The sequence below is a fragment of the Holdemania sp. 1001095H_141210_F2 genome, from assembly GCF_015558105.1.
In the GTDB taxonomy this organism is placed as follows: Bacteria; Bacillota_I; Bacilli_A; order Erysipelotrichales; family Erysipelotrichaceae; genus Holdemania.
This window is the reverse complement of record NZ_JADNPO010000007.1, coordinates 1-57671: the sequence shown is the minus strand read 5'-3', so window position 1 is coordinate 57671 and position 57671 is coordinate 1. Positions and strand designations below refer to the sequence as shown.

The 57671-nt window shown below is 52.7% G+C and carries 50 protein-coding genes, 1 tRNA gene and 4 pseudogenes (1 of these 55 running past the window's edge); 5 read left to right on the top strand and 50 right to left on the bottom strand.

Translation table 11 applies throughout. The features are described 5' to 3' along the window. The 46 genes and pseudogenes from I2G61_RS06370 to I2G61_RS06150 all read right to left on the bottom strand — a co-directional run. Nucleotides 1-928: the 5' portion of an ABC transporter ATP-binding protein gene (locus I2G61_RS06370; protein ID WP_148429254.1), read on the bottom strand. The gene continues 845 nt to the left of window position 1, outside the view; 928 of the gene's 1773 nt are visible here — the first part of the coding sequence; the start codon lies at nucleotides 926-928; its stop codon lies off the left edge, out of view. Continuing rightward, nucleotides 925-2679 (bottom strand): ABC transporter ATP-binding protein, encoded by a 1755-nt coding sequence (locus tag I2G61_RS06365; protein WP_148429256.1) that lies wholly within the window; start codon nucleotides 2677-2679, stop codon nucleotides 925-927. Before I2G61_RS06365 ends, I2G61_RS06370 begins: the two co-directional genes overlap by 4 nt. After that, nucleotides 2660-4132, bottom strand: a complete 1473-nt coding sequence (locus tag I2G61_RS06360) for an ABC transporter ATP-binding protein (RefSeq protein WP_148429258.1) — start codon at nucleotides 4130-4132, stop codon at nucleotides 2660-2662. The genes I2G61_RS06365 and I2G61_RS06360 overlap by 20 nt, the downstream gene beginning before the upstream one ends. Beyond that, nucleotides 4132-4830: an energy-coupling factor transporter transmembrane protein EcfT gene (locus tag I2G61_RS06355; RefSeq protein ID WP_148429259.1), complete on the bottom strand. Its 699-nt coding sequence runs from the start codon at nucleotides 4828-4830 to the stop codon at nucleotides 4132-4134. The genes I2G61_RS06360 and I2G61_RS06355 overlap by 1 nt, the downstream gene beginning before the upstream one ends. After that, nucleotides 4831-5430 carry an MptD family putative ECF transporter S component gene (locus I2G61_RS06350; protein WP_148429261.1) on the bottom strand — a complete coding sequence of 200 codons (600 nt, stop codon included), beginning with the start codon at nucleotides 5428-5430 and terminating at the stop codon, nucleotides 4831-4833. It abuts the gene before it with no gap. 60 nt (nucleotides 5431-5490) lie between these two features. Continuing rightward, complete coding sequence (locus I2G61_RS06345) at nucleotides 5491-6108, bottom strand: TetR/AcrR family transcriptional regulator (RefSeq protein ID WP_148429263.1); 618 nt, start codon at nucleotides 6106-6108, stop codon at nucleotides 5491-5493. A 249-nt stretch (nucleotides 6109-6357) separates the two neighbouring features. Continuing rightward, complete coding sequence (locus I2G61_RS06340; RefSeq protein WP_187367951.1) at nucleotides 6358-8157, bottom strand: CHAP domain-containing protein; 1800 nt, start codon at nucleotides 8155-8157, stop codon at nucleotides 6358-6360. 33 nt (nucleotides 8158-8190) lie between these two features. Next, a complete protein-coding gene (locus I2G61_RS06335; RefSeq protein WP_148429265.1) occupies nucleotides 8191-8979 on the bottom strand; it encodes a class B sortase in 789 nt (262 codons plus the stop codon). Nucleotides 8980-8993: 14 nt separating this feature from the next. Then, the gene (locus tag I2G61_RS06330; RefSeq protein WP_148429267.1) at nucleotides 8994-9746 is read right to left on the bottom strand and encodes a DUF6674 family protein; all 753 of its coding nucleotides are present in this window, start codon (nucleotides 9744-9746) and stop codon (nucleotides 8994-8996) included. 25 nt (nucleotides 9747-9771) lie between these two features. Next, nucleotides 9772-10182, bottom strand: a complete 411-nt coding sequence (locus tag I2G61_RS06325) for a DUF6075 family protein (RefSeq protein WP_148429269.1) — start codon at nucleotides 10180-10182, stop codon at nucleotides 9772-9774. A gap of 15 nt (nucleotides 10183-10197) precedes the next feature. Then, entirely contained in the window at nucleotides 10198-10977 is a 780-nt protein-coding gene (locus tag I2G61_RS06320) for a site-specific DNA-methyltransferase (RefSeq protein WP_229100695.1), read from the bottom strand. A 216-nt stretch (nucleotides 10978-11193) separates the two neighbouring features. Next, nucleotides 11194-13554: a VirB4-like conjugal transfer ATPase, CD1110 family gene (locus tag I2G61_RS06315; RefSeq protein ID WP_148429271.1), complete on the bottom strand. Its 2361-nt coding sequence runs from the start codon at nucleotides 13552-13554 to the stop codon at nucleotides 11194-11196. Further along, on the bottom strand, nucleotides 13547-13960 hold the full coding sequence (locus tag I2G61_RS06310) for a PrgI family protein (protein WP_148429273.1): 414 nt from the start codon (nucleotides 13958-13960) through the stop codon (nucleotides 13547-13549). The genes I2G61_RS06315 and I2G61_RS06310 overlap by 8 nt, the downstream gene beginning before the upstream one ends. A gap of 14 nt (nucleotides 13961-13974) precedes the next feature. After that, a complete protein-coding gene (locus I2G61_RS06305; RefSeq protein WP_148429275.1) occupies nucleotides 13975-14508 on the bottom strand; it encodes a hypothetical protein in 534 nt (177 codons plus the stop codon). A 72-nt stretch (nucleotides 14509-14580) separates the two neighbouring features. Beyond that, nucleotides 14581-14874, bottom strand: a pseudogene (locus tag I2G61_RS06300) (hypothetical protein); the annotation flags it as partial. A gap of 102 nt (nucleotides 14875-14976) precedes the next feature. Then, nucleotides 14977-16809: a reverse transcriptase domain-containing protein gene (locus I2G61_RS06295; protein WP_087234635.1), complete on the bottom strand. Its 1833-nt coding sequence runs from the start codon at nucleotides 16807-16809 to the stop codon at nucleotides 14977-14979. A 603-nt stretch (nucleotides 16810-17412) separates the two neighbouring features. Next, a pseudogene (locus tag I2G61_RS06290) lies at nucleotides 17413-17955 on the bottom strand (hypothetical protein); the annotation flags it as partial. Nucleotides 17956-18027: 72 nt separating this feature from the next. Beyond that, the gene (locus I2G61_RS06285; RefSeq protein WP_148429281.1) at nucleotides 18028-18246 is read right to left on the bottom strand and encodes a hypothetical protein; all 219 of its coding nucleotides are present in this window, start codon (nucleotides 18244-18246) and stop codon (nucleotides 18028-18030) included. A 25-nt stretch (nucleotides 18247-18271) separates the two neighbouring features. Beyond that, nucleotides 18272-18622, bottom strand: a complete 351-nt coding sequence (locus tag I2G61_RS06280) for a glutamyl-tRNA amidotransferase (protein ID WP_148429283.1) — start codon at nucleotides 18620-18622, stop codon at nucleotides 18272-18274. Further along, nucleotides 18609-19196 (bottom strand): annotated as a pseudogene (locus I2G61_RS06275) (type IV secretory system conjugative DNA transfer family protein); the annotation flags it as partial. The pseudogene I2G61_RS06275 and the gene I2G61_RS06280, both read right to left, overlap by 14 nt. Nucleotides 19197-19559: 363 nt before the next feature. Beyond that, nucleotides 19560-20792, bottom strand: a pseudogene (locus tag I2G61_RS06270) (VirD4-like conjugal transfer protein, CD1115 family); the annotation flags it as partial. Then, complete coding sequence (locus I2G61_RS06265) at nucleotides 20779-20976, bottom strand: hypothetical protein (protein ID WP_148429285.1); 198 nt, start codon at nucleotides 20974-20976, stop codon at nucleotides 20779-20781. The gene I2G61_RS06265 and the pseudogene I2G61_RS06270, both read right to left, overlap by 14 nt. 14 nt (nucleotides 20977-20990) lie before the next feature. Then, nucleotides 20991-21911: a hypothetical protein gene (locus tag I2G61_RS06260; protein ID WP_148429287.1), complete on the bottom strand. Its 921-nt coding sequence runs from the start codon at nucleotides 21909-21911 to the stop codon at nucleotides 20991-20993. Between the two features lie 6 nt (nucleotides 21912-21917). Next, nucleotides 21918-22730: a PcfB family protein gene (locus I2G61_RS06255; RefSeq protein WP_148429289.1), complete on the bottom strand. Its 813-nt coding sequence runs from the start codon at nucleotides 22728-22730 to the stop codon at nucleotides 21918-21920. 6 nt (nucleotides 22731-22736) lie between these two features. Continuing rightward, nucleotides 22737-24206 carry a relaxase/mobilization nuclease domain-containing protein gene (locus I2G61_RS06250; protein ID WP_229100694.1) on the bottom strand — a complete coding sequence of 490 codons (1470 nt, stop codon included), beginning with the start codon at nucleotides 24204-24206 and terminating at the stop codon, nucleotides 22737-22739. After that, a complete protein-coding gene (gene mobC / locus I2G61_RS06245) occupies nucleotides 24166-24597 on the bottom strand; it encodes a plasmid mobilization relaxosome protein MobC (RefSeq protein WP_148429291.1) in 432 nt (143 codons plus the stop codon). Before mobC ends, I2G61_RS06250 begins: the two co-directional genes overlap by 41 nt. Next, a complete protein-coding gene (locus tag I2G61_RS06240; protein ID WP_148429293.1) occupies nucleotides 24572-24700 on the bottom strand; it encodes a DUF3789 domain-containing protein in 129 nt (42 codons plus the stop codon). The genes mobC and I2G61_RS06240 overlap by 26 nt, the downstream gene beginning before the upstream one ends. 139 nt (nucleotides 24701-24839) lie before the next feature. Continuing rightward, the gene (locus tag I2G61_RS06235; RefSeq protein WP_148429295.1) at nucleotides 24840-25031 is read right to left on the bottom strand and encodes a DpnD/PcfM family protein; all 192 of its coding nucleotides are present in this window, start codon (nucleotides 25029-25031) and stop codon (nucleotides 24840-24842) included. Further along, complete coding sequence (locus tag I2G61_RS06230) at nucleotides 25028-25999, bottom strand: DUF3991 and TOPRIM domain-containing protein (protein WP_148429297.1); 972 nt, start codon at nucleotides 25997-25999, stop codon at nucleotides 25028-25030. The genes I2G61_RS06235 and I2G61_RS06230 overlap by 4 nt, the downstream gene beginning before the upstream one ends. Before the next feature lie 124 nt (nucleotides 26000-26123). After that, nucleotides 26124-26459, bottom strand: coding sequence for a DUF6664 family protein (locus tag I2G61_RS06225; protein WP_229100693.1), 336 nt, complete (start codon nucleotides 26457-26459; stop codon nucleotides 26124-26126). 69 nt (nucleotides 26460-26528) lie between these two features. After that, a complete protein-coding gene (locus I2G61_RS16415; RefSeq protein ID WP_229100699.1) occupies nucleotides 26529-32654 on the bottom strand; it encodes an LPD11 domain-containing protein in 6126 nt (2041 codons plus the stop codon). A 2282-nt stretch (nucleotides 32655-34936) separates the two neighbouring features. Beyond that, nucleotides 34937-35290, bottom strand: coding sequence for a TnpV protein (locus tag I2G61_RS16410; RefSeq protein ID WP_105205001.1), 354 nt, complete (start codon nucleotides 35288-35290; stop codon nucleotides 34937-34939). An 865-nt stretch (nucleotides 35291-36155) separates the two neighbouring features. Continuing rightward, on the bottom strand, nucleotides 36156-36464 hold the full coding sequence (locus I2G61_RS06215; RefSeq protein ID WP_148429299.1) for a hypothetical protein: 309 nt from the start codon (nucleotides 36462-36464) through the stop codon (nucleotides 36156-36158). 10 nt (nucleotides 36465-36474) lie between these two features. After that, nucleotides 36475-37020 (bottom strand): hypothetical protein, encoded by a 546-nt coding sequence (locus I2G61_RS06210; protein ID WP_148429300.1) that lies wholly within the window; start codon nucleotides 37018-37020, stop codon nucleotides 36475-36477. Continuing rightward, nucleotides 37017-37973 (bottom strand): hypothetical protein, encoded by a 957-nt coding sequence (locus tag I2G61_RS06205; RefSeq protein ID WP_148429302.1) that lies wholly within the window; start codon nucleotides 37971-37973, stop codon nucleotides 37017-37019. The genes I2G61_RS06210 and I2G61_RS06205 overlap by 4 nt, the downstream gene beginning before the upstream one ends. After that, nucleotides 37973-38608 carry a hypothetical protein gene (locus I2G61_RS06200; RefSeq protein WP_207707260.1) on the bottom strand — a complete coding sequence of 212 codons (636 nt, stop codon included), beginning with the start codon at nucleotides 38606-38608 and terminating at the stop codon, nucleotides 37973-37975. Before I2G61_RS06200 ends, I2G61_RS06205 begins: the two co-directional genes overlap by 1 nt. Further along, nucleotides 38608-39231, bottom strand: a complete 624-nt coding sequence (locus I2G61_RS06195) for a hypothetical protein (protein ID WP_148429306.1) — start codon at nucleotides 39229-39231, stop codon at nucleotides 38608-38610. Before I2G61_RS06195 ends, I2G61_RS06200 begins: the two co-directional genes overlap by 1 nt. Continuing rightward, nucleotides 39221-39535 carry a hypothetical protein gene (locus I2G61_RS06190; protein ID WP_058967075.1) on the bottom strand — a complete coding sequence of 105 codons (315 nt, stop codon included), beginning with the start codon at nucleotides 39533-39535 and terminating at the stop codon, nucleotides 39221-39223. The genes I2G61_RS06195 and I2G61_RS06190 overlap by 11 nt, the downstream gene beginning before the upstream one ends. After that, a complete protein-coding gene (locus I2G61_RS06185) occupies nucleotides 39535-39774 on the bottom strand; it encodes a hypothetical protein (protein WP_148429308.1) in 240 nt (79 codons plus the stop codon). The genes I2G61_RS06190 and I2G61_RS06185 overlap by 1 nt, the downstream gene beginning before the upstream one ends. After that, nucleotides 39771-40010, bottom strand: coding sequence for a hypothetical protein (locus I2G61_RS06180; protein ID WP_148429310.1), 240 nt, complete (start codon nucleotides 40008-40010; stop codon nucleotides 39771-39773). The genes I2G61_RS06185 and I2G61_RS06180 overlap by 4 nt, the downstream gene beginning before the upstream one ends. A 195-nt stretch (nucleotides 40011-40205) precedes the next feature. Beyond that, nucleotides 40206-44435, bottom strand: a complete 4230-nt coding sequence (locus I2G61_RS06175; RefSeq protein WP_148429312.1) for a SpaA isopeptide-forming pilin-related protein — start codon at nucleotides 44433-44435, stop codon at nucleotides 40206-40208. A 279-nt stretch (nucleotides 44436-44714) separates the two neighbouring features. Then, complete coding sequence (locus I2G61_RS06170) at nucleotides 44715-45686, bottom strand: ParB/RepB/Spo0J family partition protein (protein WP_148429314.1); 972 nt, start codon at nucleotides 45684-45686, stop codon at nucleotides 44715-44717. Then, on the bottom strand, nucleotides 45640-46488 hold the full coding sequence (locus I2G61_RS06165) for a ParA family protein (protein WP_148429316.1): 849 nt from the start codon (nucleotides 46486-46488) through the stop codon (nucleotides 45640-45642). Before I2G61_RS06165 ends, I2G61_RS06170 begins: the two co-directional genes overlap by 47 nt. Before the next feature lie 146 nt (nucleotides 46489-46634). Next, complete coding sequence (locus I2G61_RS06160) at nucleotides 46635-46799, bottom strand: hypothetical protein (protein WP_186963976.1); 165 nt, start codon at nucleotides 46797-46799, stop codon at nucleotides 46635-46637. Nucleotides 46800-46868: 69 nt separating this feature from the next. Beyond that, complete coding sequence (locus I2G61_RS06155) at nucleotides 46869-47336, bottom strand: helix-turn-helix transcriptional regulator (protein ID WP_187367953.1); 468 nt, start codon at nucleotides 47334-47336, stop codon at nucleotides 46869-46871. A 605-nt stretch (nucleotides 47337-47941) separates the two neighbouring features. Next, nucleotides 47942-48313 (bottom strand): helix-turn-helix domain-containing protein, encoded by a 372-nt coding sequence (locus tag I2G61_RS06150; RefSeq protein WP_072684633.1) that lies wholly within the window; start codon nucleotides 48311-48313, stop codon nucleotides 47942-47944. 138 nt (nucleotides 48314-48451) lie between these two features. Here I2G61_RS06150 and I2G61_RS06145 point away from each other — a divergent pair, with 138 nt between their 5' ends. Continuing rightward, on the top strand, nucleotides 48452-48766 hold the full coding sequence (locus tag I2G61_RS06145; protein WP_195548056.1) for a hypothetical protein: 315 nt from the start codon (nucleotides 48452-48454) through the stop codon (nucleotides 48764-48766). A 404-nt stretch (nucleotides 48767-49170) separates the two neighbouring features. Beyond that, nucleotides 49171-50343: a helix-turn-helix domain-containing protein gene (locus I2G61_RS06140; protein ID WP_195548055.1), complete on the top strand. Its 1173-nt coding sequence runs from the start codon at nucleotides 49171-49173 to the stop codon at nucleotides 50341-50343. 199 nt (nucleotides 50344-50542) lie between these two features. On the opposite strand, the gene I2G61_RS06135 is transcribed toward I2G61_RS06140, so the two are convergent. The 3 genes from I2G61_RS06135 to I2G61_RS06125 form a co-directional block, all read right to left on the bottom strand. Beyond that, the gene (locus I2G61_RS06135; RefSeq protein ID WP_195548054.1) at nucleotides 50543-52492 is read right to left on the bottom strand and encodes an FAD-dependent oxidoreductase; all 1950 of its coding nucleotides are present in this window, start codon (nucleotides 52490-52492) and stop codon (nucleotides 50543-50545) included. A 51-nt stretch (nucleotides 52493-52543) separates the two neighbouring features. Next, complete coding sequence (locus I2G61_RS06130; RefSeq protein WP_072684629.1) at nucleotides 52544-53401, bottom strand: MerR family transcriptional regulator; 858 nt, start codon at nucleotides 53399-53401, stop codon at nucleotides 52544-52546. A gap of 231 nt (nucleotides 53402-53632) precedes the next feature. Continuing rightward, nucleotides 53633-53708 (bottom strand) — tRNA-Val (locus tag I2G61_RS06125). Nucleotides 53709-53907: 199 nt separating this feature from the next. Here I2G61_RS06125 and I2G61_RS06120 point away from each other — a divergent pair. The 3 genes from I2G61_RS06120 to I2G61_RS06110 are packed head-to-tail and all read left to right on the top strand — an operon-like array spanning nucleotide 53908 to nucleotide 57133. Further along, on the top strand, nucleotides 53908-55143 hold the full coding sequence (locus I2G61_RS06120; protein ID WP_072684628.1) for a peptidoglycan bridge formation glycyltransferase FemA/FemB family protein: 1236 nt from the start codon (nucleotides 53908-53910) through the stop codon (nucleotides 55141-55143). Further along, nucleotides 55140-56372, top strand: a complete 1233-nt coding sequence (locus tag I2G61_RS06115) for a peptidoglycan bridge formation glycyltransferase FemA/FemB family protein (protein ID WP_072684627.1) — start codon at nucleotides 55140-55142, stop codon at nucleotides 56370-56372. Before I2G61_RS06120 ends, I2G61_RS06115 begins: the two co-directional genes overlap by 4 nt. Next, entirely contained in the window at nucleotides 56369-57133 is a 765-nt protein-coding gene (locus I2G61_RS06110) for a sugar phosphate isomerase/epimerase (RefSeq protein ID WP_072684626.1), read from the top strand. Before I2G61_RS06115 ends, I2G61_RS06110 begins: the two co-directional genes overlap by 4 nt. 219 nt (nucleotides 57134-57352) lie before the next feature. Here the strand turns inward: I2G61_RS06110 and I2G61_RS06105 are convergent, their stop codons facing one another. After that, entirely contained in the window at nucleotides 57353-57649 is a 297-nt protein-coding gene (locus I2G61_RS06105; RefSeq protein WP_195548053.1) for a hypothetical protein, read from the bottom strand. Nucleotides 57650-57671: the final 22 nt, after the last annotated feature.

Genomic DNA, 57671 nt, shown 5'->3' with positions numbered 1-57671 from the left:
CATCGATGACACGGGCAACGGAGGCCATACTTCCCACTAGCTCCACACTGGAGTAGATCATAAAACTTGACACCAGCAGAAGCAGGCACTTGACCGGTGTGATCTCACCGCCCAGCATCAGATAAGGAGCAACGACTAAGATTGCGGATTTTGCCAGCTTGAAGATCGTCTGATAAACGCCGGTCAGCGAGGAAAAGACACTTTCCAGAATGATGTTGGCGTCCGCACTTTCCCCGATTGCCTGATTGACCGCTTTTCCCGACATTTCTCCCAATCCAAAGGCTTTCACGACGCCCATTCCCTGGATATATTCCAGAAAACCCGTCACAAGATTCGCCTGTGCGGCCTGCCGTCTGGGAGACAGCCTTTTACCTGCTTTCTGGATTCCCCCATAGACCAGCATAGAAACGGCCAGCCCCGCAAACATCAAAAGTCCGATATGCCATTCATAAAAAAGCAGCCAAACGCCTATGACAAGGGCATGGATAAAGCCTCCCGCTACTTTTTCCAGAACCATGACGGCGTTACTCTCAATATCTCCAAGTGTGGTCGTCACGGCGGCTACGATCTCACCCAGCCGGTTTTCATTGAAATACCCCATAGGAACATGTTTCATATGTTCGCCGATTTCCAGCCGTTTTTCCGAACACATGGAAAAGCTGCCAAGCGTTCTCCTGATACAGGATAGGTTATTAAAAAAGATCCGTCCGGCAATGCTTACCACCATAATGGCAAGGGATACCCAGATGGTGGAAACCGGCATGACGCCGCCCTCCGCCACTGAAAGCAGCCCTGAAAGTACCGTAAGGATCGCCATGATGGGCATCATCTCAAAAACAGAATCCAGCAGATTGAAGACAAAAGAAGCAATCAAATTCTTTCGCTGTTTTCCCGAAAATTCCAGCAGTCGTTTCATCAGTTGAATCATACAGGCGCCTCCTCTCCCATATCTTTCGCGCTGATATGCGCGGTCCACAGCTCTCTGTAAAGAGAATTGTTCCTTAACAACTCTTTGTGCGTTCCCTGGCCTTTGATGCACCCTTGATCCATTACCAGTATCTTATCTGCGCCCACGATGGTAGAAAGACGGTGGGCAATGACAATCAACGTTTTCCCTTTTACCAGTTCATTGATCGATGCCTGAATAACAGCCTCATTCTCCGGGTCGGTAAATGCGGTAGCCTCATCCAGTACCACCACGGGGCTGTTTTTTAAGATCGCCCTGGCAATGGCAATGCGCTGGCGCTCCCCACCGGACAGGCTCCCGCCGCCGTCTCCCACCAGCGTATCATATCCCTTCGGCAGGGCAGAAATAAATTCATGGCAGCTCGCCTGCTTTGCGGCGCTTACAATTTCTTCGTCCGTCGCCCCCGGTTTCCCCATGCGGATATTTTCCTTCACGGACAGATGAAACAGAAAATTGTCCTGGGACACATAAGCCACGGTATCCATGACCTGTGAGAGCGGGATGTTCCGCACATCTACTCCGCCAATCTGTACTTCTCCGCTGTCCGCCTCCCAGAAAGAAGCGATGAGGCGCGCCGCCGTTGACTTGCCTGAGCCGGAGGGTCCCACAATCGCCGTCATACCGCCCGGTACCGCATCAAAGTTGATCTGGTGCAATACTTCCGTATTTCCATATCCGAAGCAAACATTCCGGAAAGATATATGAGAATTAGGAAGTGTTACCCGTTCCTCCGGCCGTTGCATTTCCTCTGTTTCCAAAAGCCCGGCAATCTCTTTAACCGTGGAATCCACCATGGCAAGACTGTCCGTATATTGCAGTGCCTGGATCAGTGGCTTGACTAATCCAAGGGCGAGGATCACACAGGTAATTAAAACCGGCGTTTCCAGGCTGCCCTGTATATACAGATAGGCACCTAAAGGCAATACGCCCAGCAGACAGGACGGCATAATAGAAATACCCGCCACATAGAAGCTGTTGGTCTGCTTAAACCAGGTCGTCTTTGCCGCTTCATTTTCTGTTACAGCATCCATATACCTGCCATAAGAGGCAGTGCTCTGGTTAAAAGCTTTGATGACTTCAATGCCGCCGATATATTCCACAATGGCGGCATCCATATTTTTCCCCGCAGTCAGTACACGGTCATACCGCTTTGCATAGTCCTTCATCATCCCCATGTAGCACACAAGTCCAATAGGGATTGTAATCAGCGAAATCAAGGCAATGCGCCAGTCCAGGATAAAAAGATATATCAACATCAGGACTGGAACAAGAATATTCGCTGTCAGTTCTGGTATCATGTGTGCCAGCGGCAGCTCCAGCTTTTCCACCGTATCCACCAGCAGGGTCTTGAATTTACCGGAAGGTGTATCCAGAATATAACCCATGGGTACACAGGAGAGCTTCGCTGTTAATTCTGTCCGGATATTCTTTAAAATTGTAAAAGCCGAGCGATGGCTGAGTATGGTAGAAACCGTTCCAAACCAGGTGCTCCCCAGATAGCCGAGAAGTGCGGCAAGCGCCCAGAAACCAATGGGGATAAGGTCATAATTTTGACCGCATATCTGGATCACAATCTGTGAAACCGCAAAATAGGGTACAATCCCGCACACAGAACCAAGTACCGCCAGTAAGACAGAGGCTGTCATTTTCCCTTTGCACTGTGTTGCAAACCGCAGGACCCAACTGAATGTGTTATTTTTTTCCTGTTCCATTTCCTGCTCCTTTCATTTTTTCTAAAACCGTTCCGCGCATGGCTCCGGATAAATCATCTGATATTTTCCCATCCTCTAAGACCAGCACACGAGAGCAAATCGTCTGGATAAATTCATAATCATGGGTAATAATCAGCAGTATCTTCCCCTGTGCGGACAATTCTTTTGCAAGCCTCCCCACCTCCTGCATACTTTTTAAATCAAGCCCACTGGTGGGTTCGTCAAAAATCAATAACTCCTTTTCGCAAAGCAGACTGACCGCTACGGCAAGGCGCTGCTTTTGTCCCCCCGAAAGGGAGAGAGGGTGCCGGTCTTTGAAATCCAACAGATCAAGCCATTCAAGCGCCTTTTCAACGGCTGCGGTGTCTGGGGCTTTCACACCAAGTAAACACTCAGCTTCTACGCTGTCCGTAAACAGTTGATGCCCCACATCTTGCATAACCATGTAAGAACACTTTCTCCGCTGTTTCTCCGCGAGAGCCTTTCCCTGCAGCAAAACAGTCCCACTATCATTTTTTTGTAATCCACACAAGACACGGGCAAGCGTTGTTTTTCCCACACCGTTTTTCCCAACAACAGCAATGACTTCTCCGCCATGAGCAGTAAAACTCAGATCTTGGAAGATTGTCTGTTTTCCAAGACGGACTGATATTCCCTGCACTTCTAACTCATTACTGCTTGTTTTTGGAGCGATAGCAGTTTTCTTTACATGAGACAGGTTTCTGCACCGAAGCCCCATGGCAAGAATCTCACTTTCAGGCAATGCCTGAAAATCGGTAAGCGTCATATCCTTCAGAATTTTCCCTCCGTGCATATAAACAACACGATCTGCAACATCCATCAGATACCAGAGCCTGTGTTCCGCAATAATAATCGTTTTTCCCTGCGCTTTCACTCTTTGAAGCAGATCAGTCAGCTCTTCAATGGCTCCCATATCCAAATTAGAGGATGGTTCGTCTAAGACAAAGATTTCTGATTCCGTTGCATAAACAGAAGCAAAAGCGATCTTCTGTTTCTCACCGCCTGAAAGTTCAAAAATATTTCTTTTACGGAGTACAGACAAATTTAATTCACGGCTGGTTTTCTCAAGGCACATTTTTAATTTCTCTTGTGGTAAGGCTCGATTCTCCAAACCAAACACAATCTCACTGTCTGTATCTGTATTAAAAAACTGTGTGCGTGGGTTCTGAAAAACAGAGCCTACATAGTCTGAAATATCCGCAATATCTGTTTTCGTTACATCCAGCCCACATACAGAAATTTCACCTGACAGTTCTCCACTGAAAAAATGTGGAATAAGCCCGTTAATCAGGCGTGTAATTGTAGTCTTTCCACAGCCGCTTCCCCCGCACAGCAAAACACATTGCCCTTTTGGAATCTCAAGAGAAACATTATGCAGCCCATTATTCTCCTTCCCATCATAAGAAAAGGAAACGTTTTTTAAAGAAATCATCAGAACCACCCCTTTCCATTTGCCAGGAACGCAAGAACAATCACGGTTATATACGCAACCAAAACCAGCATATCCATCACATGAAAACGAACGGTCTCCATGCAGGTACGTCTTTGTACATGATCAATGCCTCTTGTAATGGCTGCCTGTGTAATTTCATCCGATATTTTAGAAGCAGATACCAGCATGGGGACATAAACATACTCCATCGTCCGCATAGGATGGCGGAGAATCCCTGCGGCTGTTACAGGTATTCCCCGCAGAGCCATTGCATCCTTAATCGAATTCCATTCTTCCCCCATCGTAGGAAAATACCTCAGAGTGATAGAAAGAGAAATCGTGAACCCTTTCGGCAAGCGGAGCTTTCCAACCGCAGCTAAAAATTCGCTGACACGCGTGGTAGAAATAAGCAGACTCCCTAACATAAAACAGGGGATCAGCTTGCGAATGTAAACTGCAAACATATAAATAATGCCGCCAGCACTCACTGGCAATAAAGGAACAAGCCAAAGCTGAATTGCCAGTAAGGCAAGAAACAATGCTGCATATTTTAAAGCCGTATAAATCTTCTTTGTACTGAGCAACAGTAAAAAAGGTAATGCGGCAAAAATACACTCAATCGTAATACTCCCGTTCAGAAAGACGGAAATACTGGTTATAGCTAAAATAAGTAATTTTGTGCGGGGATCTATCTTCATTTAAACAATCCCCGCCTTTTCAAAATGCTTTTTCAACAGTTTTTTGCCAATAAAGCCGCCAATGAAAGCACAGAGAATTGTCCCAATCAGCATCGCCGGGATGGCCCACCAGTTTGCGCCAATAGAATCAATTACACCAGCGAAAGAAGATACATCTCCTTTTTTGCTCATAAACTCGTCAAACTGCGCAGGCATAATAGCCATTGGAACATAGGCTCCCATAGGAGATAACGCAAATAAGCAATAAGCCGTCATATTTCTTTTAAAAGATTTAAATCCACCGGACGCGCAGATAAAATCTGCGATAATACCTAACACCACAAAAAATGCTGACATCATCCAGAACATCCCGGTAATGAACAAAAGAATACCCGAAATAATTCCAAGAATTGTGATAGCCCCTCTTTTAGGAATTTTTGCTATATAGAGCATAAATACGGTTCCTGTAAACAAAGCTACGATCATTGGCATGAACGGGAAAGTAATGGGCGTCATCTGCGCAATTCCACCGATGATAAATGCGACAGCCGAATAAATAAGCGAGAAGATACCGACGGAAATAAAATCCCGTGTTTGCAGTTTCTGTGATTTTTTGTTCATGATAATAACCTCCTGATTTTTTAGTTAGGTGAAGCTAACCTTTAGAGTGAAAATTAAGGCTCATTTGAGCCTTAACATGCCTTCCCAGCCGCAGTTAAAGAAAGTGGCAAGCTCATTTACATATTGAATTGCGTGTTCTCTCGTCATATCATGAGCCACCGTTTCAAAAACAGCGGTGAAATAGGCGCTTGTAATCATGTGGTGAAGTTCACGGCTGACAGTCCCCTCCAGCTTACCAAGCTGTCGAAGCCGTTCATAATAAAGTTCTGTCTGGGTAACTTCAATTTCTACCAGATCATGAATATAACTGGAGTACTTTGTTCCTTCGGAACAGCATATCACCAATTTGAAAGCATCAAAATTGTCGTAGATAAAATTGATAAAATGATTTAAATAATCTGTTGATAATTCTCTGCTTTGAGCCGCTTTATCCTCCGGAATCAACTCGAAATGTGCCTGCTGCGCCGCCTTGAACTGCTCCATCAGACCATCTGCAGGCTCGGAGACCAGCGCCTCAAAAAGCGCTGCTTTGTCCGGATAATATCCATAAAACGCCCCCTGAGTAAAGCCAGCTTCCTTAACGATACTGCGGAGCGAGGCATCCTTAAAGCCTTTCGTTAAAAATTCCCGTTTCCCAATTTCAAGAATTTTACGTTGGGTTTCTGTGTGCTCAGCCATATCTAAATATTCCTTTCCATCCAACATATCACCGATATATATCACCGATATATATCACCGATATGATAGCACGGATCGGTTGCCTTGTCAACAGTATTTTGGGTTGAGCACATAAAAGGCAGGAAAAGATAGGCAAGGGCAAGATATTGATACCGTGCCATTTCCTCAAGGTATGCTCTTGCTTTATTTCTCCAGCAGCTTTATGTACCCAGCCGCACTGCACGGCTGGGCTTTTCTTTTTTGAGGTTGTTAATAGGCCGGGGTGCCGTACCCATAAATCTCATAGTACCCAATGGGATAGCTGTTCTGCCGCACGGAATCACCAGAGTTGCCCTCTACGGTGTAGACACGGCCATTCTCCACTTTCTCCACAATCCCCACATGGTCGGAAGAACCATCCTGGCCTCCATCATCCCAATCGAAAAAGATGATGTCGCCGGGGCGCGGCTCGTAGCTGTTATCCTGCCACAGCCCGCGCTCCTTGAACCAGGGTACACCCTGGGACGCGCAGGCCGCAAACTTCGGAACAACACCGGCGTCGATATAACCGCACTCATTGGCACACCAGCTCACAAAGCAGGCGCACCATTCCACCCGGCTGTTAAAGCCGTACCAGCTCCAATAGGGAGCGCCGCCTGTGTTCCCCACCTGGGAAAGCGCCACGGTAACGATCTCGCCATCGCCTCCGGTAATACCATAGAGTACCTGTGACCAAAGGGAATTATTCTCGTCATCCAGAAGCTCCGCCATCTGTTCCCGCTGATCTTCGTCAAAACCGAACTGATTGGCCATCTCCTCCGCAGTCTTATGGCTGACGGTGATATACAGATAAGTGCGGGTGACAGTCGTTTCCGTTTCTACGATATTTCCATTTCCATCATCTGAGGTTTCAATGATGGTTTCCGTCTGGGTAGCGGTACTGGACGAGATTTCATTCATCTGCCAGAAAATATCCTTTAAGAGCTGCTTTTTGGAATCGTCCATAGTGGCCACTTCCTGGGCAGCGTCCGGGTCGGTGGTAGTTTTTACCGCGTAAACCGCCAGAACCTCTTTCCAAACCGCCCGGCTCCCGGACATCTCCAGCACGTCATAGCTGTGGGCCGCTTTAATCTCGTCAAGGTTTTCCTGGTATTCGGTATTGATCTCCTGCACGGCGGTCTGCATGGTCTGTCCGGTGCCGGAGTCCTCCCCAGAGAAGAAAATCCCAAAGCAGGAGCCGATAATCATACCGATGAGGCAGATCACAATAATCACCAGCACAGCAATCCAACCGCCAGCGGCGATTGCCGCGATCAGCGCCTTGGTCGCGGCAATAATGGCTTTCACCGCCGCAACCGTAGCCTTAACTGCCGCCTTTGCCGCAACCACCGCAGTCCGGGCCGCTACACGGGCGGCATGGGCCGCAGCCCTGGCAGCCCGCGCCGTGGCCTGGGCAGTCCTCTGGACAGCTTTGGCCGCCTGCTGGCTGGTCTTGATACTGGCCTTGGCAGTCTTTTCCGCCGTTTTGATAGATTTGCTGGTGGTTTTTATCGTCCCCTTGGCTGTGGAAGAAGCCTGCTTGATGGTTTTGCGGCTCCTGTCCACTGTCTTAATGCCTTTCTTGCCGCGGTCCAGGGTCTTGATGGCCCTGCGCTCCTGACGGACCGCCTTGGCCGGCTCGGAAACCGTATCCGCTGCCTGACGGCCACTCCAGCGTGCGGTGGACTGCCCAGCCTGCCGAGCCGCTTGTTTTTTCGGCTGTTCGGCTGCGGCTTTCCGCTTCTGGATTTTCTCCTTGACCTTGGAGATGTTCTCCTTGGTCGTTTGAACCCCCTTGCGGCCCTGTTTATCAAACTGATGGACCGCTTCATGGGTGACATTATCCACCCCAGCGGAAAGGCGGTCGGACGCATACTCACCGGGGGAACCCTCCTCGGCATACAGGCTGTGGTCGGCCTTATCCTTAGTGCGGATATATGCCTCCTTCATCCGTTCAGAAGCAACCGCCGCTTTATCAATCGCTTTAATGCCTTTTTTCTCAGAAACTCTTGTTTTAATGCCCTTGCCCATGGGCTTCACCTCCTTCCCAGGGCGGGGCCGCCCTTATTCCTCCAGCAGCTTGGCCACAACCACCATCCGCCCGTTGGTCCGAGAATACTCGCAGGTGGAGAGGGTGATAAGCTGGTCGCCATATTCCGCAGTCACGCCCGTATCATAGAGGGCCAGCGCCTTGCACTGGGCAATATACTCATCAAAAGCCTCGGCGCTCTCCGCATGGACAAAGTGGTAATACTTGAAGCCGTCCTCGGAATAAGCCACCGTCTTAAAGGCGGCGACCACCTCATACTCCCCAAAGCCATCCAGCGTGTCAAAATGGATGATCGTATGCTCCCGGTAGAAATCCTCGCTCTCGTATTTGCACAGGTCGGAGAACATCGAGCCGTTGTTCATGTGGTGGCCGTACAGCACCAGATTGTCGGACAGGCCGATGTCACAGTTTTCCTGGATATAAGGCACCCCATAGCTGCTGTACGATTTATCAAAGGCGTGTTTGAGGTAAAAATCCGGGCTGTCCTTGGTCTGCATGACCGGATAATCAATCCGGGTGCTGGGAATGGAAATCCATCCCACCAGGTCGCTGTTCTGGGCGTACACCTCCGCATACTTTTCAAACGCAGTTACTTTCTTCGGGGTCTGTTCCGGGGTGTCGGCAGCTTCCAGAGATGGAAGTTCTGTATCCTCTTTCACCAGTTCCGCCACTTCCTCAAAGGCTTCGGCGCTCTGTTTCTGGTCGAGGTATTCGCGGGCCAGCATAGCCCCGGAGAAAAGGAAAAGGGCGGCACAAAAGGCCGCCCCTGCGATCATCAGTCTGGTTTTCACTTTATTACTCATTTTCTTTACCCTCCTTATCGCGCCTGCTCTTTGCCGGCCGCCTGCCGGTGCGGTGCAGCCGGTGCCGCTCTCAGCCCCCGAAGTTCCGATTTTACGGAAAATCTCTCACCGCCTGCTTTTTCCGCCAACCGGCCCGCGCCGCGTTCCATCCCGGAAAAGATCTTGCCGCAGGACAGAAATAGGCCCCGCAGCTTAGCAAGCACACCCTTATCGGCCTCCAACTCCTGAGCCTGCTGTACTTCTTTGCCTACAAGGGCGCGTCCGGCGCTTTTCATGTGGCTTCCCGCCTGGTGCAATTCCGCCCGGATCACATCCAACTTCCCGGCACACTGTTCCATCGCCCTGCCAGCGTGAGAGAAGCCGCGCTCCATCCGGGAGAGAACGGCGGGAATCCGCAAAGCCTGCACCGCTTGACGCAGGGCGGAGCGCCCTTTTCCCCGAAAGGTCTGCACCATGCGCCCGGCAGAGGAAATAAGATTTGCCTTGGCGGTGAAAACCATCGTCCGGGTCTGCTGGATTTTTCCTTCCGTCGCCGTCACAAGCTGGGCGCACCGGGCGCGGATTCCCTTGTCGTGGAGCTTGCCTACCTCCAGGCGCATTTCTTTCATTTCCTCCATCATCTGAGCCAGCTTCCCCTCCAGACTGTCCATATAGCCCACCAGGGCCTGCACTTCTTCCTTTTGCTTTTGAAGGTTGTTCTGCTCCAGTACGGAGAGAAGCTCCTTGATCTGGGGGTGTTCCCCCAGGGTGTAGGTTAGTTCAGCCATTTTCTGTTCCTCCTATCAAAGCGGTTTACCGGGCTGGGGCCTCCTGCTTTCTGGCAGGCGGCAGTTCCCGGCAGTATTCCGGGTAACGGATTTTTATGCCCTCCATGAAGTAGGGGCCAAACTCACAGCAGAACAAGTCCTCCGGGGAATAGGCGTTGCTGTGCTCCGGGTCGGTATAGCCGTTCCAGAGATTGAAGGCAAGGCGGCACACCCGGACGGTGCCGCTGGTCTGCCAGCCGCCGTTCATACCCTCCGGTTCAATACAGTCCTGCCCAAAATCAAACATCTGGCGGATGTTGGCCCTTGTTTCCGGGGCGATCCCCATGACATAGAAAAAGGCCCGGTGGTAACAGTCGTTCCGCTTGGCCTCGCTCATCATATCCAAAAAGAAATCCCGGTGTTCTGAGGACGCAAACCGGATATTAAGTCTGTTCATATCAAAACTGTCCTTTCAAAAATAAGTTCCATACGAATCGCTTCCTTTTCTGACCAATGGCATTTTCACCTCCTGTATGCGCCGCTTTGCCAGCGCATAGTATTCTGGCTGAATTTCCGTACCCAAATAGAGCCTGCCGGTCTGAATGGCAGCCAAAGCGGTGCTGCCGGTTCCCATATAGCCGTCAAAAATCAACTCCCCCGGCATACTGGATAACTGAATCAGCCACGAAAGGAACTCGGTATTTTTCACCGTAGGATGAAAAATCTGATTCTTTTTCTGCCAGGTTGAATTGTAGGTTGCCTTGGGATATTCTTCGCCAAACCAACAGGCAGGGAAGCGCGTTTTATACTTCTTGCTGGGACTACGTCCGGCATGGAATAAGGTTCCTTCCTTTTTCCGGTTTTGCAGAAGTGTGGTGTGGTTGAACGCCCGCCGCCCTTTCTGGCAAAATATAAGCCATTCCGCATTGTTGGCAAAACTCCCTTGTAAATCCCCCAGGCCACCAATGGTGTTCTTTTCGATTACCAGACAATTTTTAATCTGGAATCCAGCTTCCTGCAGACAAGCATAGTGTTCTGGGTAACAGTCAAAACGGGTAAAAAAATAGGCATGGGCGTTATGCTGTAAAATGCGGTAACTCTCCCGTGCCAGTTGTTTGTAGTCAATTCCTGTATCACCTGTCAGCAGAGGATGGGGATGCTTGGCAAAATGATTTTGATAGGAAATACCATAGGGCGGGTCGGTAAGGATCAAAGATACCGCGCCGTCCGGGATTTCGGCTAACAGTTCCATGCAGTCCATGCAATAAATCTGATTGTAAAAACAGGTTGCCTCGTGTCCTTTCAAAAACAAGTTCAATACTGATTTTTTCCTTTCTGGTAATAAGTTTTATTCTCATATGACTTTTGCCGTTTTTACATAAGGAAAAGGCATATTCACCTGTAACAGCAAACACGCCTTTCCAAATACCGTCCTATCATCCGTAATCTTCATGTTCCAACATAAAACTCAATCAACGAAAACCTCCTCTCCGCCGAACACGCCCTCGCCGGGCTTGGTGGTCATCAAGGCATACAACTTTGTGCTGCGCGGGAACCGATTGACAAAGGGCACCAGGGCGCTGCCGTAACGGATCAGGCCGCAGCCTGCGTCCGCATTGGTGACGTAGCTCATCTGCTCCCTGGAAATATTGAGGAGCTTGGAGAGCTTTTCCCGGTCGGAAGCCGCCTGGTTCAGCATAACAATAAACTCCGAGTTGCTGAGCATGGTGCTGGCCTGCACGGAATCCAGCAGGTACTCCACATTCTGGGTGATGGCTGTGGGGTAGGCCCCGCGTTTTCTGAACTGCCGCCACGCAGAGTTGAAGAAGATCCCGCTCTGCTCATTTTCAAACATCACATGGAACTCGTCGATAAAGACGTGGGTGCGCTTGCCCCGTTTCCAGTTGAGGGTCACGCGGTTCAGGATGGTATCGGTGATGACCAGGGAACCGGCAGGCTTTAGCTGCTCGCCCAGGCCGTGGATGTCGAACACCACATAGGGCTTGTTCAAATCCACTGTGCTTTCCCGACCAAAGATGTCCAGGGAGCCGGTGGTGTAAAGCTCCAGGGAAAGGGCAATTTCTTTGGCCTTATCCTCCGGCTGCTCCAGCAGCTTATTCCGCAGGTCACAGAGGGTGGCCACCCGTCCGATCTTCTCCGCCTCCGGGTACACCAGGGCGGTGCAACGGTCAATGATAGATTTGTGCTGCGGCCCCACGCCGCGCTTGTCGATCTGCTCAATGAGGGACATGATAAACTGGCTTTTTTCCACGATGGGGTTCTGCTCGCCGTAGCCCTCTACCATATACATGGCGTTTAGGCGGTCTTTGCCGCCCGCCACCAGATGGGCCACCGTAGCTTTTTCCCGGCCCAGGGCTTTCACCAGCGCGCCAAACTCGCCCTCCGGGTCACACACGAGGATTTCGTCCTCGGCGTAATCTGGATGGAGCATAAGGAACGCGATCAGCTCCTTGGCGCTGAAGGACTTACCAGCGCCGGGTACGCCCAGCAGGAAGGCCGACTGGTTCAAGAGGTTCGCCTTGTTGCACATGATGAGATTGTGGGAAATGGCGTTCTCTCCAAAGTAAATGCCGCCTTTATCCTGAATTTCCTGTACCTTGAATGGAATGAACACCGCCAAACTCTCAGTAGTAAGAGTGCGAAAGGCGTTGATTTTCCGCACCCCGATGGGCAGGGCGGTGTTCAGGCCATCAAGCTGCTGGAACTTGAGCACCGCAAGCTGGCACATATGCTTTCGCGCCACGGAAAGCACCGCCTCGGTATCGCTGTCAAGCTGCTCCTTGGTGTCGGCGGTGATGGCCAGGGTCATTACCGCGAACATCATCCGCTGGTCGCGGGTGGTGAGATCGTCCAAAAACTCCTTGCTCTCTTTCCGCTGAAGCTCCATATCATAGGGCACCACAGCGGAGAAGTTGTTATTGGCATTTTGTCTCCTTTGCCAGTTCGTAATGTTGGTTTCCACACCCAGCAGGCGGTTTTCCACCTCCCGCACTGCCTCATCCGTAGGCACCGGCACAATGTCGATGGAGAACATCAGATTGCGGTTGAAATCCGTCAGCTCCGTCACCATGTTATCCTTAATATAGGAAGCGTAGTCTTTGAGAAACAGTACCCGGCAGAACTTATCCCCCAGCTTCAGATAGTCGCTGTTCTTCTCCATGCTGTCCGGGCAGATATAGTCCTTGAAATCATGGCCATGCTTCGCCTTAGCCGCCAGGTCAAAGGAAAACTCTGCCTCCTCGCCTTGGCGGTAGAAGTCGTGCAGGATACGCAGCCGTTCGGAAGCGTCCAGTTCCACGCACTTGGAACCCAGGGCTGCAAAATGGGAAATAAGGTCGGCCCCCACGCGGGAGAAATAGGCGCGGGCCTCCTCAATATCTTTCTTTACCACGGAGATGGTAATATATTTTTCCTGGGTGATCCCGTTTGCTCCGGTTGCCTTATCAAGCAGCATTTGATTGTATTCCCTGCGATACTCGTCCCGGAAATCCTCCTGCATGGGCATGAGGATGGACTGCTCAAAATTGGCCTTGTTCATCCTCCGGTTGTTGATGGTAATCTTCGTCACCGCCCCGGAATCCAGGGAATTGAGAAGTTCCGAGTAGATGAGGAACATACTCTCCTTATCCTCGCGGCTTGCCACCAGATAGTTAATATCCGAAAAGCGGTAGGTTTTGGAGAACTTGTTTCCGGTCAAAAAAATACCGTCCGGCCAGATACGGCGGACGGGGATCACATCCTGCACCTTTCGGGGTACGGTATATCGTTCCTTGTCCTGCTTGGACATGGTTTTGAGTGTCTTAATCATGCTTTGCCTCCTTCCGTTTATGAAAATGTTTCGGTTCTTTGGACTGACGCTTGACGGGTCGTCCGGTTTGCTGCCCCTCGATGGTATCTTTCAGAGCCGCATAGTAGTAGTTGCTGTCCTCGAACTTAAATTCCTTCGGCTCCAGCATTTCCGAGCGCAGCCACGCCCAGATGAATTGTTCCGCTGTCATGCCATGATAGGTGATGAACCCCAGCATAGCAAAGGGTGCTGCCCCCAAAATGCACATCCAGGACAGGGTTTCCACCCCAAAATAGGGGCGCAGGATAAAGTAAAGGCCCACGGCTACACCGCAGGCCAGTACCGAAAAGATGAACTGCCGCATACTCAAACCGAAAAACATGGATTCGGTGTAATTGCGGATTTCGCGGTTGATCTTGACTTCCAAAATGCCACCTCCTGTTATCGCTCAAGCTCTTGTTTCTTTTTGACCTGGGAGCCTATGGCGGCCTGCCGGTCATAGAGTTTCATCGCGTCCATGCCGTCATAATATTCCTCCCTGGCTAACCGTTCCCTGGTAATACCGTGTTGCTTACAATAATGCAGATATTTCTGCACACCAGCCGGATGTTCCAGCTTATCTTGCAGATTTTCAATCTCATACCAAATGCAGCAGTGGGATTCCAGCGACATGAAAGCCACCGAATAGCCCTGCTCCAGAGCTTCAAATAGCTCTGAATCAAAGAAAAAGACATCCTCGTTGATTTCAATCGGCTGTCTATCCTCCTGCAAGGGATAAAGGATCATGATCTCGCCTCCATAGGACGCATAGGCAACTGCATTTTCTGGAGAGTTCTTGCTGCCCTTAACCAATAAATATTGAATTTTATAGTTTTCCTCATCCGGCATGTCCAGCCCCCGGTTCCATTGATAGGATTCTGTGCGCTTTAGGGCGCGCTCGGCAAGCCTCATCAGCTTTTCATTACTCATGTTCATACTTACCCTCCATTTCTTAACGCTTGTTGTACTCCGTCTTTGAAAATATAAAAACGCTTCATACATCCTCCTTTACAGGCCCATCATCTCGCGCACCACGCGGTCGGCCATCTTCACTGCGCCTACGAGGACGAGCATGTTAAAGACCAATTCTCCAATATAGCTCCACACCTGCGTCACTGCCGCCGCATTGGGGTCAATGGCAGGCGGGGAAGCCGCGAACAGGGAGAAGATAATACAGGCCAGCACGATGATGGCCCCCTCCAGGCACACCGCCGCATAGGATTTGATAAAGCTCTTGCCCACGTTCTGCGTTGGTTCCCCAGCAAAGGTGGACAGGGGCACCGGCGCGATGGCCGTGTAAAGTAGGGTAAGCGCCCAGCGCCTTGCCGCATTACTGCGGTAGGTTTCCAAACGCTCCCCTCCAAACCGGACGTACACCTCTCGATGTATCCGGCTTTCCAGATATCAGTCTAACTTTCCATTGTGCAGCTTTACATGGCAGGAGTGGCACAGCGCCATTGTCTTGCGTTTACGCGCAATCATTTGGCGTTCCCATTCTGCCTTACCACTTAAATCTTTCAGTTTTCGGACATGATGGATTTCAATATCCTCTGTTTCGGCTCCGCAGAACTCGCAGATATGGCCTTGCAACCGGTCTATCAGCCGGGTATAGCGGCGGTTCTCATTGGCCCTGCCAATGATGTCCGGGTTTTCCGTTACAACGACTTTGTCGTTATGACGCATGCCCTGATTGTAAAACACCACAGATTTTGTCCCGTTTTTCGTTGAATACGATACAGTAAAATCCCCGTTGCGGCAGTATTTGCGAATAATTTTCCGCATGCTCGTCCGATACTTTCCGGCGAAGGTCTTGTACATGCTGAACTTCATCACGTAGAGGAAAGAGTTCAACACCGTTGCATTGTTTGCCAGCCGATAATAATTGTACATGCCCCGCACTTCTGCATTGTACTGGTTCAAAATCTCAATATCATCCAGGCGTATCAGCCCCGGACGCCGTACCGGTTCCCATACCTCTTTGTTCCCATGGGTTTTGTCATAGCTGATTTTCAGCGCGCCATAGGAGAGCAGGCGGTTCAGCCATTTCTCTTTCGGCACGTACAGCTTGACTTTCCCTACATAGGTTCGGCGTGTAAAACCCGTCTTTGTCCGGGTACTGTTTTGTTCCCGGCTGACTGTAATCAGATATCCGAGGAAGTGGGCGAAGTCACTTCCGTGGGTGATGAGCGTTTTTTCCGGGGACATCTCCAAATGAAGATGTCCCTTGATGAACGTCCCCACATCGGATTTGACCTGCCTCGCATCCTCTTTGCTCCCAATCACACCAATCAGGAAATCATCAGCATAACGGACATAAACAACCCGTCTGTATTCCGTATCCATAGGGTCGCTGTAAGGGATAGAGCGCAGTCGGCTATTAAGTTCCTGTATCTGCGCCATGACCTCCCGGCGTTTTTCCTTACTGATTTTTGCTTCATTGCGTTTCAGCCATTCCTGTTTTCCGCGCCGGACATCCAACGGCTTTTTGTAGGCCGGGTTAATTTTCCGTTTTGTACCGCAGTTAAAGGATTTGGCATACTCTGCCATAAATACGTCCAGTTCATTGAGGTAGATATTCGCCAGAATTGGGCTAATCAGCGACCCTTGCGGGGTGCCGGAATAGGTGTTGTGATACTCCCAATTTTCCATATATCCCGCTTTCAGGAATTTCCAAATTAGGCCGATGAAATGCTCATCCGCAATGCGCCTGCGCAGTATCTGCACCAGCACATGATGGTCAACGTTGTCAAAACATCCTTTGATATCACCCTCAACAAACCATTTGACCCCCGTGTAGTTCCGCTTGATATATTGCAGGGCCGTATGACAGCTCCGCTTTGGGCGGAATCCATGGGAAGTAACGTGAAAGGTAGGTTCATAAATGCTTTCCAGTATCATGCGCACCACCTCTTGCACCAGCTTGTCATCGAAGGACGGAATACCAAGAGGACGTGTTTTTCCGTTTGCTTTTGGGATATACGTTCTTCTGGCAGGTTTTGGCTGATAACTGAAATCCTTCAGTTTTTGAATGAGGACTTCAATTCGCTTCATACTCATGCCATCGATTGTTTTCCCATCGCTTCCGGCTGTCATGTTGCCGGGTTTTGCTTGGATACGCTCATACGCCAGCAGATAAAATGCCGGATTGTACAGGTTCCGATAGAGCCTTTGATAGTGGTAATCTTTGCTTGCTGCTTTTGATGTCAGACTTTCCAAAACGTTCTTTGGACTTCTCATAGTGCCTCACGCACCTTTCCATTGATAGTTTGGTTGATATCCTGCCGCCCTTCGCCATGTGCAAGGCTTTCCCTTGCTCGGACTACTACGGCGGCTCCGTTGCCATACCGGATTTTCAGGCTCTGAAAGCCATAGCCTATAAGGGCGTTCCAGGTTAGGCAATCCCCGGTTAGGCAGTTTGGGACAGCGTGTTGTGATGTCGGAATGGGTTTTCGTCCGTTATCCGCTTACTGCGGTTGGCTGTCGTGGGTATTTCGCAATCGGCATCTACCTGTCACCGATTGCCACGGCATGCGGCGAATACAACTATCCTGCGCCGCCGGCTCAAGTATGCCGCCTTGGACTACCCTTCAAGCAATCCAGCTTTATTCCTCATTCACAACGTTTCACCTTGCCGTTCAGTAGTGGTTAGATAGTTTCCCAACTTACGACGTTGCCGATATGCTACACTCCCCATTGGGTTTCCCCGCCGGATAAATCGGTTGGTGATAGGATAATTTGCACCTCCCTTCGGAATACCTTTTCCTACTGCCGCGCTACTGGCAGAATCCCAAATTGCCCGCGAGCTACTTTGGCTTACGCCGCAGCCCTTCCGGGCGCACGATAGAGCTTAAAAAACCGCCCGTAGACGGTCATAATCATAATGAAGCTGAGGACAGTGATGAACAGCCCGCCGATGAGCGTTACCGCCCACAAGGGGATAGATTCAAAAAAGCCGCAGCTTTCCACCGCGTCAATGACTTCCTGTGGGAGAACCGTCTGCTGTGCCGAACCGAATCCGGCTGCGTTCATAATCGTGGAAACAAGCCCCTGGACGATATTGAAAAGGGCCATCATCAGTTCCAGCCCATAGGTTACAACGCCCTTGGCGATGGCAAACCGGATAAACAGCTTCAGCGCGTGTTCCGGCTTTTTCACCTCGGCAAAGCTGCCGCAGGTGCGCATGACGCCCACTACAAAGAACAGCACTAAAAGCGCCAGGCCAATGGCCCGTACCGCGTCATTGATGTTGACAATGACGCTCCAAATCGTACCGCCCTTAAACTGCTCCGGACTTTGGGTGATGAGCTGCCAGATCTCAGACAGGTACTTGTTCCAGGTGTCCAGGGCGTTCTGCAGGTTTTGCACAACCCAGTTATCACTCAAAACACATTCCTCCTTTCCAGCAGGATAAGGGGCGGGCCGGTATGCCCGCCCCCGCACTGTCGTATTTTTCGTTTATCTTTCGCCGCGCTCCGGCGAACTGCGGACAATGCCGTACACATCGTCCACAAAATAGCGCCCTACAAAGGGATTGAACATCGCATGGCATTTCACACCATTGTACTCGGCCAGGTAGTCGTTATCCCCCAGGCGCTTGAGGATGGTCGCTTCGCCCAGCACGTTTTTCTCCCCCTGCTTCAAAGAGTGGATATAGCACTCGCATTTCAAATTCATGGCAAACTCCTTTCCACTGGGCCAATCAGCCGGTAATCAGGGTCAAAATCTCCTTGGCAAAAGTGATGACAACACCACCGGCCAAAGTGAGGAAACCGTTGGCTCGCTGGCTGGGGTCGTGGGATTTGAGGGAGAGGCCGATCTGCACCACACCGAAGCCCAGCAGGATCATACCAATGGCCCGGATGAGGCCAAAAATGAAATCGCTGAGGTTGTTGATAACGGTCAACGGATCGCCGGCGGCAAAAGCTGTGGTGGTGCAGCAGCACAGCAGGAACACCAAGGCCGAGTAGACCGCAAGGGCACGTTTGCTCTTTTGGCCCATGGGCAGGCGATGGGTTTCCTTGTTCTTATTTTCCTTGTTAAACAGTCTCATTTTGCTTTTCCTCCTTGAATTGAAAGATTTTCTCCATGTCCTCGTCGGACAGAAGCTCACAAAGTTCATCCGGCTCCTTGACTTTTTCCAGGTCGCCGGGGGTAAGGCGGCCAATAACCATATCCGCCACAGCGTTTTCCGTACCGCCGTGGGTGAAGGCTGGCGCGCCGCCATCGGTGGTGTATTTCACATAAGGGTGCTTTAACAGGTCGTACTTTTCATCCATCAGCGGCGGTTCCCCACGGATAAAGAGCAGGGCCAGGCGGTTGTCTAACATCCGCACTTCGTCCGGGGTCATCAGTTCCCGGCCCGTGATCTGGTTATTGGTCGAGTAGCTGCCGGAATGTCCGGTGCTCTTGCCGTAGGTGTCCAGCCAGAGGGTGCTCTTGCCCAGATAGCTTTCGGAGATGAGCTTGTGGGTGGACGATTCGTTGCCGCCCAGGTACAAAAACTCGTCACAGTTGCCCATGATGGATTCCCATTGCTTCTCGTACAGCGCCTTTAACTGGGCAATGTTCTGGATAATGATGGAAACGGATATATTTCTCGATCTCATGGTTGCCAATAGCTTATCGCCGTGTGATTTAGGCAGGCTCGGTAGACCTGCCCGGCTTTTTAAGCCTCTTGCGCTTTCACGCAAGCGTAGACTATATCTTCACCCCGCCATGGGGCGGGGGCGCACCGCTTCGGCCCCCTTGGGCCTACTCCATACCGGATAGCCGTTGAACTTTCCCTTACGGGCTTAGCTGCTGGTTGCCCATTGAAAACAGTACACAGGGTTTGACCATATACCATCCCGTCGCTTTTTTCTGCTTTCGCCGCGTTCACACCGACCCCCAGAGAGGGCTTGTGTTGTAGCGCGCCGGGCTTTAGGGGGTTCCAGCAATTCAATGCGTATTTTTTCACACACCTCGCGGTATGCGGACTCAAATAGATTTAAGTCGTCGGGCAGGCTGACGTTGGCAAACTCGTCCATCAAAAAATGCACCGGCACGGGCAGGCTCCCGCCGTGTACCCGGTCGGCGCTGTAAAACAACTCCTGAAAAGTGCTGGCATACAAAAGGCTCACCAGGAAGTTAAAGCTGGCGTCGTTGTCCGGGATAAGGGCAAAGAGCGCCACCTTCTTTTCTCCCAGTCTGGCCAACTCCAGCTCATCGGTGGCTGTGAGGGCTGCCACCGATGAAAGGTTGAACTTCTCCAACCGCGAGGCAAGGGTGATCTGGATGGATTTGAGGGTCTTGGCGCTGCCGGAGCGGTAGTCCTTGTAATACTTCACCGCGATGTGGTCGGGGGAACGCATTTCCAACCGGTCAAACAGCTCATCCAACGGGGATTGGTAGGAATCATCATCCTCCCGCACTTCACCGGCCCGGAGCATTTCCATCACCATGGGGAAATTTTTCTCGTCCTCCGGTGCTTCATAATGAAGGTAGAACACCAGCGCCATGAGAAGCATACTGGCCGCCGTATCCCAGAAGGGGTCGTTACTCTGGCTCCCTTTGGGGGTGGTGGCTTTGAACAGGTTTGTCACCATCTTCTGCACATCGTTGTCGTTCTTGAGATAAGCGAAAGGATTGTAGCAGTGGCTTTTCTCCATGTTCAAAAGGTCAACCACCTTGATCTCATACCCCTGCCGTTTTAGCAGGCCGCCGCAGTCCCTCAGCAGCTCACCTTTACAGTCCAGGATGAAGAAAGAGGTATTGGCCTGGCAGAGGTTCACTTTTGCGTAGAAGCGGCTCTTTCCCGCGCCGCTGCCGCCGCAGACCAGGGTGTTTAACGTCCTGCGGTGCTTTTTCCCGTCCAGCCCCATGCGGACATGCTGGGTAAAAATGCGGTTTTGGAACGGGTCTTTATCCCGGTATTTCTTGTTCACGGCCCGCGGATCGCCCCATTTGGCGGAACCGTGTTCCTCGCCCCTGCGGTAAGTGCGCCGGGATGAGAGGTAAATCCCAATGCCCAGCCCATAGGCGGCCATAAAAATGAGGACAGCTTTTCCGCTGTCCTCACACCATACGATCTGAAAGGGATGGTTCATCGCCGCAGGCAGGGCCTCCAGGATTTCGGAAAGCCCACCGGAAAGGGAAGGCGCAATCAGCAGGGCAAGCCATATCACCGGGAAAAGCCCCAGGGCATAGAGCCAGAGGCCGCCCGTCTTGTTATCGGGCTTCATCCCGACGCTTCGCTTTCTTGTCTTTTTGGGATGGGGCGTCAATGGTTTTCAGCAGAACATCCTCTACCGGGCCGGGATCGCGCTGTTCCTCCAGCATGTCGTTGCGCAACTCGTTGAGGGCGCGGATCATAATCCCGTGCTCATAGCTGTCCAGCGTAAGGACAACCTTTTCCTGTCGTTCCATCGGTCAAACCTCCTTTACCGTTCCTGTTCTTTCTGCCTGCTGGCGCGGGTGAGGCCCATGGCCCTGGCCATGCGGCCATTGAGTTCCTTAAAGGTGTCGCGCATATCCGTAAGGGCCGCCGGAACCACCTCTTTGGGGTCTTGCCCCTGGAGCACACCGTCAAGCCGGGAAATGTCATACTCCTGTGCGTCCACACCATACCGTTTGCAGAGCATATAGCTCACCGCGTAGGCTTTGTAGCCCTCTGTCTCGCGGGAATACCCTTCCCGGTTTCTGACAAGCTGCACATTGGCCACCTCCAGGGAAACGCAGCGGAAGATGTCCGGCGCATCCATGCCCTTTTTCACCAGGATGGCGTTCTGCTCCGGGTCATACAAAGCGCCCCGTCCCTGGGGTAGTTCCTCCGTTGCATGGATGGGCGCTGGGGAACTGGCGATGAGGCCCTTTAGGAGCAGGCGTTCATCGTAATTCACCTGGGGCTGGGCCTCACCCCGCGCCGTGGTCTGGGAAACGTCAAACACTTCCTTGGCAAAGAAGTTCTGGCCTACGCTGCCGTCCTCACGCCGGTACGCCTTTCCCGGTTCCAGGATGATGATGGGCAGGCGCTTTTCTTCTTCCAGAATCTCAATACCCTGGGAAGCCCATTCCTTATAGCCGCCCACGCGCTGGGCGTTGGGGCACTGTTCCCCGATAAGGATGGCGTTACGGGCAGAGTGGAAGGGGAACCGGCTCTGCACATCCAGATATGCTTTCATATCGCCCCGGCCCTCGGAAAACTCGCCAAACTTCTTATCCAGGGTGGCGTAGGCTTCCCCCCGCTGCTTTTCCTCGCGGAGCTGCCACCATTGTTTTTTCGGCTTTTCCTTTTGCGGCTTCGGCTTCTGGACAGGTTCTTTTTGGGGCTGCTGTTCAAACAGATCGTCAAAGTTATTCATCACAGATTACCTCTCTTTCGATTTTGATTTCTTTTTGGGCTTTGGCTGTTGGTGCCTGGTGGTTTTCTGCGCCGCCTTCTTCTGGGGCGCTGCCGGTTCCTCGTGCCGGGCGGCTTCCGCCTCTTTCTTCCGCTGGGTCTGGATGTCCCGCAGCTCCTGCCGGACAGAAGGCTTCCCGTCCCCATCAGAAGTACCCCTTGCGGAGCTGCTGCTGTTCTCTGAGATAGGCGCGGACGGATGGGATTTCTCCGCCGCTCCCGTAAAAGGGGCGTTTTTCTCCGCCGCCGGATTTTCCGCCTGCGCCTTTTCCTTTTGGGCGGGTTTCTCCATCAGCTCGTCCAGAAGTTTGTCGTCCTCGCTCTTTTCCGGCGCAGCTTTCTCCGGGGCTTCCGGTTCGCTGCCGCGCTCCTCGCGGGATTTCTCGATGTCCTCCTTGATGGACGCGGTATCCACCACCGTGAGGTTGAACTTCTCCACGATCCGGTTGGCCCTGGCCGCGTCGTCCTGGAATACCAGGATGTCGATGGTATCATCCTCTTTCCTCACAGGGATCGGGGCATAGAGGATTCCATAGCCCTTTGCCTGCTTGGCAAACTCCGGGGCGTCCTCCTTCTTGATGGTGTAAACCTTTAAGGGGCGCTTTTCCCGTAGCATGGCTTCAATACGGGCCTTGCCCTTGGTTTTCTTCTGGTCTTTCAAGACCGTGTAAAGGGCGGCGGCCAGATTTTTGGCGGCTGCGCCTGTAATCTTGAGGGCCACTTCCGCACCCTCCAGGCTCATGCGCACCACCTGTTCCGCCGCGTCGCCTGAGTTATACATAGAAAATCATCTCCTTTCCGTCCGGCCTGCTTCCTGCCGGGCCTTATCCGTTTTCCCGGCCTGCTGTTCCTCGCGGGCTGCCCGTATCTTCTCTTTGAGAGAGAGGGAACGCGCCGCGATGTCCTCGCACAGTTTTACCTCCCGGCGCAGGTCTTTCAGCCGCCCGGAGAGGGCAGCGATCTCCGCCCGGATCTGTTCATGCCGGGCGGGGTCGGCCAGCACCGCCTTGGTGCGCAGCTTCCGGTACAGGCTTTTTCGCTGTTCGGTTAGGCCGGTAAGCTGAGATTTCACATCGGCTTCATAGGCGTTGAGCTGCTCCAGGGTGTCAATGCTGTGGTGGGAAAGCAGCCTTGCCTCGTCCGTCAATTCCTGCGCCCGGATCAAGTCCTCCCGCAGCACGTGGGGCACATGGCCCGGCTGCCGCTTCTGCTTTTTGGGGAATACCCCCAGCAGATAACAGTAGTGGAAGTAGAGGGCGCGAAAGCCCGTCACCTTCCTGGCCTGCTTCAAATCCCCCGAAAGCCTGCACCGCTTCGGCTCCGGCGCTGCCTCCCTTTGCGGGCGACGCTGGGCCAGAATCCGTCTGCGGATGTTCTCCAGGGAATACGCTTCGCCCAGGTTGCGCATGAGCTTTCTTCCGCTGTCCCTGCCGGGCGCTCGCACGGTGATGTCCTTGCCCACTTTGATGTCGTAGCCCATCTGCCGCAGGTGATAAAAAAACTGCCTCTCCGTCATTGACTGGCGGATGGCAGCGTCCACATCGGCTTTGATGAGGGAAAGGTAAGTGGGGCGGCCCTCCTGTTCGGCCCGCCACTCCCCGTAGTGCTTGGATTTTCCCCGCTGGGGATGTTCGATCACGGACAGCCCATACTCCCGGCACAGCCGGTCGGATTCCCGCTGCATGTCGTAGTAATCCTTTTCGGTACGGTGGTACTTGATCCCGTCAATGAACGAAACCGTGTTCACCACAAAGTGGTTGTGCAGGTGATTGGATTTATCCAGGTGGGTTGCCACCAGCACCTGGTATTTCTCACCCCACAATGCTTTTGCCAACTTCAGCCCGATCTCATGGGCCATTTCCGGGGTGGCCTCGCCGGGGGCAAAGCTCTGATAGCCGTGATAAGCCACCGTGCCTTCCTCCTTGCCAAACCGCTTTTTTACGGCCATCATCTCATCACGGGCGGTGGTGGGGCTGCAATTCACCCCGGAAACAAATCGCTGCATGACAGGCACATCCTCATCGTCCACCACCGCTTTTCCCGTTTTCTTCTGCTGGATGGCATACTCGATCACGTCGGAAAGGCCCTGGGCCTCCTTTGTGTCCATGTCTGGTTTCTCAAAGCTGGCGGGGTTTTCCGTCTTGTCCGGGTTTTCGATATAGATGAGAACCTTGCCCAGCCAACCGTTTACCCGCCAGATGGATGTGGTAGCCACGTCACACCGCGCTTCGCTTATCGCTTTTGCCGCAAGCGTCAAAAGGCTCACCGCTGCGCGGGTGTTCCTTTTCCCCACGAAGCAGGCTTCGCGGGGGCCCCTCCATGTCCATGGGCTTTGGCAAAATCACCGCCTTGGTAATGTCCCGGATAAGTTGATCGAATCTTTGCAGGGCCTCGTCATACCGGCGCTCGTCCATCACCCCCAGCACATGGGCTTTCTGGGCGATCTGGTTTAAGTTGTTCCCAATGCTGTGCAGCTCCCGCATAAAATCGAAATACGCCGGGGGCGGCGCGTCCTGGGGAACCAGGCCGTTTATCAGGTGGCGCAGGTATGCTTCGCGTGAGAGCCTGCTTTTCTTCACATGCTTGTTTAACAGCTCGGCCTCTTTGCGGTTTAAGCGCACTTTAATCTCGATGTTCCGCTTGCCCATGGCCCTCCTCCTTTCCGATACGGTTGATCTGCACAAGGCACATGGCAGTGACACCGCCCAGGCTGCCCAGCAGAAAACCAATGATGAAAAACAAAAATTCCATGAAAATCTCCGTCCTTTCCAAAGGGGTTTTAGGGGGCGTTCCCCCTAACAAGCTGCCGTTTGTCCCCAAACGGCGATGCTTGCTGGTACATACACATTCCATTCCCCGCAGGGGAATACCAAACGTTCCAAAAAACAACTCATCGTTCGCCCCGGTCGCGGCTGCGGCCCCTGGGGTAGAACTCCACGTCCTTGAAACTGTCCGCGTCCAGGATATATTCGCTGTTCTTCCAGCGGTCGGCTACGATCTGACGGGCCTCCTCGCGGCTTTCCGCTTCTACCGTGACGGTCATTTCCAGCGTTTCTCGGATGGTGATGTCATACTCGTTCATCGCTCCTGCTCCTTTCTTTTGGTGCCCCGGATGGGAATACCCAGCCGATGGCAGAGGGTATCGTTCACATCTTTGCCCCTGGGCGGCGGGCGGTTTTTGACTTCATACTCCCTGGGGATCACCGTCTGGATGGCCTGGGCCGCCAGCCTGCCAGCCGTATCGTTATCCAGATGGAGATAGACCGTTTTCACATGAGGGTTTTCCTCCAGAAAGCGGGTAAGGGCCACCGGCAGCTTGCTCTCCGCAATCTTTTTCTTCGGCTGGTACACCCCGGCCAGAGACAGCAGGTTGTGCCGCCGCCAGTCAATTCCGTCCAGCTTACAGAGGGTGGCGTAGGACATGACGTCAATGGCGCACTCGCACAAATGGACAGCCGGATTTTCCACACAGGCGGGCAGGGAAAAAGAATAGTGCTTGTCGCTGCCGCTCAAATCCCCGTGGAACCGGGCTTCGCCAATCCCGCGCAGGCAGCCGAACCGCGCCTTGCCGGTCTGGTCAAAACCGACGAACACCACATTTCCATGGCCCTTATTCCGGCTCTCATAAATGCGCCCGGTCTGGACGCAGTAGTCCAAAATTTCCTGGTCAATGCCCCGGCCTCTGAGATAAGCCATCATCGCCCGGTTGTCCGGGGCGGGCGGCGGCAAGAGCAGGTGCTTGGGTTTTTCCTCCCTAGTAACAGGTGTAAGGGCAGACGTCGGGATAGCGGCCCTGCCGACAACGGCTTCCATTGCCTCCAGAAAAGAGCAGCCCTTGACTTTGATGAGGTAGTCCAGTGCACTGTAACCGCCGATCCCACGGGAGAACCAGCACCATTTGCCATTGGAAATACGCAGGCTGTCGTGTTCCCTGGTGCAGTAGACGTTGCCGGAAACGTGGACAAGCTCCTGCGGCTCGCAGGCTTGCAGATAGGAAAACAAATCTACTTCCCGCGCTTTTTCGATCACGTCCTGGTCATAAAAAGGCATAAAAAATACAGCCCCCTTCACATAGCTGTAAATTAGCTGCCCGCATGGGGTAGCTGGCTATGTAAAGGGGGCTGTATTCTTTGGATATGTAAAAACGGTGCAGATTACTCCGCACCGTCACTTGTTATTCCGTCCTGAAAGCGTCGATCATTTTCAAGTAAGCAAATCCGTCTGCATGGCCCTGGAAATAGAGCTGCTCCCGTTCCAGGTTATCTGCCTGCATATACAGCCGGATAAATTCTTTTAGGGTTTCATGCTCCTCCGTGGAAAGATGAAGTTCCCCATCGCCCTCCATCAATGTGGCAATACAGGGATTTTGGCGCTTCAAATCTTCCATCTGGTCTTTTAATGCCGCATATTCCGGGTTGCTTTCTGACAAGCTCATCATAACGTCGCTGTCAATCTCCGTAAACTGCGCTGAGAGGCGCTCCGGGAATGGACAATAACTGTCACCCATCATTCGTCACCTCCTGTTCCGATTATTTTGAATCCACTATAATCCTCCCTCAGCGCAGCGTCAAATGTGCGATCATCGTTCCAGGCCCACCACTTTCCGGGCAGGCGGTTCTTCGCCCTCGTCGGGAGCGCTGTCGATGAGCGTCTTATCTTTCTGATCCATATTTAGCAGGATGTTCAGCTCTTTGAGCCGTTTGGTTTTCTCCGCCAGTTCCTCCTCACGGGCAAAGGGCATTTGCAGCTCGGTGCGGGCGTTTTTAAGCTGGCCTTTCGTTTCCTCCAGGCTGCCTTGCTCTGCCTGCAAACTTCCCGCCAGGTTTTCCAAGGCATTGTCCAGACGGGTGATATTGCCGAATACGTCTGCGCCCAGCGTCACCGTATGGGAGAGGGTGCCCTTTAGGGTAATACGGTACTCGTTGCTGTGGCTGTCATAGGCCAGCACCATGGAAAAGCCCCGGTAGCTGCCCAAAAGAACCGCGTCGGAGCCGGTCATCCTGGTGCAAACGTCGATGATGGCCTTACCTGCGTCCTCCTTTTCCTCATACTGTTTGCCCTCAATTACCATACCGCAGAACCCTTCTTTCGCTTTCGGGTGGGCGGCTGCCAGCGCCACGTCCTTTTCATAGCCTGCAATCCGTTCGGTGAGGCCCGCGATCTGCTCCGGGTATTTACGCAGCACCAATTCCTCCAGGGCGTACATCTGGTTCAGATAGCTGGCCTTGAGCATATTCAGCTTTGCCACCTCCATATCCAGGTTGCACTTTTCAATGATAAGCGGGTTTCCGGTGGCCAGCGCCTTGATCTCGGAATAGCTGAGAGCCGTTTCGTCCACATCGTCCGCCACACGGACGGGGGATTTGCTGGTCATGATCTGGGCGATGAATTTCTGCTTGTTCTCCACCAACTGGTAGAGGTAAGCGTCAAACGTACCCTCGGTCACATAGCGGAAGATCTCCACCTCCTCGTTATCGTTGCCCTGGCGCACAATGCGGCCCAGCCGCTGCTGAAGGTCGGAAGGCCGCCAGGGGCAGTCCAGGTCGTGCAGGGCGATGAGCTTATCCTGGACGTTTGTACCCGCGCCCATCTTCTGGGTGCTGCCCATCAGCACCCGTATCTGCCCGGTGCGGACTTTCGCAAACAGTTCCTTCTTTTTGGCCTCGCTGTCGGCGTCATGGATAAACGCGATTTCATCCTCCGGGATACCCTGCTCCATGAGCTTCTTTTTCAAATCGTCATATACGTTGAAAGAACCGTCTTTGGTGGGCGTTGACAGGTCGCAGAACACAAGCTGGGCAGAGCGTTTTTCTTTGGTCTGTTCCCAGATGCGGAACACATTCCGGGCGCAGACAGCCACCTTGCCATTGGGGTCGTCGGCGGCAAGGGGATTGATGAGCCGCATATCCAGAGCCAGTTTTCTTCCGTCGTTCGTAATGCGAAGCATATTGTCCACATGGGGGTCAACCCCTCCGGCACGGATTTTCTCTGCCCGTTCTGCCAGTCCCCTTATCATCTCTTTCTGAAGCTCCGAGGGCTGGATCACTTCCGTGTGGAAGTTTGCCTTGGGAACGGGCAGACAAAGCATATCCGCTGTTTGGATGTCGGCAACCTCCTTGAAGGCAGCCATCAGCTCCGGCAGGTTATAAAACTTGGCAAACCGGGTTTTTGCCCGGTAGCCTGTGCCCTCCGGCGATAACTCGATAGCTGTAACCGTCTCTCCGAAGCTACTCGCCCAATCATCGAAATGGACAAGGCCCATCTCCTGCAGGAGCCTGTACTGCAAATACCTCTGGATGGTGTAAAGCTCTACCATGGAGTTGGAGATAGGGGTGCCGGTGGCAAAAATCACGCCGCGCCCGCCGGTCAGCTCGTCCAGGTACTGCGTTTTCATAAACAGATCGCTGGATTTCTGGGCTTCGGTCTGGGCAATGCCGCCCACGTTTCGCATTTTTGTCGCCAAAAACAAGTTCTTAAAATAATGGCTCTCATCAATAAAGAGCCTGTCAACACCAAGCTGCTCAAACGTGACCACATCATCCTTGCGGCTCTGGTCGTTGAGCTTTTGTAGCCTTGTCTCCAGCGATTTCCGGGTACGCTCCATCTGCTTGACCGTGTAGCGTTCCGCCTTCTGTGCCTTGGCCTGCTCGATTCCTTCCAGGATTTCTTCAATCTGGCGCTCCAAAATGGCCTGCTGGCGCTCCAGGCTCATGGGGATTTTTTCAAACTGGCTGTGGCCGATGATGATGGCGTCGTAGTCCCCGGTGGCAATGCGGCTGCAAAACTTCTTGCGGTTCTGGGTTTCAAAATCTTTCTTCGTGGCAACTAAAATGTTGGCGCTGGGATAGAGCTGGAGCCATTCCGCCGCCCACTGCTCGGTGATGTGGTTTGGCACCACGATCAGCGACTTGGTGCAAAGGCCCAAACGCTTCATCTCCATGGCAGCGGCCACCATCTCGTAGGTTTTGCCTGCCCCTACTTCGTGAGCCAGTAGGGTGTTTCCGCCATACAAAATGTGCGCAATGGCATTGATCTGATGGGGACGTAAGGAAATTTCCGGGTTCATGCCCTCAAACCGGATGTGCCGCCCATCATACTCACGGGGACGGACGCCGTTGAAGGTTTCGTTGTAAATACGGCACAGCAGTTCCCGGCGGTCGATGTCTTTCCAGATCCACTCGGCAAACTTCTGCTTGATGAGTTCCTGCCGGTCCTGGGCAATCGCGGTTTCCTTTTTGTTGAGGACAGGCTTTTTCTTGCCGTTCTCGTCCTCAATATAGTCAAATACCCGCACATCCCTTTGATTTAGGGTCTGCTCCAGGATGTGGTAGGCGCTCATCCGCTTGGTGCCGTAGGTGGTATTGGCTTTTACATTGCTGCGGTCGGCGTTTTTCTCCCGGATACTCCATTGGCCGGTGGCTTCGGAGCGCAGGATTTTGATGCGGTCCCGCACATAGTAATTGGGGGTGAGCAGCTCCACCATGAATTGCTGGTACACCTCGATGGGCACCCAGTTCGCGCCAATGCGCACGCCGATCTCTCCAGCGCCCAGGTCCTGGGGCTGGACGGCCTCCAGAGCCTCCACATTTCTGCGGGCGGTTTCTTTCTGATGATCGGGGGCCACTTCCAGAAAGGCTTTTGCCATCCGCAGTTTGTGGCGCACTTTCCCGGAAAGGTACTCGTCCGCCGTGACAAGAGGATAGCGGCTCAAATCCGCCAAAGAAGGCAGGATGTCCTCCGGGTTCTCCGCGCAGCGAATATCCCGGTAGATCACCCCGGTAAGCTCTCTTTCCAGTTCCTCCGGGGATTTGCCCGACAGCTCTGCCATATAGTCCATGTCCACGCGGGCTTTTTCCGAAATGGACACCGCCAGTGCTTCACTGGCCGTATCCACGCTGGTGACAGCCACATGGGGCCGGATGGTGCGCCGGGTGAACATATCGGCTTTTCTTTTTAGGTTGCCCTGCTCATCCAGCACCTCCAGAGAGCACAAGAGGCAGTAGCTGGAGTCCTCCGAAAAGGCCAGCTTGTTGCCGCGGCTGCTGATAAGGCCGTACTTGGCGGTGAAGCTGTCGTAAAGGGCATTGAGTTTCTGCTGCTCGGATTCAATATCCTCGTCCGGGTAGCCTTCGGTTTGGTACTCAATGAGCCTGCGGACACATTCCCGCAGCTCGATCATGCCACGGATACGGTTTTCCGCCGTGACGGAGACTTCTACCGGGTGCATGAGGCTGTTTTCCCGGTAGTACACCTGGCTGTCCACCACGGTGTAGCTGAAGTTTTTTACGCTGGGGTCGGCAGGGATAGAGCGATCTTCCTCGTCCAGCTCCTCCAGCTCATAGGGCTTGATTTCCGCCTGCAAAAACTGGATGGCATTGGCAAGCTGCTCGGATAAATCTTCCCCCTCGCGGGCTTTGCAGGCGCTGTCCGGCCCGAACCGTGTGGATTCCATCACCATGTCACCCAAAATCATCTCCGGGTGCTGCACAAAATAGCGGTTCATGCGGATTCCGTTTTCATCCGTGTCTAAATGCACCCAATCCTGGTCTAAATCGGTGATGTTGTCGCGCTTTTGCAGAAAGATGATGTCGCTGGTCACTTCCGTTCCGGCGTTCTGCTTGAAGGTGTTATCCGGCAATCGGATGGCCCCAATGAGGTCGGCGCGCTGGGCCAGATATTTGCGGACGGCGGAGTTTTCCTTATCCAGAGTGCCCTTGCTGGTGATGAACGCCACGATACCACCAGGGCGCACCTTGTCCAGCGTTTTGCCAAAGAAATAGTCGTGGATCAGCCAGTGGTGCTTGTCGTACCGCTTATCCAACACCTTGAAATCCCCAAAGGGGACGTTGCCCACGGCCACATCAAAGAAGCTGTCGGGCATTTGTACGGTTTCAAAGCCGTTTACGGAAATGCTGGCGTTCTGGTAAAGCTGCCCCGCGATCCGCCCGGAAATGGAATCCAGCTCCACGCCATAGGCTTTGCTGCCCGCCATATCCGCAGGGAGCAGGCCCAGGAAATTGCCGGTGCCGCAGGACGGCTCCAAAATGTTGCCCTGGGTAAAGCCCATCTGGGACAGGGCCTTGTAGATTCCCCGGATGACCACGGGCGGCGTGTAAAAAGCGGTGAGGGAGCTGGCCCTGGCCGCCGCGTATTCCTCCAAATCCAGCAGGGATTTCAGTTCCTCATAATGGGGGCTGGTTTGTTCAAAGCAGTTTGCAAGGCCGCCCCAGCCCACATAGCGAGATAGGATTTCCTGTTCTTCGGGGGTGGCCAGCCGTTCCTCGGCTTCGATCTGCTTCAAGGTACGGATGGCGGCAATATTGGCCGCGTATTTCTCGCTGGGGGTGCCGTGGCCCAGGGCGTCATCGGTGATGTGGAAATCATGGCGCTGATCCCTGGGGACCTCCGGGTGCAGAGTGGTAAAGGTAATGCGCTCACGGCGGGGGCGCTTTGGCGGCAGCAGAGCCGGTTCTTCTTTTTGGGGTTGTGCTTCTTCCTGCTCCTGAAGCAGTCTGCGCACACGGCCAATCTTCTCAATCCGGCTGATCGGAAAGCCGACATTTCCCTCAAAGGTCAAATCCCGCAGGGTTACATCATCAGACAGGTCGCTGACGCGCTCCACCATAAAACGGTGGCCATCCAGGGTTACTTCTTTCCCCACCAATTCCTCATAAGGGACTGGTTTATCAACCTCCGCTATGGCAGGCCCGTCCTTTTTCTGCTGATCGTCGGCAAGAGCCTGCGCAGTTTGCTCAATGGCACGTTCATCCGGGAAATTCCCGTAGACGCGCAGCCATCTGTTCTCCTGAAGGTCATAGATACCAGCGCCATCATAGGCAAAACCATCCTCGCCCTCCATAGTGCCGGCCACATATTTCTGCGCAGCTTGTTCGGCCTCCGCCAGCGTTTGGTAATCCAGCCGTTCATCAACCCCATTTTCAAAATGATGGTACACCACCACTTCGTAAGGAGGCTCCATGCGCTGGGCATAGCGGTCGATGTCCTCCATAGTGAGCCATTCCGGTTCATCCGGCAGGGCAGCATAGAGTTCTCGCATTTTGGCGATCTGTTCCCGCACGTTCCCAGCCCACAGGTGCTTTTCCGCCCGTCCGCCAGCGCCCAGGAAGTAGTCACAGTCGGCTTTTAGGCGGCTGAGTAAGCGGTAGTCATCTGAACTCTGCTCCGGCGTGACACCGATGGATTCCAGTTCTTCATCGGAAACGGAAACGAGGTCGTCAAAATCCAGCTCGGCCAGCTCGTTTTGGATGAGTTCATCCAGGCTCTCATACTGCCTGCGCTCCAAAAACTGCCCGTCCAGATAACGCTCAATGCGGTAATGGACCAGATCGGCATTGACCTGGATGGGGATTTCCTCGTCCGTAACGGTGGTGTAGGCAATGCCCACCTTTTCCAAATCGCTGAAATCGGCTGGGCTGCCATACTCGGCCACGCAAAAATGGTTGATAAGTTCCTGGGCCGCGTCCAATGGAGCCTGTTTCGGTTTCTCGTCCAAAAACTCACGCTCAATGAAGTCGGCAATATCCTGGCTGCCGCCTCTGCCGCCATGGGCCTGGTATTCGGCAATGCCATCTGCAATCAATTCCTCCGAAACCGCATACCCGGCTTCTTCCAGATACCCTGCGATTTCTTCCTGCTGGGTCTGATCCGGGGTAAGCGCCGGGGGCAGCTCCCCGATCTGCTCCATACAGAGGGTGATGTCTGCCGCGATTTCTTCTTCCGGGTCGGCATGGTCGAGGAAAGATTGCAGCAGCCTGCGGATTTCCTCCTTCTGGGCAGGATTGTGAAGCTGCCGGGCGATGTTCTCCACCGCCTGGGCGTCATCTTCGCCATAGTCCATGCGGGAACCGTCAAACTCTCCCACAAAGCGCAGCACCTGGGCGGCCAGCTCCGGGTAGGGGTCTGCCGGTTCTTCTTTTTGGGGTGGTTCCTGCGCTCTGGGTGGCACAGCGAACACCGGCGCGTCCTGGGTGGCGGAAATCGTCATTTCCGAAGAATCAGCGATCCGCTGGATTTCGTCCCGCACCATCTGGGGCATTTCCTCATCGTAAATCGTCACCGTGCGGTCTGGGGCGATGTGGGCCACTGTTTTGTAATCTCCGTGTTCTTCCTCCAGCCTGTTCCAAACAGTCAAACCATTCCCCAGATGTCCATAGCCCAGGTCGTAGGCTTTCGCCTGCGGCATGGTGGGAGCCACCGGCTCCTTGTGCTCCGCAAAGAGCGTGAAGGTTCCCTGTCGGAAGGCGGCGAGGTTTTCAAACGCCTGCCGGCGCAGGGCGTACATCCTGTCATCCTGCGGGGTGGCCTCCCAAATGGGGACCATCATCTGATAGATTTCTTCCACACGGGCCGGGTCATCAAGCTGCGGCTCAATGAGCTTCACTGCGTCCCAATAGTCAAAGCCAAAGGGATAGGGGTGGGGCTGCTCTTGTGGCACGTTCTCAAAGAAAGTGCGGATATTCCGGGCAAGCTGGTGCTTCTCATACTGCGGCATGGCGGCGCGGTCCTCATCGGTGAGGAACCGCCCCTGGGCGATCATGGCGCTGACGCGCTTTTCCACGGCGGGCCATTTCAGCTCCACCTTGGCGTAGGGGGCGGTGATACTGCCGTGGCTGAAAGAAACGCCTTTACTGAGCTGGTAGGTCACATCGTCATTCCCACCGGAATGGCCGCTGTACTCGCCGTGGTAGTGCTTTAAGAAATTCTCCCGTTCCTTGCGCTCTGTGTGGTTGCGATAGAAAGAATACACGGCCAGCCGGTAATCGGTGCTGCGTTTTCCACCCCGGAGAAGATTGTTGATCTCGTCCCCGGAGATGAAAAAACGCCGTTGGGGGTCGTACCCTTCGGCGGCGGTAAAGTGCAGCGGTTCCCGCTGCAGATCAAAAAGCTGCTCCAGCAATTTTTGCGGACGGTGGAAATGGAACCGCATAATGTCCGGGTTCTCCTGGTAGGCTGCGGCAAACGTTTCATATTCAGAGAGGATGGTCTGTAAGCCATCTTCCCGGCTCAAAAGCCCTGCGATTTCTTCCGCTGCCTCCGGGAATCCGCTCGGTTTATCATAGATGGCGCGCAACGAGGGGAAAAATCGCTTTTCTTCATCCTCAATGTCACGGAACATCAGCAGCAGCCGGTCGGCCAACTCATGGACTTCATAGTGATCTACCTGGTCAAGTTCGCTCTGGGGCATATATCGGCCCAAATCCAGCAGCTCCCGGATTCGGGCTGCCGCCTGCTCCCATGAAAGGAGCGTGGCGCTGGAACGCTGCGCACTCTCGCCCTCGGCAATGCGGATTCCCTCGGCGTTGTACCAGATGGCATACTGTCGGCCATCCAGATAAAAGCCCGCGCCGTTCTCGCCATAGTGCTCTGCCAGGAACCTGGCATTGTCCGGCTTATCCTTTTTGAAATAGGCGCAGATGATGAGGCGGCTGTTCTGGTCGTTGGCACCAATGCACAGCGCCTCGTCGATTACCTGCTGGGGCAGAGCCGGGTGAGGGAAAATGGATGGTTTGGCCGTACCCTCGGCCTGGGTTGGCTGCTGAAACGCCGCAAAATCAAAAAGGGACATCTGCTGGCTCTCTTGGGTAGGGAGCTGCGGGATGTCCGTCTGAATGAAGTATTCTTTTTTGTCAATAAGCTGGGCGGTCCAGCCTGCCACCACTTCCCAGGAAAATACAGATTCCCTGGTGCGGGATGGGTAAGAGCCTTCCCACATGAGCAGGCCATTCTCCTGGGGCTTATATCCCAGGCGCTGCCCGTCAGCGATGATTTCGGTGTACCGGTCCTGATAGGCAGATCTCAGATATTCCGCCCGTTCCTGAACGTCGCTGTGAACCGAGAAGAAAAGCTCAATCTGATTTTTCTTATATTTCAGGTCATCATCTTTGTTGGCGATGATGGCCATGATCTGCTTTTCATCCAAAAGCGCAGGGAGCTGTTCGCCACCTGCGCTTTCTTCCGGTTCATCAATTAGCTGTAAATCAGCTCCGCCAGCACCGTTTCCTCCGCCGCATTCTGCAGGTTGCTCATCATCTGCACCCACTTCATCTGGTCGCTGGCTTTCAGTTCCTCTGTCACGCCCTGGTTCTTGGCCATCTGCGCCACGATCTGCTCCATCCGGCGCTGGGCGGTCTGCTGGATCTCCGCCAGATGGCTGTTCAGCTTGCCGCTGGTCAGCAGGTTGGTGTACGTCACCCTGCGGTGCTCCTTGAGGAATTTCTTCCGAAGCAATGCGTATTTCCCATGGGGAACCGGCTCCTCCTGGGGCGGCAGAAGGTTCGGCAGATTGTAGTCGCCCTGCCTGGTGTAAGTGATCTCGGTCATATTCAAAACTCCTTTCCGGCTGTGTGTTTTCCTGTTCAGTTACAGCATACTGGTTTTTCTGCTGGGGTTCAAATGTGCGATTTTCTTTTTGGGGCTGTCTTTGCAGGGCAAGAACCGTGCGGGAAATGGCGGAAAGGCACATCTGGGAGATGTCCCCGGTGGCCACGCCTAAAGCGTTCAACGTCTGCGGGGTGTTAAAGTCCGTCACATCCCGGAAATCCATGTCCTCAAAATATTCAGACGGGTCAAGGCCGCAGCGCACCAGCAGCATATATCCAATGCTGTTTTGCACCGCCCTGCGGTATTCCACTTCCAGGTTCAGCTCATCCAGTTCTTCCAGAAAGCTGCCTTCCGTGAGGGTTTTCAATTCAGAAAGATAGTCGGGCATATTGTCCTCCACGGCGTTCTTTGCCGCAGAGAGCAGTGCTTCACCCAAATCCTCCTTGCGCTCCAGCTCTCCAAAGCTGTTTTCCAGCGTTTCAATGATGTCCGGCGCATATTCCTCCCGCACCGTCCAAAGGGGGACGGGGCGGGGGAACCGGGCCTCATGGGTATCGGAAATATCAAAGTAGTATTTCAGTCGGGGTTTTCCATTGTGTTCCCCATCAAAAACGGCAATGCCGTTTGCGCCCCGGTTTACCCAGCGCCCAAATTGCCGGTTCCATCGCTCGATCTCCAGGACGGCGGTGGCGTCTGGGCGCTGGGCGTAGACAAGCAGTTGTTCATCGAAAGAAAGCCGGTAGTTGCGGCAGGCAGAAGCCAGAAACGCCCGCCACTGGTCGGGAGCTGTCACGCTGCGCTGCGTTTCCCGGTACAGCTCCGTCAAGGCTTTATATCGTATCGCCATCGGTTGCCCCTCCTTTTCTTATTCTTTTTTCGCAGCTTTCAGTTCTGCGCTGTAATCCTTATCAGGGTCATATTGATTGCACAGGGAGAGCAGCAACAGCCAGATGGTATTTCCGGCCTCCTTCGGGCACATCCGAAGCGCCACGCAGGGCGCATGGTCACTGTCAACAAAGGGCCTCCCATAGCGCATAAACTGGTCGATCAGCTTTTGAGCCATCTCCCGGTATTCTTCATAGGGGTTCTGTTCCGCCTGCTGATGGAGAACCGTCATCAGCAAGTTGAACCAGTCCTCATGCGTATCCAGTTTTACGGGCGGTAAAGACGCCATTTTTATCACCTCATCTTTCCCTGGCGACGGCCTGCCGCTGCCGGGGAATGGAAAACCCGTAGACTTTGGCGATGTCGTCGCCCAGCCTGCGGGTCACTCTCGTAATATCGGCGCGGGTTGCAATGCCGCGATATAGTTTTTCTTTCAGCAGTTCAATTTGAGAAGGGCTGGCGCTGTCCTTGTAAACGCGGTAAAGATAAAAGTTCGTGCCATCGTGATGGATAGCGTCGCACCGCAGATCGCCCAGCCGGTCCACATACCAGGTGGAATAATCCGTATTAGAATACAGGCAGTCCCGGATGTTGCCGCTGGGGATTTCCTTATATCCCATGCGCCGACCATTCCACAGGCCCAGGTCGCCTACAACCAAAATCGGCTGGGAAAGCTGTACATTGAGGTTAGCGCGTTCATCATCCAGGTAATCCCCATTGATCTCATACATCAGGGAAATGCGCTCATCTTCGGATAAATCCGGGTAGTCCGCCTCCAGGTCATCCCTCCAGTCCTCATAGTCCAGGCCATAATTGCTCCAGATAACGTGTCTTTCCTCCTTCATCGGGCTTCACCCCGGTCTTTCTGCCTGGGCTTGATGGGCTGCCCCTGCTCGTCATAGTTTCTGGGATCGGCGGCGGGGGTCTGCCAGCCAAACATGGAGCCGGCAAACATGGCGGCCTCCTGTGCTTTGGTAACGCCATTCTTCACATTGCGGTCGTCTGCAAACTCTCGGTTCTGTTGGGCGTCAGGAGTTGAAAAATCATAGCAAGGGCTGTAGCCTTTTTCGCCCCTGGTCAGAAGAATCAGCTCCCCGGATGAGGGCAGTACACTAAAACACTGCACCGGCAGAGAAGAACGCAGCGGGATCACGCTCCCGTGAGTTTGCTCCAATCGTTCCGCAAATTCGCAAATATGATACAGGGCGCTGGAATACCCGCCGCTGGTTTCAAAATGGGTTTCGTCGATGAACCGGCAGGTGCGGTCGCGGGTTTCTCCGCCGCCAGTGAAAATGCGGATGTGGTCGCCGTCGGGAATGCGGAACAGCTCCTTGTAGCCGGGCGTGATAAACCGGATACCCTGTTTGGCCTTTTCCATGTGGTGTTCCAGGAATCGGGCAACATAGGCGTAGAGGTAAAAGTTGTAGTCTCCATAATTGGGATTGCACCGGAGCATATAGGTGTGCTGGGGCGTCTGCACCTTAAAACCGTACTCGGCGCAGTAGTTTCCCTCAAACTCAGCCTCCGGGTTCTGATAGCAAAACCTGGTCATGCTGTCACGGGTACAGAGCAGCCCATTCTTCTCCCGCAGAGTGATGACCACCTCATCAAGCTCCGCCTTAAACTCGTCCGTCTTGTATTCCCTCCGATGGTCGAACCAGGAAGTGTAAAACTCTTTTCCAGCGCCAAAATCCCCGCGCAGATGGCCGATACAGCCGGTTTGCCCTTCAAGCTGGCTGCTCTGGTTGTACGCATACAGGCGATCCTCCGGGGTCATGCTGGTAATTGTCAGTTCCATTATCGCTCACGTCCTTTCTTTTTCGCTTGTCGTTTTTGCTCCGATATGGCTTTTTCCCTTGCCTGCCAATATTCGGGGTGGTGAATTTGCACGCTGCTATTGATAACAGCCTCATACGCGCCGGGGCTAAAGCGCTCGTTCACTGGAGCCTGGATCATCTTTTTATCCATCAGCTCCCGGAGAGCCACCTGCGCGTCGCAGTCCTCCTCAAAGCAGAGGTAGCCGCCCTCAACAAAGCCGCAGCCCATCGCTTCTTTTCGGAATATCTTTTCCGCCAATTCCCGGCGCACCATAATTCCGCCATGCCCTGGGGTGGAAACGGAATAAACGCCGGGGCAGAGCGTTTCACATTCCTGGATATTGCCCCACGGGGAATAGGAAGGGGCCTCCGGCACAATGGTATTTTGCCGCTGTTCCTCCAGGCACTGCACCTCCTCCTGCGCCCGCGCCACCAAATCTTTCTGCGCAGAAAACAGATCGCTGAAATAGTGGCCCCAATCGTAGTCCGTCCGGTTACTGCATTTCCAGGTGACAAACTGCTGGGGCGCTGTCAAATGAACGCCCAACACAAATTCGCTGTCGCCCACATGACAGGAATCCGTAATGATATATCCGGCGTTTTCTCTGTAATCCATCATCGCTCACGCTCCTTTGCGGTTTTCTTTTTGGCCTGTTCCTGCTGAATCGCAGTAAGGCCATGCTTGGCCCAGCCGGGAAGGTCCTCCGGCTGTATCGTTCCCAGCACGTCCATGCGCTCATAGCGGCTTTCTTTGCCAGTATAAAGGTCAACGCAGTAACAGGCTGACCCCCTGCTGTGCGGGGAAGCCCCAAAGCCTCCCATACAGAGCTTGAGCTGGCGAGTGGCCCTGCGGTATTCCCGGCGCAGCACCTCCGGCTTTATCACCACGATTTTCCCGTGCAGATCATCCTCATAGGAAATGGGGATGCAGCCCTCCGCTGTAATGGGGCGGTCGTCTATGCCCTGTATGCGGGGCTTATTGAGTTCTATGTGGGTTTTCTGCGCTTGCTCGGCAACCCGCTGGCCGAACAGCTCCACAATCTCCGGGAAATCATCACTGGCCATCACTTCGCTGTATTCTGCAAACAATGCGTTCTGCCGGCAAAAGGCGCACATATACTTCATGCCGGTTTCATCCTGTGGATTTTCCCCCAGGACAACCTCCCGGTCGCCAATCTGCACCGCCTGGATAATCTCATAATCACCGGCCATGCGTTTTTCTTCCATATTATCGTTCATCTCTCTGCCTCCGACTTTTTATAAGTGGTTCCACATATTCCTGTAAATCATTTTTGCATGGCAGGTACAGCCTTCCGTTTTCTACACATCGAAACAGGTCGCACTCCTTATCTGGTGACGCTGCATAGAAGTCCTCATGGGAATAGGGATACTTGCTCTCATAGCTGTAACCCGGCCTGCAAAAGCCAAGTTCTTTGTCTATGCGCTGCCTGCGTGAGATCGCAAAGAAATTATTTTCTTCTTTAGTAAAACATCTTTCTGGAATGAAGTGATAACCTCCATATTCAAAACTTTCCTTATTCATCACTCTGCCTCCATATCCTTTTTGATAAATGCTTTGATTTCCTTCACGCTTGCGAAATCCCGTTCATCCCCTGTGAGGTAGCGCACCGCGTCCTGCCATTGGGATAACGGGTGTGCGTCCTCATCCATCCGGCACAAGTCGAAAAGAGCCGCCCGGCGCAGGATGGGGGAAAGGTTCAGATCGGAGATAAAGCAACCCCGCCGGGCAGCCAGGATGTCCAGGATATGCACTCCGCTCATGGCCGTACCTCCGTTCCCTTCGCCTCTTTCAGAAGCGCCTCCACCAGCTTGCCGCTGCGGATTTTATTGCGGTCTGCCAGCACCTTGTTCTGGACGCACAGCACCGCACGGATATTGGGGACGGTAATGCCGGGGATCTCCACCATCTCCTCCGGGGTGACGGTGAGAAGCTGCACAGGGGAATAGCCCGCCTGGGCAAAGATGCGGAACAACCTCTGTTCAAATCGTTCTTTCATCTGCAATCAAACTCCTTTTCATTTCTTTTTTGGTATGTAAAAGGGCGGCCCCGCATGGCCGCCCCAGGCTGGTTATTTCTTACGGCTTCTGATTTTCAGAAAGATAAGCCCGCCGATGATGAAAAGAACAAGCCCGATTGCAATGATTGTTTTTAACTCCATGATGATTTCCTCCTAACACAAGTCCAAACCGCCTTACTCAGCGGATTTCTTTCCCTTTCTGCGCTTACCTGCATAGGCCGAAATGCCCAGGGCGGCAGCGCCCGCAGCGGATACTCCCATGAGAGCCATCCAGAGCCACGGCTTGCTGTCGTCGCCGGTTTTCGGGGTGTCGCGCAGCTCGTTGTGCATTTGCGCTACGGTGGTCTTGTCGGCAAGGATCGTTACCTGCTTGTCGGCAGGCAGCACATAGTTGGCGCTGGCCCCATCCGACACCTCAGACACGGTGTAATCGCCTACGCGCAGGCCCTCGATGAAGATTTCACCGTTTTTATCCGTTTTGAAGGTCTGGTCGTAGCCGTTGGCCCCGGTCACGCGGAAGGAGAAGCCCTCCACCTTGCCATCGCTGGATGTCTTTTCAATCCGCAGGGAACCTGTCTGGGCCATGTTGGTGAAGCCAATCCCGGCCTCGTTCTCTACCTCGTAAATCTTGCCGTTCTCGGTGATCTCCACATAGTAGGCGTTTTCATCCAGCAGGAAGCCCTCCGGTGCTTTGGTTTCCTTTACGAACACGCCGCCGTAGAGGATGTGGGCCATCTCGTAAATGCCGGTGCTGGTTTCCTCCAGCTTGCCCAGCAGCTCGTCACCCTCGTCCAGTTCTTTGTTGCCGTTGGTGTCGCGGTATACCTCGAACTCGGCCCCGGTGAGCTTGTTGTCGGGATAATCCTTATCCACCTTCGTCAAACGCAGGTCACCGTACACGCGCTCATTGGCAAGGGAGATTTCCACAACCTGCCCATCTTCCTCCACGGTAACGGGGATCACTTCATCGGAGAGGATGAACCCTTCCGGGCTTTCCAGCTCTTTCAGCACCCAATTTCCGTAAGGCACACCTGCGAAAGAGAAGCTGCCGTCCTCCGCAGAGGTTGCGGTGGCAAGGGCGTTTTCTGCGGTAAACTCGGTTTCGTCGGACTTAAACAGGCCAATCACAGCCCCGGAAAGGCCGGTGCCGTTCTCATCGGTTTTCATACCCCGGATTTCCCCACGGATCAGTTCGTTGGAAATAGCCTCGCCATCATTGGCGTTGATCTCTACCACAGCCACAGAGGGGCCGCCGTATTCAAAGGTGAACGGGAAGGTTTCACCGCTTGGCAGGTAATGGCTGTCGGTGGACAGTTCCTTCAGATAGAAGCTGCCAAAAGGCAGGTCGGTCTTGCACATAGCCTGGCCGTTCTCATCCACCGATACGATCTCCAAAAGCCCGTCTGCCGGGATGATGGAACCGTCTGCTGCGGTGATGTCCTCTTGGGCGTAAAGTCCAAAGGTCACGGCGGTGATCTCGCCGTTCATGCCAATACCAAATGTTTCATCCTGCTCCAGCACCTTGTTCAGCGTCACAAGGACTTTCTGGCGCTGGTTGTAGAAGCTGGCGGAAGTTTCGGTGATCTCTACCTCCTGGCCCGCATACACCAGCTCCACCTCGGTGGTATTCTCGCCGGTGTCCGCCATGCCGTGGGGGAACTCGATCTCCTTCACCTGGAAACGCCCCAGGTAGAGAGGCTGGCTCTGGGCTGTTCCATCCTCCCCGGTGGTGATGGTATCCACCACTTCGCCCGCAGAGTAGCGCAGGGTGCCATCCAGCGTGTAGATGTCCTCCAGGGCCGTGATCTCAAACACCGCACCGGGCAGGCCCTGCACCTCGTACACCGGCTGGTAAACACCTTCGCTTTCTACCACAGAAGAGAACACCTCGCCGGTTTTGCTAACCTTGATGATCCCTTTCTGGGCCATGTTGGGCTTGGTGACTTCGATCACCGTCACGCCGCCTTCCTCGCTGGAAGCGTCCTGGGTCACATCAAAGTAAACCGGGGTGCTGTCCAGCACATAGCCGTAGGGGGCCTGCACCTCCACCAGCGAATAGCCGGAACCGTACTCCAGCTTTTCCGGGGTGACAAGGTAGCCCTCGGAATTGGTGTAAAAGGTATCAATCGTGGTGGGCGTGGGATAGGTGAAGGTCATTTCCACTTTACTTCCGTCCGGGCGGTAAATCTGGAACCCGGCCCCTGCATAGGGAATAGTGACGCCGGTTTCCGCATCCACCTTGACCACCTTGATGAAGCTCTCAAAATTGGCGTTGTTGATAAGGTAGCGGTAGGTCTGGCCGTCTTGGGCGATATACACCTCAAAGTCATCCATCAGCTCGCGGCCTTCCCAGCCCTTGGTCTGGCGGACGATATAAGTGCCGTAGGGCAGCTTTTTCGACTGCGCAAAGCCGTTTTCATCGCAAACGAGAACATCGCGCTCGGATTCCTTGGCCGCGTCATAGCTGCCTGCGGCTTTCAGATAGATTTGGAACTCCGCGCCTTCCTCCGGGGTTTCGATCTGGGTTTCCCCATCGTCCGTATGCTTGATGATGGCAATATCTCCCTTGATGATCTGCTCCGTCACATCATTGGCGGTATCATTCAACTCAATGGTGTATAGCTCCGGCTCCGCGCCCACATGGTGGATGGTAAAATCCAAAAGATAGCCTTCGCTGGGGCTGATCTCACGCACCGTCCAATCGGAATCGCAGACATAATAGCCGGTGGTAAACTGGCCGTTTTCATCCGTGGTAAAGCTGTCGATGAGGGTATCGCCCTTATACAATCCATACACAGCCCCGGCCAGGGAACCGTCGCCCTGGGGCGTTCCAGTTTCCACATCGCTCTTTGTGACAGTCACGCGGAATTTCTTCAGCACGTTATTTACGGTTTTGTGCGTGACTTCATTCCACTCGATGGTGGCTGACTGGGAATCCGGCACCACATAGCGGATGGGGGTATCCACTTCCTCCAGCACATAGCCGGAACCGATGAGCACGTTTTCAAACCGGGCCACCCCTGTGGAATCCGTCACCGCGTACTCATCCACCGGCAAGCCGGAGAGGGATGTGCCATACAGATGGAAGGTCATACCCTCCACCAAACCGTCCTCGCTGGTCTTGGTGACTTCCAGGCTGCCGCGCTTCAGTACGTTGTTAAAAGTTACGGTAGCTGTCTGGCCGCCTACAATGGTCACGCGCTGGGTGGCCTGGGGTTCGTACTTGTCAATGGACTGCTCGGTTACGGTATAAACGCCGGGGTTGAGGTCGGAGATGTCGATCTCTCCCGCCTCATTGGTGGTCTTGGTGGCGCTGTACCCCTCGCCAGTGATAGTGAAGTTGATCCCGGCTACCTGTCCGTCCTCGGAAGTCTTAATCAGCTTCATATTGCCGGTTTTCACTTCCAGATTCAGATAGCCTACCATCTGGTCGGAAACGGTTTCCCCGTAGGTGGCAAAGTCCTGCTTGCCGCCGCCAGTAACGCCGTCTGTCCAAACCACAACACCGCTGCGCTGGGCAGTCACTTTTTCCGCCTTAATGGTCACAGAGCCTTTGATGGCCTGGGCGGAAGTGATGGTGAGCTGGTTGCCGTCCACGGAGAAATTCAGCCCGGTGGTGCTGCTGGAGAAGGTGTAGTCGCCCAGCACACCGTTGGTATCCGTGAGAGTGAGGGAATACTGCTGGCCGTCCCATTTCAGCTCATAGGCACCGGCGTCTGCGGTGCTGCTGAAAAAGCTGGGGAGCATAGTGTGGCGCTTGACCGCGCTCTCAATGGCGGAATACTGGCTGAAAATCTCGCTGTATAGGGGATGATCGGCGCTGATATATTCCGTCACGTTGTTTTTGCCCTGGGCATTGGCGTCCACATGGTTAAACTGGCTGTCGCGCTCACCCACGACGGTTTCCCAAACAAGAAGCTGGGTAGCGATATATCCCGCGATCTTGCTGGCGTCCTCCGGGTTCCCACTCATCCATGAGGTGCTGGCGTTGCCCTGCCAGCCATAGGTCATAATCCGCCCGATATATTCTTTGATGGTATCCGGCGGGATGGTGGGGTTCAGGTTGGACGGGTAGTTATCCCAGAAATCTTCGCCCCGGCCCGTGTACTGGTCGCCGGTATTCACACCGACGCCCGGCTCAATACAGTAGATGGCCCTGCCATTGAAGGCGTCCTGGGTGTGGACGGAAAAGCTGTCGTTCTCTCCGGTGGACCAGCCGCCCAGGAAATTCAGGGCGGGATGGCCCCATCCGGCCTTGTTGGGGTCGCTGGCACGGGGCAGGTCGATCATATACGTCGTCATGGTTTCGCCTGCGGCAAAAGCCGTGGTTCCTGTCCCTACGAACACGCCCAGGCACATGAGCAGGGCCATGAACAGGGACAGAGGCTTTCTCAATGCTTTCATCGTGTTACCTCCTTGAAATGGCCGCAAAAAAAGCACATCGCTCTGGATGTGCTGCTTACGGCTGGATTCTGTTTACGTTCTAAAAAAGAGAGGCGCGCCAGGCGTTCTCCACCTCATCCGTTCTGTCTGCCAAACCTGTGGATTCTTGAAAGAATCAGCCTCCCCAAATATCTTCTTTTTTAGGCTGTTTAGGTGGTACGAGGGGGTGAGGTGTGGAGAGGGGGAACAGCGAAAACACCGGTTCCCTGCAAATAGGCGCACTGCTCCCTTGGTAGTGGATTATCTCTCTAAACTGCGCTGGCGCTTGCGGTAGAGTTCCAGCGCCTTAACAATGGTGTCCTCGATCTTCTGCGTGGGCGTCCCCGGCGCAAAAAACCGACTGATTTTTTCCTTTGGGATCTTGAACTGTTCTTTTTGATTGGGCTTTTCCTCCTTCATAATGGAAACAAGGGCGTCTTTGGCCAGCCGTTCCTCGCCGGTCTTGGCTTCGGACATCTGGCGCATTTTGATAGCCTGAGCATGGGACGGGGTGCAGTCCATCTCGTCCATGATAGCGAACAAGTCGGCCTGTTCATCTTTTCGCAGGTAGGACAGCTCCACCGCTGGGCGCATGGCAATCTGGAGCATTTCCTGGTCTTTGAGAACCGAGTTATCTACCAGTTCCAGAATTTCCGGGATAAGATGGGTAAGGCGGATATATCGCTGAACCTGCGTTTTGCTGTCAGGCGTTTCATGCGCCACCATTTCAACAGAATACACCCCTTTTAACTTCTGACCCAGTGGGTCAGAAGTTAAATCTGTCCGCTGGCCCTGTCGTTTTAATGCGTCCAGCTTCATTTTGTAGGCAAACGCCTTCTCCGAGGGCAGAATCTGCTCCCGCTGCAAGTTGGAGTCCACCATGATAATCGTGGCTTCATCATCGGTGAGCTGCCGCACAATACAGGGGATTTCCGCAAGCCCCGCTAAATCCGCCGCCTTTTTCCTGCGGTGTCCGGCCACCATTTCATAGCCGCCCTCCGGTTTGGGACGCACCAGGGCAGGGACCAAAACGCCGTACTGCTTCACGCTTTCCGTCATTTCCTGCATGGCTGCGTCCATGCGAACCTTAAACGGGTGATTCGGGAAGTCGCTGATTTCCGAGGGCGAAAGATTGACAACTTTTTCAAGCCTTGCCTCGGCCCGTTCTTCCTCCGTGGAAAACAAATCATCGACTGAGGGAAGATTGAAGTTTAGCCCGTTGCTTTTCGCCATCCGCCAGCACCTCCTTTGAAAAATCCGCGTAAGCCTGGGCCACCTTGCTCCCCTTGTCGTAGGCGTAAATACTCTTGCCTGCGGCGCTGATCTCTGCGGCTTTGATGGCTACGGGAATCTCGGAACGATAGATTTTCAATACGTTCCCGTAACTCTGCCGCAGGGTATCCGCTGTCTGTCTGGCAAGATTTGTGCGCCCATCCACCAGCGTGAGCAGCACCCCGTCCACCTTCAGGGCCGGGTTGATCTGCCGCTTCACCTTATTGATGGTTTTCATAAGCTGGGTCATGCCCTTGGCTGGGAGATAGTGGGCCTGCACCGGGATAATCACGCTGTCTGCCGCTGCCAGGGCGTTGATGGTAATCATGCCCAGGGAAGGCATACAGTCGATGAGAACTACGTCATAGTGCTTCTTGGCTTCATTGATATAGGTTCTCAGCGTAAACTCCCGGCTCATGGCGTTGACCAGGCTCATTTCCAGCGCGGACAGCTCAATGTTGGCGGGCATAAGGTCTACGCCCTCGCTGTGGTGCAAAATGCCCTCATCCGTGGTGAATGGCTCATCCCGGATCACCTTTTCCATGACGGTGGCCAGGGTGGTGGGTAGGCTGTCTTGGTCTTGCCAGCCCAGGCAGGTGGTGAGGTCGCCCTGGGGGTCTGCGTCAATAAGCAGCACCTTTTTCCCCAGACGGGCTAAACCAATGCCCAGGTTCACCGTCGTGGTGGTTTTGCCTGTGCCGCCTTTCTGGTTGGCCAGCGCGATCACGCGGCCATCCCTGGGGCGGCTTCTCTGTTCCGGCATTTTCATGTCCTCCTTCTTCATAGATTTAGCCGCCCGTTGGCAAGACGGACGGCTATGTATGGGGGAACTCCGAAAGATGGGCATGAAAAAAGCCGCTTACTCTTGCTGAAAAGAATAAGCGGCTCATTAAGCTGCGATATGTAATTTTACATCTTCTTCACCGGGGAGCACATGGCTTTGAGCAGAAGTTCATCCAGGCAGCCGGTGTCCTGGTTTTCACGGAGCATAGTATTGCGCAGGTGGTTGAGGCTCTGAATCACAATACTGTTCTCGGCTGGGGTGAGGTATATCTTGAATTTCCGTTTTTTCATAGGGCGTTCCTCCTTTACGTTTTCATTATATATAGGAAGAACGCCGCACCGCAAATGTGCGATTTTCAATCAGAGAGGATTTGGTTGGCAGAGGTATGTATCAACATCTACCTTTAGTTTTTTCATTGCGGCGAGGATTTTTTCGTGCTCTTTACGACGCGGAACACGGACTTCTCTTTCCCAACCGGAATAAGTCGTTTGTCCTATTCCGATAACTTCAGCCATCTGCATTTGAGTAAAGGAAAGCTCCCGCCGCACCTTTTTCAAAAGTGAGGAGTACGGATAATCTACAAAGACAGTGTACTCATCCAGAAGTCTGCTGCGGTCAATCCCCAACACATTTGCAAGTGCCACCGCCGTACTGTGCTTGATGGGGTGCCGGTCATTCTCATACAGAACCAGCGTTGCGGGCACAACACCTACCTTTTCTGCCAGTTCTCTTGTAGTGAGGCCCTGGAATGTCCGGTGATACCTCAAATATTGGCCCGGTGTAGTACAGCCTTCGTCGCTTTGGTAATCAAAGGTCAAGTGAATCATGATCTTGCCTTTGGAATAGAGGTAAATCCCTGTGTGATTGAGATTACTATCGGTAATACAATATTTTAGTTCGCTGTTGCATTCAATGTAACAAACTTTTTAACATTCAGGAAAGTATTGCGCCGCTTTCGTTTATACTTCTTCCGCTTTAACTTCTGCTTCCCTCTGGAAGCTGTCAATAAACAGACTGAAGATCAGCTTATCCAGCCTGAAAATCTCATCTCCTTCGCTTTCTATGGAAAAAGGATTCCTTGATTGATTTCTGGATAACTATTTCTCGTTAAGATCAAGTCGCATCGATTTATCATGCCTGCTTAGCTTTTTCTTTGTTGCGGCGAAAAGATTATCCCCAATCACAAAAATGGCGGACCTGACATTTTTGATTTTCATGCCAGGGCGACAATTTCATGATATGCCAAAATGGACGGCATGCCGCCTGGCAGAGTTGTTTTTCATGATTTCTTCGAAATTCTCGTTATTCTTTTGCCTGTCCCTGATCGCAAGGGAAGTCAAAATGTTCAAAAACCCGATTGAGCCGCCGCGTTCGGCAACCAACGGCAATGCCCATCAGATCGGTTATGCTTCAGCTGCCAAACAGAATCTGATTATTCCTCATCATCCCGCGGATAATGGCGCAGCGCCGCTTTCATACTGGAAAGCATCGATGTCAGAAACTGATATTCAGCCGGCGAACAGTCCTTCAATTCCTCCTGAATGTCTTTCATATAAAAGGCAGTCAGCTTCGGTACGCTGTCCATGATCAATTCATCCGGCGTCACGTTCAGCGCCCGGGCAATTTTGATAAACAACTCCAGACTGACCTTGTTTGTTCCAGTTTCAATATGGCTGATCGTCGGAATGGATACGCCGACTTTTTCAGCCAGGACCTCCTGTGTCAGATTTAATCTTATCCGCGCCCGCCGGACCCGCTGCCCCAGCCGCTGATAATCGACACAATCCTTCTTTTCATCGCTCATAACTACCTCGCAAAAATCGTTTTCATGTTCTGATGATATTGTAACCGGATGCGAAAACGATTATAATGAAATAAAAGGCAATATTTGCTTTATACTTAAATTTATTCGATTTAAGTCAATTAATAAAGGAGATAAAATATGTTAGTCACCGCGGCAACCAATGCTGAAGAAGCCTACACGCTGTTAAATGAGATCGTCGGGATCGGCGATTTTACCAGCGCTGATCTCACTGATTTTCTAAGCCTGATCTCCAAACAGGTCGGCAAAAAAGAAAGGTCGATCGAAAATCTGACCAACGATTTAAAATATGGCGGTTACGGCGAGGAGGATCGGCTGGAAATGACGGAATTGTTGTTCCGCGAACAGACCATTCTTGAAAATCTGACGGAAGTCATTGCAGCCACAAAAGAAAAACTGGCCGTCTACGAAGCTTACGAAAAGAAAAAACAGTAACGCTTTTCTCCCGCTTCATCACGCTGACATTTCACCCCTGTCAGTCCGAACTTTTCCAACCGTGCTGCCCGCACTGGTTTTTATTTCTGCCTTGCCGGTTCCAACCTGTACGCTGCTTTTGCTTTCTTCCAATCCGTTCATTTCCATCGTTAAGCTCTGATAAAATGGGTCAAAGCTTTGAGGGTAATGAAATTTTCTGAATTTTTACCTTTTGCTTTCCTTTTATCGCTCCCCGCCGGCCGCCGATTTCATTATACGGGACTGAGAGTGAACCGCAACCTGAAGCTGTTCATTAAATTACCGTTAAAAATCAGCGTCAAAGGTTCATTGAAAATGGCGTTTTAAAAAGGAAAGAGAGCTGAATTTACATGCAAATTCCCGGAACTATCATTCGGATCAATCGGATGGACCAAGCGATAAAACTGACGGCTCTGGCATATCAATGCCACATTTCCGCCAGCTATTTAAGTCAGATTGAAACAGGAAAAGCACAGCCAGATCCGCAGATTCTGCAGCTGCTGGCGAAAGCGCTGGATTTGGATTATACGATAGATCAAGCCTGGCTGATCCCGGCGAAGCAAAAGTTGGAACATTTTGTCCGCAATGCATTGCTTCTGGATTTGGAGGCGGCGCAGAAACAGGCGCCGGCTTTACGCCGAATCCGGAAACGGTATCTCAATTCGCCTCTGGCCCTCGATTATCATCTGGCCTTTTTTGTTTATGCACTCATGACGAAAAACCTGCGCCAGATGGTTCAGCAGAAGCACCTGTTAATCAGCGTGCAGGATCGCTTTGATGAGGCGCAAAGCGCCCTGTTTGAGCTTGTCTGCGGGATCAGCGCGCTAAAGCAGGATTTATCGGAAGCAGAAACACATTTCAAGCAATGCCTGAAACGCAATCCAACTTCTCTGATGGGCGCATTGGGGCATTACTACACTTCCCTTTTTTATTCAAAAAAAGGGAAAATCTTGCTTGCCCGCGAACATTGCGACGCGGCTTCCCGCCTGTTTACGCAGACAAACTGTTATCCGTTTCTTATCTCTTGTCATATTCAAAGCGCGGCGATTCTCTCCCTGCAGGAGTTTGATCGGCCAGCCGCAATATTGACGTCAATTCTGGAAAGCAAAATGTTGAATCTGACGCCCGGAATGCGTTCCGCCATTCTCTGTACGCTGTGCTGGTGCTGTGTTAACCATCGGCACTACGAAAAAGCCGGTGCGTTTCTTTCACGTTTCGCCGATGTTTCCGATTCGAATGATGAAATGGATTTTCTGCGATGTTTTCTGCATTATAAAACCGGGAATATCGCAGGCATGAAACGTTTGGCGTCGGCGAAGGAATTTCGTTCTCAGCCATTTCAGGATCTGATACGAGTCATGAATGCTGTCGGCGATCAGGATCCGCATCGGGATAAGCTGTTGATCACCTTGTTAAAACATGGCCGAAGCTGTCTTGATCTGAATCAGAAACGTTTCTATCTGACGCTTTTGATCAATTACTATGACGAAAAGCACAAATATGTGAAAAAAAGTCAGTGCCTGCAGTGGCTTGCCGAGCTTCTGCAGGGATGGGAATAATAAGGAATACTGAATATTCCTGCATCGTAGCCGCACTCATTTCAGCATAAGCCTGAGCCGGCGAAAGGTTATCCCAATATCAGACAAAAGAACGCATTGATCAATGCGCCCTTCGTTCCGGTTATTCTTTTGTTCTGTTCTTGAGTACACTTATTTGAATTTACACGAAATTTGTTTAAACAAATTCCGGGCTTCCCGCTTATTGATCCAATACGACGCTGTTGCCTGCCACTCGGCCCGTCGTGATCGCTTCGGAAATTGCGTTGCCGCCCAAACGGTTGCCGCCATGGAAACCGCCGGTCACTTCACCCGCTGCATAGAAGCCCGGAATCTGGTTTCCGCTAGCGTCTAAGACGTGCGCGTCAAGATCAACTTCCACCCCGCCCATCGTGTGGTGGACCGCCGGCGTCCGCGGATTGGCGAAGTAAGGCCCGTGATCTTCGATCTTTGCGGTTTCGTTAAAGACTGTACGGCCGGTCAGCTCATCATAGCCCGCGTCGATCGCGGCGTTGTAATCATCGACCGTTTTCCGCAGGGTTGCGGGATCCATCCCGATCTGTTCCGCCAGTTCCTCAATCGTATCCGCCTTGTAAACCGCTCCGCGTTCGATCAAATCATCGACATGAATGCCGTAGGTATTGACATAGTTCTCATCTAAACGGCTGTTTTGATAGCTGCTGATAATATACATCATCCCGTTGGTCTGTTCCAACGTTGAAGCGCATAAAACGTCGCGGCGTTCTGACTCGTTAACAAACCGATGCCCTTCCTGATTGACATACATACTCGTCGTATCGCCGACATTGGTTGAGGTTTCGCCAGTCTTCGGATCGGCGATCAAAAGCTGAATCTTATCCATACCGACCAGATTCGCGCCCACAGCCTGCGCCATCACAATCCCGTCGCCGGTAATCGCCGGACTGTTGGTCGTCGGAACTGTCGGCCCCAAATCAGCCCAGATGCTGTTATACTTCACGCGCATTTCCACATTCGCGCCAAACCCTCCGGTTGCCAGAACAACCCCTTTGCCGGCCTTGTATTCATAAGGTGTTCCATTTGCGGACACCGCGCGGACGCCGATCACCCGGCCGTCTTCCATAATCAATTCCTCAGCCCTGACTTCCAGATCATATTCGATCGGGAAATTTTTCTTTTCCGCATCATTTTTCAGCACTTCGATAAAACCGATGCCGCTTTTATAGGTTTGAGACATGTTCGCACGCGGCCATAACGAACCAACGATCACGATTGACTTCGGTTTCCAGTCAAAGCCCATATCCCGCATCCAGGCATAGGTCTGCGGCGCTTTTTCGCACATTGACTGAATCAGTACCGGATTGCCGACATAATCACCGTCGACATAGGTCTGAAGCATATGCAAATAGACTGAATCAAACAAATGTTCCGCGCCAGACTTCTTATACTCGTCAAATTCCGCGGTCAGTTTTTCCTGCCAGTTCTTCATTATGTCATCCTTCGGCTCCATCGTGCAGTATTCCTCAACCGATTTGATCTGCCCTGCCGTCATGACCTGCGTCTGTTGATTTTCAGGAACAACCGCATTGAAATAGCCGCCGGAACGCATCGTATTGCCGCCCAGAGCCGCCGTTTTTTCCACAACGATAACCGATGCACCATTTTCAGCCGCCGCGTACGCAGCCGCAACACCGGCTCCGCCGCCGCCTAAAACGATGACGTCCGCTTCCCGCTGGACTAAATCTCCGGCTGTTTCCTCTTCGACTTTCACATTTTTCAGTGCTTCCGCGTCCCCGCCGGCCTGGGTAACTGCATCAGCGACCGCTTCGATGATCGCGTTGCTGGTCAAGGTCGCTGTCGCAACGGCATCGACTGCCAGCGACTGATTCTTCACGATTTCTTCCGGAATCCGCTGCAGCGGCAAGTCGGAAATTCCTTCGGTTTCCGAATGTTCAATGACTTCGATTTTCGTAATTTCTTTGTCTGTGAATGTGACCTCGACTTTCAGCTCGCCATTGCGCCCGGCGCCTGTCCCTGTGTAGGTGCCGGACGTGTAGCCGACATCCGTTCCCTTCGGATTATTGCTCGGTGCCGCTGTGCAGCCGGTCAGTCCAACTGCCAGCAGCACGCTGAGAAACAAAACAACGATTCTCTTAAGATTTGATTTTCTCATCTTACCCTCCCTGTGTGAAAGCGTTATCTTTCCCTGCTATCAGAGTACACGTTAAAGGGCCTTTAGAGTCAATCCCCCGCTGCTGAAATCTGATGTTTTCTTTGAAAAGGGCAGCCAGACCTGATGAATCCGCTCCTGTGTCGTACTTCGATGAAGCGTGGAAACCGTGCGTCCGATTGCGTCGCCGGCCAATTCCAGCTGATGTGCGTCCATGTATTGCAGAACATGCTGAAATAAACCGCAGTGCAGCAGTTCGCCAGCCTGAGCAGAAATTGCCGTATAAATACATCGTTGGGAAGGAACGTATTCCATCCCCCTCGCCTGAGGATCCAAACGCAGAAAATCAGCGTCTTCCTCCATAACGCACAGCCCTAACGCAAAGTTCTTATTCCCTGCAAGAATATCGTCCTTCGCAAATAAAGGCGTTGGCATCACAACCGGCATCTTTTCCGTCCATGTCTGGACGCGCTTTTGTATTTCAGGATCACCGATCAGCTGATCCTGAATCTGATAACAAAACCGGTACATCGCGGGACTTTCTTCAATCTGGCATTTCCAAAGCATCTCCGAAGCGGAGCGATGAATGTTAATCATCCGATCAGCGCACGCCAACAGCCGTTTGTTCCAATCCACCGCCGCCTGCAGCTCCCGCTTTTTATCCTCCAATCGTTTAGCGATGTCCTCCAAGGTGCAAAAGTTCAACATTTCCTTCGCTTCCTGTAAGGTAAAACCATAATTACGGTACATCCGAACCCGCATCAAAGCATTGATATCCAGCGCTTCATAGTACCGGTAGCCGCTTCCCTGATCAATTTTCTGCGATTGAATCACGCCTTCCCGCTCATAATAACGGACGGTTTCAGAAGAAATTCCCAAAAGTTTCGCAACTTCTCCAATCTTGTAAGCCATACTCCCTCCACAGTTTTTTTCCTTTATTTCCAAAACAAGCTTTATGTGTATTATATCACAAGATTGTTTATTAAAATCAACATCCTGAAACCCTCCGGTTTTAAGCACTTGGGTCTTCCTGTCTCTTCCTTATGCCGGCTGTGTCGCTCACGGCACGGTTTCCTCAAGCGGAGAAAGGGAAAGGAGAAAGACGAAAAAAGCTGTCTTGATGACAGCTTTACTGATTAATCATGGTGGACGCTAAGGGACTCGAACCCCTGACCCCTTCCACGTCAAGGAAGTGCTCTCCCAACTGAGCTAAGCGTCCGGTGCTTTAATATATTACCATTGATCCTTAAAAACCGCAACCCTTTTTTTACTGAAAATGTCAAAAAAGGAACATCCTGCAGCCTCCCCTTTTTCCCTTTTTCTCCCCTGATCAGGATGGATCCTGGCCGGGATTTTAAAACGACTGGAGAAAGTTAAGGGCGGGTATGCTATAATAAAGCATTGGAGGCGAACTCATTATGAATTTGCAGTTTTGCGAGTCAATTACAGGGAAGCAGCTGGACGATTTCACCCGTGCCAGCCGATGCAATAATATATATCAGACTGAAGCCTGGGCCAACGTCAAGAAGGAATGGACTTCAAAATTTGTCGGCATGACCTGCGACGGGCAGCTGTGCGGAGCAGCGATGATTCTGTTCCGCAAACTGCCGCTGGGCATGAAGCTGGCCTATATTCCCCGCGGACCGATCATGGACTACGATGATCCCCAACAGACTGCGTTCTTCTTAACTGCGATCCGGCGTTTCTGCGCGAAGCAGGGTGCGGTGGAATGCAAATTTGATCCCTATCTCATCATCGGCAGCTTTGACTTGGATCAAAAAGAAGCCGCCTGGAACGCCCGCAGTCCGATTCCGCAACAGCTGGCGAAGGCAAAAACCCATTTTGCGGGCTATACGAAGCTGATCAGCGAAACGGTGCAGCCGCGCTTTCAGCTTTGCTTTTCCCATCAGGAAAACTGGGAAGCCTGCTTTCCGAAGAAGACCCGTGAGAAAATTCATAACAGTTTTGCCAAAGGCATTCAGATCGAAATTTGGGGGATTGAGCATGTCCACGAATTAGCCGAAATGATCAAATATACGGAACAGCGTAAAAATATCCACCTGCGCAATGAGGATTATTTCCGCACGATCATGGAAAACTTCGGCGATCATGCCTGCATTCTGGCCGCTCATCTGGATTATGATCATGCGCTGGCACTGGTCGAAGAAAAGCAACGCGGTCTTTGTCAGCATCGAAACGAGCTGGACGAAAAAGCGAATAAAAAACGCGTACAGCTGGAAAAACAAATTGCCGATCTCGACGCTGAAAAGCTCAGGCTGCGCCAGCAGGCTCAGGAAGACGGCCGCGACATTTTGGTCAGTGCGTTGTTGTTAGTTCACGACGGCACGACCTGCGAGCTGTTGTATTCCGGCTTAAACGAGAAATACCGCCGCTATCTGGCTGCTTACGCACTGCGCTGCCGCGGCATTCAATGGGCCTTTGAACAAGGCTGCACGCGGTTTAACTTCGGCGGCGTGGAAGGCACGCTGGACGACGGGCTGTTCATCTTCAAGTCGTCGTTTTCACCTGAAATCGACGTCTATCTCGGCGAATTCAGTCTGCCATGCAAGCCGCTGCTGTATCCGATCTGGACCCAGCTTTTGCCCAAGGTTAAGGAATTACGCCGGCAATGGTTAAGGAGGGAATCGCATTGATCACCTGTAAACAAATTTCAGATGTGCAGCTGGACGCCTTTGTCAGCGCTCATCCCTACGGACATTACATGAAAACTTCGCTGTGGGCGAAGCTGCAGAAGCAGGATCAGCCGCATTTTATCGGCTTCTACGAGCAGGCACAGCTGAAAGGCACAGCGATGATTCTGGAGCGGAAGTCGCCAGGTATTCACTACTATTATGTTCCCTGGGGACCTTGCCTGAATTATGACGATCCCCAACTGTGCGAACAATGCCTGCGGGGATTGATTCAGCTGGCGGAAAACGCCAAAGTGGACTTTCTGCGGGTGGATCCGAACGTCTTGCGGATGGAGCGGGATATCAAGGGCAATCCGATCGAAGGCGGTGAAAATCACGAAGTAATAACAGCACTGCTGACATCGCTGGGGTTTGTGCATAAGGGATACGGCTATGCCTACAATGGCAGCTGGGTCAACCGCTACACGCTGATTATCGACCTGACGCCTTCCATCGAAGAAATCGTCAGGCATTTTTCCAAGGCGCGCCAGAACAGTCTGCGCCGGCATGCCGTGATCGGCGTGACAACCCGCTTAGGTACCAAAGACGATTTGCCGCAGCTGTGCGAATTTGAACGGCAGCTTTCCCAGATTCAGGGCTTTAAGCCGCATCCGCAGTCCTTCTTTGAAGCGCTGTTGGATGCCTTTGGCGATCACGCCGTACTGTATGTCACTGAAATTGACCTTGATCAGATGATCAACGGTATCCAGCAGGAAATTGACAGCGGTAAATATCACAAAGACCCCGAAGCGCTGCAGTCCAAGTTAAAAGAAAAAGAAAAAGCCGCTGCGCTAAAAGCGCAATACGGCGCAAATCCGGCGATTGCCGCCGGATTGTTCCTGCGATTCGGCGCGCAATCCTGGGATCTTTACACCTATAACCACAAGGATTTCAACTTTATCAAGGCCGTGGATAACCTGCACCGGTTCGCCGTCGAAGACATGAAAAACCACGGCGTCCTGCATTACGACATGTGCGGATTCTCCGGAGTGACGGACAAGTCTGATCCGCATTATGGATTGTATGATTACAAGCGTTCGTTTGGTTCCGTTTATACGGAACGGATCGGCGAATTCGACTATATCCGCAAGCCGGCGCGCACTGCCCGCTGGAAAAAGGCGGATCGCTTCCGCCGTCGGGTAAAACGCAAGCTCATCTCGCTGCGGTATGGCAAACAGGAGAAGCATTCATGAGGCCGGTCGGGCTGACCTCAGTCACCTTCCGTCAGCTGACCGCCGATCAGATCATCACGCTGGCTAGGGAAACCGGCTGTACCGGAATCGAATGGGGCAGCGACGTCCACGTGCCCGCAAATCGGCTGGATCTGGCAGCCAGAGCTGCGGAAGCCTGCCGTCAAAACCAGCTGGCGGTGTTCTCTTATGGCAGTTATTACAAACTGAATCAAGGTCTTAATCCGGACATTGATTTTCAGGCTTATCTTGATACGGCCGTTAAGCTGGGAGCGCCGTGTGTGCGGATCTGGGCCGGGCGCACAGCCTCCGCGCAAGCCGACGACGATTTTTTCCAGCGGGCTGTTGCGGAAACGCAGCGATGCTGCGAACTGGCGGCCAAAGTTGAGATAGACGTCGCGTTTGAATATCATCGCAAATCGCTGACGGATAACAGCGCTTCCGCCGTGAAGCTGCTTAAGGCCGTTAACCGCTCAAATTGCAAGACCTACTGGCAGCCTAATCCCGAGCTCACCGTGGAAGAAAACAGTCGGGAATTAGAGGCGATCCTGCCCTGGCTGACGCGCGTCCATGTGTTCAGCTGGTTGCCCGACAACACGCGGCTGCCGCTCGCAGCTCAGGAAGCAGCCTGGAAGCACTGGCTGACTTTCATTCCCCGCGAAATTCCGCTGATTCTGGAATTTGTCAAAGAGGATCAGCCGGCGCAGTTCCGCCAGGATATGGTAGCTCTGCAAAAATGGTTATCGCACAGCGTCTGTCTTTAAAAAAGTGTCCCTGATATTCCACCACAGCTTAAAATCAGTTTCTTAAACCCTCTCTGATCTTCGAATCGAGGGGGTTTTTCATAGTTGGAATTGTGAGTTGTGACTCCTGCTCGTCATCCGATTCTATCCTTTCCATTTTCATCTCCATGATTTGACTCTAACGAACTTTTTCCCAACTTCACGTTATCCTGAATCCGATCCTTCGAAGTCCAGATCCACTTAGTCATGAGTATAGAACAGCTGAGTTATGTTCTCAGCTTCATGCTTTGAATCAGAAAGTTTTTTAAGCTGATGATGGAGGTCTTCCGAGGTATTTATTCTATTCAAAACTTGGACGATCTGATTCACTTTCGCTTCGTTTAAATCATCTAAGACTTTCTCATCGCTTTCCGTTAATTCCCATTTCTGCCGCAGTAACTCCTTCAACAAGGATATTTTCCCTTGTTTCACGCCTTTCTTTACACCTTTCCGCATCCCTTTTTTTATGCCTTTTTTATACACCGTCTTCTCATCCATCTCGTCATATTTCATCCGCATC

What these genes read in the sequence shown, in the direction of transcription:
- I2G61_RS06365 (WP_148429256.1), bottom strand. Translation starts at nt 2,679, where the DNA reads ATGGAACAGGAAAAAAATAACACATTCAGTTGGGTCCTGCGGTTTGCA.
- I2G61_RS06360 (WP_148429258.1), bottom strand. Translation starts at nt 4,132, where the DNA reads ATGATTTCTTTAAAAAACGTTTCCTTTTCTTATGATGGGAAGGAGAAT.
- I2G61_RS06355 (WP_148429259.1), bottom strand. Translation starts at nt 4,830, where the DNA reads ATGAAGATAGATCCCCGCACAAAATTACTTATTTTAGCTATAACCAGT.
- I2G61_RS06350 (WP_148429261.1), bottom strand. Translation starts at nt 5,430, where the DNA reads ATGAACAAAAAATCACAGAAACTGCAAACACGGGATTTTATTTCCGTC.
- I2G61_RS06345 (WP_148429263.1), bottom strand. Translation starts at nt 6,108, where the DNA reads ATGGCTGAGCACACAGAAACCCAACGTAAAATTCTTGAAATTGGGAAA.
- I2G61_RS06340 (WP_187367951.1), bottom strand. Translation starts at nt 8,157, where the DNA reads ATGGGCAAGGGCATTAAAACAAGAGTTTCTGAGAAAAAAGGCATTAAA.
- I2G61_RS06335 (WP_148429265.1), bottom strand. Translation starts at nt 8,979, where the DNA reads ATGAGTAATAAAGTGAAAACCAGACTGATGATCGCAGGGGCGGCCTTT.
- I2G61_RS06330 (WP_148429267.1), bottom strand. Translation starts at nt 9,746, where the DNA reads ATGGCTGAACTAACCTACACCCTGGGGGAACACCCCCAGATCAAGGAG.
- I2G61_RS06325 (WP_148429269.1), bottom strand. Translation starts at nt 10,182, where the DNA reads ATGAACAGACTTAATATCCGGTTTGCGTCCTCAGAACACCGGGATTTC.
- I2G61_RS06320 (WP_229100695.1), bottom strand. Translation starts at nt 10,977, where the DNA reads ATGGAACTGTTAGCCGAAATCCCGGACGGCGCGGTATCTTTGATCCTT.
- I2G61_RS06315 (WP_148429271.1), bottom strand. Translation starts at nt 13,554, where the DNA reads ATGATTAAGACACTCAAAACCATGTCCAAGCAGGACAAGGAACGATAT.
- I2G61_RS06305 (WP_148429275.1), bottom strand. Translation starts at nt 14,508, where the DNA reads ATGAACATGAGTAATGAAAAGCTGATGAGGCTTGCCGAGCGCGCCCTA.
- I2G61_RS06295 (WP_087234635.1), bottom strand. Translation starts at nt 16,809, where the DNA reads ATGAGAAGTCCAAAGAACGTTTTGGAAAGTCTGACATCAAAAGCAGCA.
- I2G61_RS06285 (WP_148429281.1), bottom strand. Translation starts at nt 18,246, where the DNA reads ATGAATTTGAAATGCGAGTGCTATATCCACTCTTTGAAGCAGGGGGAG.
- I2G61_RS06280 (WP_148429283.1), bottom strand. Translation starts at nt 18,622, where the DNA reads ATGAGACTGTTTAACAAGGAAAATAAGAACAAGGAAACCCATCGCCTG.
- I2G61_RS06265 (WP_148429285.1), bottom strand. Translation starts at nt 20,976, where the DNA reads ATGGAACGACAGGAAAAGGTTGTCCTTACGCTGGACAGCTATGAGCAC.
- I2G61_RS06260 (WP_148429287.1), bottom strand. Translation starts at nt 21,911, where the DNA reads ATGAATAACTTTGACGATCTGTTTGAACAGCAGCCCCAAAAAGAACCT.
- I2G61_RS06255 (WP_148429289.1), bottom strand. Translation starts at nt 22,730, where the DNA reads ATGTATAACTCAGGCGACGCGGCGGAACAGGTGGTGCGCATGAGCCTG.
- mobC (WP_148429291.1), bottom strand. Translation starts at nt 24,597, where the DNA reads ATGGGCAAGCGGAACATCGAGATTAAAGTGCGCTTAAACCGCAAAGAG.
- I2G61_RS06240 (WP_148429293.1), bottom strand. Translation starts at nt 24,700, where the DNA reads ATGGAATTTTTGTTTTTCATCATTGGTTTTCTGCTGGGCAGCCTGGGC.
- I2G61_RS06235 (WP_148429295.1), bottom strand. Translation starts at nt 25,031, where the DNA reads ATGAACGAGTATGACATCACCATCCGAGAAACGCTGGAAATGACCGTC.
- I2G61_RS06230 (WP_148429297.1), bottom strand. Translation starts at nt 25,999, where the DNA reads ATGCCTTTTTATGACCAGGACGTGATCGAAAAAGCGCGGGAAGTAGAT.
- I2G61_RS06225 (WP_229100693.1), bottom strand. Translation starts at nt 26,459, where the DNA reads ATGATGGGTGACAGTTATTGTCCATTCCCGGAGCGCCTCTCAGCGCAG.
- I2G61_RS16415 (WP_229100699.1), bottom strand. Translation starts at nt 32,654, where the DNA reads ATGGAGCAGATCGGGGAGCTGCCCCCGGCGCTTACCCCGGATCAGACC.
- I2G61_RS16410 (WP_105205001.1), bottom strand. Translation starts at nt 35,290, where the DNA reads ATGACCGAGATCACTTACACCAGGCAGGGCGACTACAATCTGCCGAAC.
- I2G61_RS06215 (WP_148429299.1), bottom strand. Translation starts at nt 36,464, where the DNA reads ATGGCGTCTTTACCGCCCGTAAAACTGGATACGCATGAGGACTGGTTC.
- I2G61_RS06210 (WP_148429300.1), bottom strand. Translation starts at nt 37,020, where the DNA reads ATGAAGGAGGAAAGACACGTTATCTGGAGCAATTATGGCCTGGACTAT.
- I2G61_RS06205 (WP_148429302.1), bottom strand. Translation starts at nt 37,973, where the DNA reads ATGGAACTGACAATTACCAGCATGACCCCGGAGGATCGCCTGTATGCG.
- I2G61_RS06200 (WP_207707260.1), bottom strand. Translation starts at nt 38,608, where the DNA reads ATGGATTACAGAGAAAACGCCGGATATATCATTACGGATTCCTGTCAT.
- I2G61_RS06195 (WP_148429306.1), bottom strand. Translation starts at nt 39,231, where the DNA reads ATGAACGATAATATGGAAGAAAAACGCATGGCCGGTGATTATGAGATT.
- I2G61_RS06190 (WP_058967075.1), bottom strand. Translation starts at nt 39,535, where the DNA reads ATGAATAAGGAAAGTTTTGAATATGGAGGTTATCACTTCATTCCAGAA.
- I2G61_RS06185 (WP_148429308.1), bottom strand. Translation starts at nt 39,774, where the DNA reads ATGAGCGGAGTGCATATCCTGGACATCCTGGCTGCCCGGCGGGGTTGC.
- I2G61_RS06180 (WP_148429310.1), bottom strand. Translation starts at nt 40,010, where the DNA reads ATGAAAGAACGATTTGAACAGAGGTTGTTCCGCATCTTTGCCCAGGCG.
- I2G61_RS06175 (WP_148429312.1), bottom strand. Translation starts at nt 44,435, where the DNA reads ATGAAAGCATTGAGAAAGCCTCTGTCCCTGTTCATGGCCCTGCTCATG.
- I2G61_RS06170 (WP_148429314.1), bottom strand. Translation starts at nt 45,686, where the DNA reads ATGGCGAAAAGCAACGGGCTAAACTTCAATCTTCCCTCAGTCGATGAT.
- I2G61_RS06165 (WP_148429316.1), bottom strand. Translation starts at nt 46,488, where the DNA reads ATGCCGGAACAGAGAAGCCGCCCCAGGGATGGCCGCGTGATCGCGCTG.
- I2G61_RS06160 (WP_186963976.1), bottom strand. Translation starts at nt 46,799, where the DNA reads ATGAAAAAACGGAAATTCAAGATATACCTCACCCCAGCCGAGAACAGT.
- I2G61_RS06155 (WP_187367953.1), bottom strand. Translation starts at nt 47,336, where the DNA reads ATGATTCACTTGACCTTTGATTACCAAAGCGACGAAGGCTGTACTACA.
- I2G61_RS06150 (WP_072684633.1), bottom strand. Translation starts at nt 48,313, where the DNA reads ATGAGCGATGAAAAGAAGGATTGTGTCGATTATCAGCGGCTGGGGCAG.
- I2G61_RS06145 (WP_195548056.1), top strand. Translation starts at nt 48,452, where the DNA reads ATGTTAGTCACCGCGGCAACCAATGCTGAAGAAGCCTACACGCTGTTA.
- I2G61_RS06140 (WP_195548055.1), top strand. Translation starts at nt 49,171, where the DNA reads ATGGACCAAGCGATAAAACTGACGGCTCTGGCATATCAATGCCACATT.
- I2G61_RS06135 (WP_195548054.1), bottom strand. Translation starts at nt 52,492, where the DNA reads ATGAGAAAATCAAATCTTAAGAGAATCGTTGTTTTGTTTCTCAGCGTG.
- I2G61_RS06130 (WP_072684629.1), bottom strand. Translation starts at nt 53,401, where the DNA reads ATGGCTTACAAGATTGGAGAAGTTGCGAAACTTTTGGGAATTTCTTCT.
- I2G61_RS06120 (WP_072684628.1), top strand. Translation starts at nt 53,908, where the DNA reads ATGAATTTGCAGTTTTGCGAGTCAATTACAGGGAAGCAGCTGGACGAT.
- I2G61_RS06110 (WP_072684626.1), top strand. Translation starts at nt 56,369, where the DNA reads ATGAGGCCGGTCGGGCTGACCTCAGTCACCTTCCGTCAGCTGACCGCC.
- I2G61_RS06105 (WP_195548053.1), bottom strand. Translation starts at nt 57,649, where the DNA reads ATGGATGAGAAGACGGTGTATAAAAAAGGCATAAAAAAAGGGATGCGG.